At 64.8% G+C, this 54,722-nt stretch carries 58 protein-coding genes and 1 riboswitch (1 of these 59 only partly in view); of the genes, 30 read left to right on the top strand and 28 right to left on the bottom strand.

Annotated elements, in window-relative coordinates:
• The 4 genes from N4G42_RS10170 to N4G42_RS10185 form a co-directional block, all read right to left on the bottom strand.
• Positions 1-211 carry the 5' end (the start) of a phosphotransferase gene (locus tag N4G42_RS10170; protein ID WP_260667051.1) on the bottom strand. The gene continues 875 nt to the left of window position 1, outside the view, so 211 of the gene's 1,086 nt are visible here — the first part of the coding sequence; it begins with the start codon at positions 209-211; its stop codon lies beyond the left edge, outside the window.
• A gap of 44 nt (positions 212-255) precedes the next feature.
• Positions 256-975, bottom strand: coding sequence for a Crp/Fnr family transcriptional regulator (locus N4G42_RS10175; RefSeq protein WP_015013747.1), 720 nt, complete (start codon positions 973-975; stop codon positions 256-258).
• A gap of 183 nt (positions 976-1,158) precedes the next feature.
• Positions 1,159-1,938: an oxepin-CoA hydrolase, alternative type gene (locus N4G42_RS10180; protein ID WP_260667052.1), complete on the bottom strand. Its 780-nt coding sequence runs from the start codon at positions 1,936-1,938 to the stop codon at positions 1,159-1,161.
• A 36-nt stretch (positions 1,939-1,974) separates the two neighbouring features.
• On the bottom strand, positions 1,975-3,498 hold the full coding sequence (locus N4G42_RS10185; protein ID WP_260667053.1) for a 3-hydroxyacyl-CoA dehydrogenase: 1,524 nt from the start codon (positions 3,496-3,498) through the stop codon (positions 1,975-1,977).
• 106 nt (positions 3,499-3,604) lie between these two features.
• Here N4G42_RS10185 and N4G42_RS10190 point away from each other — a divergent pair, with 106 nt between their 5' ends.
• The gene (locus tag N4G42_RS10190; protein WP_260667054.1) at positions 3,605-5,782 is read left to right on the top strand and encodes a hypothetical protein; all 2,178 of its coding nucleotides are present in this window, start codon (positions 3,605-3,607) and stop codon (positions 5,780-5,782) included.
• A gap of 102 nt (positions 5,783-5,884) precedes the next feature.
• Here the strand turns inward: N4G42_RS10190 and N4G42_RS10195 are convergent, their stop codons facing one another.
• The 4 genes from N4G42_RS10195 to thiO all read right to left on the bottom strand — a co-directional run bounded on the left by N4G42_RS10195 (position 5,885) and on the right by thiO (position 8,989).
• A complete protein-coding gene (locus N4G42_RS10195; protein WP_260667055.1) occupies positions 5,885-6,781 on the bottom strand; it encodes a thiamine phosphate synthase in 897 nt (298 codons plus the stop codon).
• Positions 6,774-7,583, bottom strand: a complete 810-nt coding sequence (locus N4G42_RS10200; protein ID WP_108498154.1) for a thiazole synthase — start codon at positions 7,581-7,583, stop codon at positions 6,774-6,776. Before N4G42_RS10200 ends, N4G42_RS10195 begins: the two co-directional genes overlap by 8 nt.
• 78 nt (positions 7,584-7,661) lie before the next feature.
• A complete protein-coding gene (gene thiS / locus N4G42_RS10205) occupies positions 7,662-7,859 on the bottom strand; it encodes a sulfur carrier protein ThiS (RefSeq protein WP_056067422.1) in 198 nt (65 codons plus the stop codon).
• Positions 7,856-8,989, bottom strand: coding sequence for a glycine oxidase ThiO (gene thiO / locus N4G42_RS10210; protein WP_260667056.1), 1,134 nt, complete (start codon positions 8,987-8,989; stop codon positions 7,856-7,858). The genes thiS and thiO overlap by 4 nt, the downstream gene beginning before the upstream one ends.
• 51 nt (positions 8,990-9,040) lie before the next feature.
• Positions 9,041-9,186, bottom strand: a riboswitch (TPP riboswitch).
• A 68-nt stretch (positions 9,187-9,254) separates the two neighbouring features.
• Between thiO and thiD the strand changes: the two genes are divergently transcribed.
• Complete coding sequence (thiD, locus tag N4G42_RS10215; RefSeq protein ID WP_260667057.1) at positions 9,255-10,130, top strand: bifunctional hydroxymethylpyrimidine kinase/phosphomethylpyrimidine kinase; 876 nt, start codon at positions 9,255-9,257, stop codon at positions 10,128-10,130.
• Between the two features lie 80 nt (positions 10,131-10,210).
• Here the strand turns inward: thiD and N4G42_RS10220 are convergent, their stop codons facing one another.
• Positions 10,211-11,491 (bottom strand): purine-cytosine permease family protein, encoded by a 1,281-nt coding sequence (locus N4G42_RS10220; RefSeq protein ID WP_056067427.1) that lies wholly within the window; start codon positions 11,489-11,491, stop codon positions 10,211-10,213.
• Positions 11,492-12,225: 734 nt separating this feature from the next.
• Here N4G42_RS10220 and N4G42_RS10225 point away from each other — a divergent pair.
• On the top strand, positions 12,226-12,636 hold the full coding sequence (locus N4G42_RS10225; RefSeq protein WP_260667058.1) for a hypothetical protein: 411 nt from the start codon (positions 12,226-12,228) through the stop codon (positions 12,634-12,636).
• 99 nt (positions 12,637-12,735) lie between these two features.
• Here the strand turns inward: N4G42_RS10225 and N4G42_RS10230 are convergent, their stop codons facing one another.
• A complete protein-coding gene (locus N4G42_RS10230; protein ID WP_260667059.1) occupies positions 12,736-13,134 on the bottom strand; it encodes a RidA family protein in 399 nt (132 codons plus the stop codon).
• A gap of 454 nt (positions 13,135-13,588) precedes the next feature.
• Here N4G42_RS10230 and N4G42_RS10235 point away from each other — a divergent pair, with 454 nt between their 5' ends.
• A complete protein-coding gene (locus tag N4G42_RS10235) occupies positions 13,589-14,116 on the top strand; it encodes a hypothetical protein (protein WP_260667060.1) in 528 nt (175 codons plus the stop codon).
• Between the two features lie 315 nt (positions 14,117-14,431).
• Positions 14,432-14,875 carry a DMP19 family protein gene (locus N4G42_RS10240; protein ID WP_260667061.1) on the top strand — a complete coding sequence of 148 codons (444 nt, stop codon included), beginning with the start codon at positions 14,432-14,434 and terminating at the stop codon, positions 14,873-14,875.
• A gap of 295 nt (positions 14,876-15,170) precedes the next feature.
• On the opposite strand, the gene N4G42_RS10245 is transcribed toward N4G42_RS10240, so the two are convergent.
• From N4G42_RS10245 to N4G42_RS10300, 12 genes are all read right to left on the bottom strand, one after another.
• Positions 15,171-16,052: a helix-turn-helix domain-containing protein gene (locus N4G42_RS10245; RefSeq protein WP_260667062.1), complete on the bottom strand. Its 882-nt coding sequence runs from the start codon at positions 16,050-16,052 to the stop codon at positions 15,171-15,173.
• Between the two features lie 12 nt (positions 16,053-16,064).
• Positions 16,065-16,424 (bottom strand): nuclear transport factor 2 family protein, encoded by a 360-nt coding sequence (locus N4G42_RS10250; protein ID WP_260667063.1) that lies wholly within the window; start codon positions 16,422-16,424, stop codon positions 16,065-16,067.
• Positions 16,425-16,549: 125 nt separating this feature from the next.
• Positions 16,550-17,617 carry an NAD(P)/FAD-dependent oxidoreductase gene (locus tag N4G42_RS10255; protein ID WP_409557816.1) on the bottom strand — a complete coding sequence of 356 codons (1,068 nt, stop codon included), beginning with the start codon at positions 17,615-17,617 and terminating at the stop codon, positions 16,550-16,552.
• 31 nt (positions 17,618-17,648) lie between these two features.
• Positions 17,649-17,978 carry a ferredoxin FdxA gene (gene fdxA, locus N4G42_RS10260; protein WP_008904181.1) on the bottom strand — a complete coding sequence of 110 codons (330 nt, stop codon included), beginning with the start codon at positions 17,976-17,978 and terminating at the stop codon, positions 17,649-17,651.
• Between the two features lie 114 nt (positions 17,979-18,092).
• Positions 18,093-19,463: a sulfate adenylyltransferase subunit 1 gene (locus N4G42_RS10265; protein WP_260667065.1), complete on the bottom strand. Its 1,371-nt coding sequence runs from the start codon at positions 19,461-19,463 to the stop codon at positions 18,093-18,095.
• Positions 19,463-20,416, bottom strand: a complete 954-nt coding sequence (cysD, locus tag N4G42_RS10270) for a sulfate adenylyltransferase subunit CysD (RefSeq protein ID WP_099729969.1) — start codon at positions 20,414-20,416, stop codon at positions 19,463-19,465. The genes N4G42_RS10265 and cysD overlap by 1 nt, the downstream gene beginning before the upstream one ends.
• Before the next feature lie 14 nt (positions 20,417-20,430).
• Positions 20,431-21,054, bottom strand: a complete 624-nt coding sequence (locus N4G42_RS10275; protein ID WP_108497447.1) for a phosphoadenosine phosphosulfate reductase family protein — start codon at positions 21,052-21,054, stop codon at positions 20,431-20,433.
• A gap of 49 nt (positions 21,055-21,103) precedes the next feature.
• Positions 21,104-21,493: a DUF934 domain-containing protein gene (locus N4G42_RS10280; RefSeq protein WP_395458275.1), complete on the bottom strand. Its 390-nt coding sequence runs from the start codon at positions 21,491-21,493 to the stop codon at positions 21,104-21,106.
• Positions 21,494-21,530: 37 nt separating this feature from the next.
• Positions 21,531-23,315 (bottom strand): nitrite/sulfite reductase, encoded by a 1,785-nt coding sequence (locus N4G42_RS10285; RefSeq protein WP_056067447.1) that lies wholly within the window; start codon positions 23,313-23,315, stop codon positions 21,531-21,533.
• A 6-nt stretch (positions 23,316-23,321) separates the two neighbouring features.
• Positions 23,322-24,125, bottom strand: coding sequence for a sulfite exporter TauE/SafE family protein (locus N4G42_RS10290; protein WP_056744255.1), 804 nt, complete (start codon positions 24,123-24,125; stop codon positions 23,322-23,324).
• A gap of 136 nt (positions 24,126-24,261) precedes the next feature.
• Positions 24,262-26,223 (bottom strand): FAD-dependent 5-carboxymethylaminomethyl-2-thiouridine(34) oxidoreductase MnmC, encoded by a 1,962-nt coding sequence (mnmC, locus tag N4G42_RS10295; RefSeq protein ID WP_260667066.1) that lies wholly within the window; start codon positions 26,221-26,223, stop codon positions 24,262-24,264.
• 288 nt (positions 26,224-26,511) lie between these two features.
• Complete coding sequence (locus N4G42_RS10300) at positions 26,512-26,784, bottom strand: oxidative damage protection protein (RefSeq protein ID WP_010461281.1); 273 nt, start codon at positions 26,782-26,784, stop codon at positions 26,512-26,514.
• 159 nt (positions 26,785-26,943) lie between these two features.
• On the opposite strand from N4G42_RS10300, the gene N4G42_RS10305 reads away from it, so the two are divergent.
• From N4G42_RS10305 to N4G42_RS10380, 16 genes are all read left to right on the top strand, one after another.
• A complete protein-coding gene (locus tag N4G42_RS10305; protein ID WP_056067453.1) occupies positions 26,944-27,966 on the top strand; it encodes a sulfate ABC transporter substrate-binding protein in 1,023 nt (340 codons plus the stop codon).
• A 177-nt stretch (positions 27,967-28,143) separates the two neighbouring features.
• Positions 28,144-28,734: an NADPH-dependent FMN reductase gene (gene ssuE, locus N4G42_RS10310; RefSeq protein ID WP_146869620.1), complete on the top strand. Its 591-nt coding sequence runs from the start codon at positions 28,144-28,146 to the stop codon at positions 28,732-28,734.
• Between the two features lie 138 nt (positions 28,735-28,872).
• The gene (locus tag N4G42_RS10315; protein ID WP_158236071.1) at positions 28,873-29,049 is read left to right on the top strand and encodes a hypothetical protein; all 177 of its coding nucleotides are present in this window, start codon (positions 28,873-28,875) and stop codon (positions 29,047-29,049) included.
• 58 nt (positions 29,050-29,107) lie between these two features.
• Positions 29,108-30,079, top strand: a complete 972-nt coding sequence (locus N4G42_RS10320) for a sulfonate ABC transporter substrate-binding protein (protein ID WP_116749593.1) — start codon at positions 29,108-29,110, stop codon at positions 30,077-30,079.
• 41 nt (positions 30,080-30,120) lie between these two features.
• Positions 30,121-30,261: a hypothetical protein gene (locus N4G42_RS10325; protein ID WP_203422183.1), complete on the top strand. Its 141-nt coding sequence runs from the start codon at positions 30,121-30,123 to the stop codon at positions 30,259-30,261.
• Between the two features lie 46 nt (positions 30,262-30,307).
• Positions 30,308-31,471 carry an FMNH2-dependent alkanesulfonate monooxygenase gene (ssuD, locus tag N4G42_RS10330; RefSeq protein ID WP_260667067.1) on the top strand — a complete coding sequence of 388 codons (1,164 nt, stop codon included), beginning with the start codon at positions 30,308-30,310 and terminating at the stop codon, positions 31,469-31,471.
• 23 nt (positions 31,472-31,494) lie between these two features.
• The gene (locus tag N4G42_RS10335; protein ID WP_056744268.1) at positions 31,495-31,869 is read left to right on the top strand and encodes a VOC family protein; all 375 of its coding nucleotides are present in this window, start codon (positions 31,495-31,497) and stop codon (positions 31,867-31,869) included.
• Positions 31,866-32,732 carry an aliphatic sulfonate ABC transporter permease SsuC gene (gene ssuC / locus N4G42_RS10340; RefSeq protein WP_260667068.1) on the top strand — a complete coding sequence of 289 codons (867 nt, stop codon included), beginning with the start codon at positions 31,866-31,868 and terminating at the stop codon, positions 32,730-32,732. Before N4G42_RS10335 ends, ssuC begins: the two co-directional genes overlap by 4 nt.
• Before the next feature lie 48 nt (positions 32,733-32,780).
• A complete protein-coding gene (locus tag N4G42_RS10345) occupies positions 32,781-33,743 on the top strand; it encodes an aliphatic sulfonate ABC transporter substrate-binding protein (protein WP_260667069.1) in 963 nt (320 codons plus the stop codon).
• Positions 33,744-33,747: 4 nt separating this feature from the next.
• Positions 33,748-34,557, top strand: coding sequence for an ATP-binding cassette domain-containing protein (locus N4G42_RS10350; protein ID WP_121943173.1), 810 nt, complete (start codon positions 33,748-33,750; stop codon positions 34,555-34,557).
• 60 nt (positions 34,558-34,617) lie between these two features.
• A complete protein-coding gene (locus N4G42_RS10355; protein WP_015013774.1) occupies positions 34,618-34,833 on the top strand; it encodes a molybdopterin-binding protein in 216 nt (71 codons plus the stop codon).
• 340 nt (positions 34,834-35,173) lie between these two features.
• Positions 35,174-35,782, top strand: coding sequence for a TetR/AcrR family transcriptional regulator (locus tag N4G42_RS10360; RefSeq protein WP_260667070.1), 609 nt, complete (start codon positions 35,174-35,176; stop codon positions 35,780-35,782).
• A gap of 205 nt (positions 35,783-35,987) precedes the next feature.
• Positions 35,988-36,989, top strand: coding sequence for an NADP-dependent oxidoreductase (locus tag N4G42_RS10365; RefSeq protein ID WP_260667071.1), 1,002 nt, complete (start codon positions 35,988-35,990; stop codon positions 36,987-36,989).
• A gap of 131 nt (positions 36,990-37,120) precedes the next feature.
• The gene (locus N4G42_RS10370) at positions 37,121-37,828 is read left to right on the top strand and encodes an SDR family oxidoreductase (RefSeq protein WP_260667072.1); all 708 of its coding nucleotides are present in this window, start codon (positions 37,121-37,123) and stop codon (positions 37,826-37,828) included.
• 391 nt (positions 37,829-38,219) lie between these two features.
• Entirely contained in the window at positions 38,220-38,624 is a 405-nt protein-coding gene (locus N4G42_RS10375) for a GreA/GreB family elongation factor (protein ID WP_099729981.1), read from the top strand.
• 123 nt (positions 38,625-38,747) lie between these two features.
• Positions 38,748-39,704: a universal stress protein gene (locus N4G42_RS10380; protein WP_260667073.1), complete on the top strand. Its 957-nt coding sequence runs from the start codon at positions 38,748-38,750 to the stop codon at positions 39,702-39,704.
• 56 nt (positions 39,705-39,760) lie between these two features.
• Here the strand turns inward: N4G42_RS10380 and N4G42_RS10385 are convergent, their stop codons facing one another.
• Both N4G42_RS10385 and N4G42_RS10390 read right to left on the bottom strand, forming a co-directional pair.
• Positions 39,761-41,125 carry an LLM class flavin-dependent oxidoreductase gene (locus N4G42_RS10385; RefSeq protein WP_260667074.1) on the bottom strand — a complete coding sequence of 455 codons (1,365 nt, stop codon included), beginning with the start codon at positions 41,123-41,125 and terminating at the stop codon, positions 39,761-39,763.
• Positions 41,126-41,265: 140 nt separating this feature from the next.
• Entirely contained in the window at positions 41,266-42,123 is an 858-nt protein-coding gene (locus N4G42_RS10390) for a TauD/TfdA dioxygenase family protein (protein WP_108497574.1), read from the bottom strand.
• A 279-nt stretch (positions 42,124-42,402) separates the two neighbouring features.
• Between N4G42_RS10390 and N4G42_RS10395 the strand changes: the two genes are divergently transcribed.
• The 7 genes from N4G42_RS10395 to N4G42_RS10425 all read left to right on the top strand — a co-directional run bounded on the left by N4G42_RS10395 (position 42,403) and on the right by N4G42_RS10425 (position 50,002).
• On the top strand, positions 42,403-43,509 hold the full coding sequence (locus N4G42_RS10395; protein WP_260667075.1) for an ABC transporter substrate-binding protein: 1,107 nt from the start codon (positions 42,403-42,405) through the stop codon (positions 43,507-43,509).
• 280 nt (positions 43,510-43,789) lie between these two features.
• Positions 43,790-44,671: an ABC transporter permease gene (locus N4G42_RS10400; RefSeq protein WP_409557815.1), complete on the top strand. Its 882-nt coding sequence runs from the start codon at positions 43,790-43,792 to the stop codon at positions 44,669-44,671.
• 13 nt (positions 44,672-44,684) lie between these two features.
• Entirely contained in the window at positions 44,685-45,488 is an 804-nt protein-coding gene (locus N4G42_RS10405) for an ABC transporter permease (protein WP_260667077.1), read from the top strand.
• A gap of 51 nt (positions 45,489-45,539) precedes the next feature.
• On the top strand, positions 45,540-46,373 hold the full coding sequence (locus N4G42_RS10410; protein ID WP_116749602.1) for an ABC transporter ATP-binding protein: 834 nt from the start codon (positions 45,540-45,542) through the stop codon (positions 46,371-46,373).
• Positions 46,374-46,409: 36 nt separating this feature from the next.
• Positions 46,410-47,504: an ABC transporter substrate-binding protein gene (locus N4G42_RS10415; protein ID WP_260667079.1), complete on the top strand. Its 1,095-nt coding sequence runs from the start codon at positions 46,410-46,412 to the stop codon at positions 47,502-47,504.
• Positions 47,501-48,859: a sulfatase gene (locus N4G42_RS10420; protein ID WP_260667080.1), complete on the top strand. Its 1,359-nt coding sequence runs from the start codon at positions 47,501-47,503 to the stop codon at positions 48,857-48,859. The genes N4G42_RS10415 and N4G42_RS10420 overlap by 4 nt, the downstream gene beginning before the upstream one ends.
• Before the next feature lie 192 nt (positions 48,860-49,051).
• Positions 49,052-50,002 carry a CysB family HTH-type transcriptional regulator gene (locus N4G42_RS10425; RefSeq protein ID WP_056067492.1) on the top strand — a complete coding sequence of 317 codons (951 nt, stop codon included), beginning with the start codon at positions 49,052-49,054 and terminating at the stop codon, positions 50,000-50,002.
• 140 nt (positions 50,003-50,142) lie between these two features.
• Here N4G42_RS10425 and N4G42_RS10430 read toward each other — a convergent pair whose 3' ends face one another.
• Complete coding sequence (locus N4G42_RS10430; protein WP_056067494.1) at positions 50,143-50,517, bottom strand: hypothetical protein; 375 nt, start codon at positions 50,515-50,517, stop codon at positions 50,143-50,145.
• Positions 50,475-50,786, bottom strand: coding sequence for a hypothetical protein (locus tag N4G42_RS10435; protein WP_156379579.1), 312 nt, complete (start codon positions 50,784-50,786; stop codon positions 50,475-50,477). The genes N4G42_RS10430 and N4G42_RS10435 overlap by 43 nt, the downstream gene beginning before the upstream one ends.
• 226 nt (positions 50,787-51,012) lie before the next feature.
• Between N4G42_RS10435 and N4G42_RS10440 the strand changes: the two genes are divergently transcribed.
• A complete protein-coding gene (locus N4G42_RS10440) occupies positions 51,013-51,444 on the top strand; it encodes a hypothetical protein (RefSeq protein WP_056067497.1) in 432 nt (143 codons plus the stop codon).
• Positions 51,445-51,505: 61 nt separating this feature from the next.
• Here N4G42_RS10440 and N4G42_RS10445 read toward each other — a convergent pair whose 3' ends face one another.
• Complete coding sequence (locus N4G42_RS10445; protein ID WP_260667081.1) at positions 51,506-52,399, bottom strand: LysR substrate-binding domain-containing protein; 894 nt, start codon at positions 52,397-52,399, stop codon at positions 51,506-51,508.
• Between the two features lie 116 nt (positions 52,400-52,515).
• Here N4G42_RS10445 and N4G42_RS10450 point away from each other — a divergent pair, with 116 nt between their 5' ends.
• On the top strand, positions 52,516-52,926 hold the full coding sequence (locus N4G42_RS10450) for a hypothetical protein (protein ID WP_056067500.1): 411 nt from the start codon (positions 52,516-52,518) through the stop codon (positions 52,924-52,926).
• A gap of 27 nt (positions 52,927-52,953) precedes the next feature.
• Here N4G42_RS10450 and N4G42_RS10455 read toward each other — a convergent pair whose 3' ends face one another.
• Positions 52,954-54,594, bottom strand: a complete 1,641-nt coding sequence (locus tag N4G42_RS10455; protein ID WP_260667082.1) for an argininosuccinate lyase — start codon at positions 54,592-54,594, stop codon at positions 52,954-52,956.
• Positions 54,595-54,722 lie beyond the last annotated feature (128 nt).

Below are 54,722 nucleotides of genomic sequence, written 5' to 3' on the forward strand. Positions count from 1 at the left end.
CGGGCCCGGGCTTGGCGCGCATCACGTAGCTGGCGCCTGGGGTGATGAGCTTGTAGGTGGGGTTGGACTGCCCGCCCTTGAACATCTCTACCGTCAGCGGGCCCGCAAAGCCCTCCATGTTCCTGGAGAGCCATGCAGTCAGCGTTTCGATGTCAAAGGCGTGCTGATCGGAAACAGGGCGGGTGCCGACGAAATGGTCAAAGTTGCTCATGGAGGCGGATGAAGGTTCTGGCTGTCAGTGATGGGGTAAGTGAGTCAGTTGTCGGCTTCAGCGATGCGCATCAGGGCTTCGCGGTCCCGCACCACCAGGCCGCCCGGCTCGATGCGGATGGCGTCTTCGCGTTCCATGGCCTTGAGTTCCTGGTTCACGCGTTGGCGCGACGCACCCAGCAGTTGTGCCAGTTCTTCCTGCGCCAATTGCAGACTGATCCGCATTTCGCTGCCGTCCGACAGGCTGGGCACGCCGTAGCTGCGCACCAGGTGCACCAGCTGCTTGGCCAGGCGCGATCGCAGGGGAAGCGTGTTGAGGTCTTCCACCAGCCCGAACAGCTGGCGAATGCGCCGCGCATGCAGGCGCAGCATCGCTTCGTACAGCTCGGTGTGCACGGCCAGGATCTTGCGAAAATCGGCCTTGGCCACACACAGGATCGTGGTGTCGCCGTGCGCGTAGGCGTCGTGCGTGCGCCGGTCCCCATCGAAGATCGCCACGTCGCCGAACCAGATGCCCGGCTCCACATAGGTCAGCGTGATCTGCTTTCCCGAGATGGATGTGGAGCTCACCCGCACTGCACCGCGCGCGCACGCAATCCACTCCTCGGGCGGGTCGCCGCGTGCGGCGATGAGGCCGCCGTCCTTGAAGCGTTTGACGTATGCACATCGCAGGATGTCGTGGCGTAGCGAAGGTGAGAGTGATGAAAACCAGCGACCGGAGTTGATCGCTTCACGTTCTTCGATAGTAAGAATCGGGTCGTCCATGGCCTGTCTTTTGGGTGACTAGAAACAGGCCCATTGTCGCGTCAGGGACCTGCGCAATGCGTCAGGGTTGTCACCTGCGTGTCTGCGCGTAGGCCAAAAGAAAACCCCCGGCGCTGGGTGGCAGCGTACCGGGGGTTGATGGGTCTGCGACGGTGGATGCGTCGAGGCGTTTGTGGTGCAGCGCTACTCGTAGCGGGGCACGCGCTTTTCCAGAAACGCTGAGATGCCTGCGCCGCCATTGGCGTGGTGCAGATTCTTCACGAAGTGGTCGCGCTCATGGCCCAGGTGGTGCGTGAGCTGGGCATGGGGAGCTTCGTTCAGCAGCTCCTTGATGCTGGCCAGTGCATTGGGTGCACGGGCATTGAGCTGCTCGGCCAGCGCCAGGGCGGTGTCGAGTGCATTGCCTGCTTCGGCAAGGCGGTTGACCAGGCCCAATGTGTGCAGGCGTTCTGCGCTGATGCGGTCCCCGAACATGAGAATCTCGGTGGCTATCTGGCGGGGCAGCGCGTGGGCCAGGCTCCAGCTGGCGCCGCCATCGGGCGACAGGGCCACGTTGCTGTAGGCCATCACAAACACGGCATTGCGGGCCGCCACGATGAAGTCGCAGGCCAGTGCCAGCGAAAACCCTGCACCGGCTGCGGCGCCCTCCACGGCGGCGATCACCGGCTTGGGGTAGGTGCGGATGGTCTCGATCCAGTTGTGCAGGCCTTCAATGCTTTGTGCCTGCACCTGCGGCGCTTCCTGGCGGTTGGCCAGCAGGCGCTGCAGATTGCCGCCCGAGCAGAACATGCCATCGGCGCCCGTGATGACCACGCTGCGGATGTCGGGGCTGCTTTCGGCCACGCCCAGCGCTTCCACACCCGCGGCATACATCACCGGGTCGATGGCATTGCGCCGCTCGGGGTTGCGAAGGGTCAGGATCAGGGTTTGGCCCTGGCTGGTGCTCTGGAGTTCTGCGGGCATGGTGGTCTTCAGTGAGGCGGCCGTGGTGCTTGGCAATCAGTCTTCTTCGACATGGCTCAGGCTCAGGCCAATCGCACCCCGTCGGCGCAGCCATGGGCTGGGGCGGTAGCGCGTGTCGCCATACACGGTCTGCATGTTGAACAACACTTCCAGGATGTTGGTGGGGCCCCAGCGGTCGCCCATGGCCAGGGGGCCCAGCGGGTAGCCCAGGCCCAGGGTCACGGCGGTCTCAAGATCCTTGGGGGTGCAGATGCCTTGCTGGCAGATGTCGCTGGCGATGTTCACGATGGTGGCCACCACGCGCTGCGTGACGAAACCACCGCTGTCACGGATCACACTGACAGCCTTGCCGTCGCGCGCAAACAGCGCATGCGCCGCGTTGCGGATGTCAACGCGCGTGGCGGGGTTGGTGGCCAGCACGCGGCGCTTGGTCGCGGCGTCATCGATGAGCATGTCGATGCCGATGGTACGGGCTGGGTCCAGCCGCTCCACCACTGCGACGGTGGTCACGTCAAAGCCCAGTGGGGCAACCAGCGTGATGGCCTGGGGGGAGGGGGATTGGCCGGTCTCGATGGTGGCCCCCAGGTCCTTGAGCAACTGGTACAGCTCGGCCCGGCGTGCAGCGCGCGGGGACACCCACACCGGCGGAATGTCGTTGACCACGGGGGCAGGCGCCTCGGCAGGCACCTGCGCCGTGCCCTCCACGTAGCGATAGAAGCCTTCGCCCACCTTCTTGCCCACCACGCCCCCCGCCAGACGCTGCGCGGTGATCACGCTGGGGCGGAAACGGGGTTCATCGTAGTACTGGCGGTAGATGGACTCCATGACCGGGTGCGACACGTCCAGCGCCGTCAGGTCCATCAACTCGAAGGGCCCCAGCTTGAAGCCGACCTGGTCGCGCAGGATGCGGTCGATGGTGGCGAAATCGGCCACGCCTTCGCCCACGATGCGCAGGGCCTCCGTGCCGAAGCCGCGCCCCGCGTGGTTCACGATGAAGCCAGGGGTGTCCTGCGCCTGTACAGGGGTATGGCCCATTTCCTTGGCATACGTGGCCAGCGCAGTGCAGATCGCTGGATCTGTCTTGAGGCCCGCGATCACCTCCACCACCTTCATCAAAGGGACGGGGTTGAAGAAGTGGAACCCGGCCAGGCGTTCGGGGCGCTTGAGGGCTGCGCCAATGGCCGTCACGGACAGGGAGGACGTGTTCGTGGCCAGCACCGCATCGGCGCGCACCACCCCTTCCAGTTCGACGAAGAGAGCCTGTTTGGCATCCAGCCGCTCCACGATGGCTTCCACCACCAGATCGCAGGCCGCCAGGTCTGCCGCCGTTTTGACGGGGTGCAGCCGCGCGGTCAGCGCTGTGGCTTGGTCCGCTTCGATCCGGCCCTTGGCGACCAGCTTGTTCCATTGCTCCTGCAAGGCGGCCCGAGCGGCGTCGGCGGCTCCGGGGTTGGCGTCCAGCAGAAAAACCTGGCTGCCAGCCTGGGCAGCAATTTGCGCGATGCCCCGGCCCATGGCACCGGTACCCACGATGGCGATCTTGGGAAACTGAATTTTCATAGCGGCATTATGGCTCTGGCCTTATCTGGGTCTTATGTGCAAGAATCCTCCGGACCGAAAAACAGAATTGATTGTGAAAATCCGTAACACCGTTTTTGGACCAGGATTGTGGGCGCTTGCAGCCGGTGCTTCGGCGCTGTCCCTGGGCAATGGTAGTGGTACGGTCGTGTTGGGTGCCCCGGTCGATCTCTCGTTCGAGTTGCAGCCCGACCCGGGCACGGATGTCGCATCGTCCTGCGTCACGGCCAAGCTGGTGGCAGGCGACAACGCCATCAGTGACAACAAGGTGCGCGTGGTCCCATTGCCCGAGGTGCGTGGGCGTCCTTCAGGGGTCCGCGTGCTGGCCTCGGTATCGCTGGATGAACCGGTTCTCACCGTGACCCTGACCGCAGGGTGCAACGGAAAAACCACGCGCAGCTACACCTTCCTCTCGGATTTGCCGACCACCGTCACCCGGTCCACCTCTGCATCCCCGGTGGACTTGGCGCGGCTTCCTGCAGCAACCCCCAGCGCAGCTTCAGAGTCACAGCTTTCGCCTTCACAGGGCAGTGGCAGTGCATCTGCGGCTGCCGCCGGTGCGATGCAGGCCACCAGGCCCCGTGACAAGGCGCCTGCACTGGCAAGGGCCTCGGGCTCGCCCTCCGCTGAGAGCCGCCCTCCCGGCTCTCCAACTGCCGCGCGGCCTTCCGCGCGTGTGGGCACGGCAGCACCTGGCAAGTCGGTGGTGGCCGCTGCACCTGCAGCGCGCTCGCGTTTGGTGGTTGAGCCCCTGGACACCTGGCTGGACAGTCCTGTGGCGTTGCGCTCTACCGCGCAGCTACCCACGGCGCCTTCTGAAGAGATGTCGGCCCTGCGCACCCAGGCCGCCGCGTTGTGGAGGTCGTTGAACGCGCAGCCGGAAGAATTGCAAAAAGACGGCGAACGGTTGAAGGCGCTGGAATCAGACACCGCCGCATTGCGAGCACAGGCCGCCAAGGACCGTGCAGCCGCTGGCCAGTTGCAGCAGCAGCTGGAGGCGATGGAACAGGAGCGTTTTCCTGCGACGGTGGTATATGCCTTGGGCGGTCTGCTGGCCTTGGCCTTGGCGGGGGTGGCATGGATGTGGTCGCGGATGCGCAGCGCCTCTGACAAGGCAGTGCGTTCGTGGCGCGATTCTGTGGCCTTGGGCGCACGTGGCGATGCAGCATCGGCGCATGAAGAAGCGGTCAGTCTTACCCCCCATCCCGGCGACACGTGGCTGCCGTCGGAAACCCAGCCTCATGCCGTCGCGGCGAACCCCGAGTCCGGTGCCATGCCCCTGCGCAAGGCAGCCCCTGCGGCCGTGGAACCGCGCTTCGTAGCGACCAGCCCGGCGGCGAGTGCTCCCGCCCCCTTGCAGGCGAAGTCGGTTTCCGCGCCGGCCGCCGCCTCGGTAGCGCCCCACATCGTCAACCCTGAAGAGCTGTTTGACATCCAGCAGCAGGCTGAATTTTTTGTCTCGGTGGGCGAGCACCAGCAGGCCATCGAGGTGCTGAAGAATCACATTGCCGAGCACCGCCAGACCTCGCCCTTGGCCTACCTGGAGCTATTGCGGCTGTACCACACGCTCAGCCGTGTGGATGAGTTTGCGCAGCTGCGAACGCAGTTCATGCAGTCCTTCAACGCGCAAGTGCCGGAGTTTGCGGGCTTTCACCGCACGGGCCGCATGCTGTACCACTACACCGACGCACTCGCCGAGATCGAGGCCGAGTGGACAACGCCTGCGGTGCTGGGCTTGCTGGAGAAATTCCTGTTCCGCCGCACGGGCGCTGAAGCGGTGGAGCCGTTTGATCTGGCGGCCTATGACGATCTTTTGCTGCTGCTGGCGATTGCACAGACCACGCCCGCCAGCGCGCGTGGTGCAGCGCCCCCGCGCAAGCGGACGACGCCCCTGGCACCGCCCCGGTCCGAGACCCTGGTGGCACCTGCAGCTCCTGCACCGGTGGCGCTGCACGACGACCAGCCACTTGATTCACTGGCAGCCAGCCTGGAGTTCGAGTTCGCGATGAAGGCCCAGCAGGAGCCCGAGCCCGTGCGCTCTGCAGCCACTCCCTCCAGGCCCGCAGCAGCAGTAGGCGAGGATTCGCGGGGCATTCCGCTCGACCTGGATCTGTCGGAACCACCCCACCTCACGCTCAGCGATCTGCCCCCGGTGCCCGTGACGGCGCCGCCGCCAGCGGGCCAGCCGGTCGGCTTTGGCATGGAGAACGATCTCATGGAGCTCCGCCTTGAGCTGGAGCAGATGAAGAAGCCCGACAACAAGTAGCGAGCAGGCGACCAATCGGCCACCCGGCGACTATCCAGGTGGCGCTGCGATGGTCGTGAGGGATGCGCGATAACCGCCGTGGCAGCTATCGCCACCGAGCCGTCACCGCATCAGCGCCATCAGCTCTGCGGCCGATGCTTCAGGGTCCGGTGCATTGACCAAGGCACGCACCACGGCCACGGAACCCACGCCAGTGGCCAGTACCCTGGGGAACTGCTCGGCGCTGATCCCACCAATCGCCACCTGCGGGTAGTGCCGCATCAGCCGCGCATACACGCCCAGCCTGCCCACGCCCTGGGGAGCGGTGGCCATTTTTTTCAGGGTCGTGGGGAACACTGCACCCATCGCGATATAGCTGGGCCCCACGGCGTCGGCACGCACCATTTCGGCATATCCATGGGTGCTCACGCCCAGACGCAGGCCCGAGCGATAAAGCGTTTGCAGTTGCTCTGCGGTGAGTGCGTCCAGGTCTTCCTGGCCCAGATGAATGCCGTAGGCGCCAGCTTCGATGGCGTCCCGCCAGTGGTCGTTGACGAACAACAGCGCGCCTGTGCCTTGCACCGCCTGGACGGCGGCCTGAACTTCGGTCCGGATGGCCTGGGCGTCGTCCGACTTGAAGCGCAATTGCACCGTGGGCACCCCGGCACGTGCCATGCGGCCCACCCACTGGGCGTCGGGCAGTACGGCATACAAGCCCAGGTGCTCCGGGCACGCGGCGAACTGCTGGGCGCGCGGAAGGCGCTGCAGGCCAAAGTCCTGGGGCTCGTCCGGCCATTGCTCGGGCTGTGCACTGCCAGTGCGCAGCGCGCGCACCTGCCAGGCGCGGGCCAGGCATTCTGCGTCATGGGCGATGAAGCCCAATTGGCTGCAGGCCTGTAGCGCGGCGAGGTAGACAGGGTCCTGCAACGTGGGGGCTGGCACGGGCTCGGGCGCAAACCCCGCAAAGGTGGCCGCGTGGTGGCTCAGGATGGCCTGCGCCAGGGTGGTGGTGTCATGCATGGGCGTGGTGCCAGAAAGGGGTGCCCAGCACGGGGGTGCTGGGCTGGGCGGCGTCTTGTGCGGCCATGGCACCGGCTAGGCGGGCTGCGCGCCCGGCGCTGACGGCATCGGCAAATGCGCCGGCCATGGTCACGGGGTCTTGGGCCAGGGCCACGGCGGTGTTCAGCAGCACGCCGTCGTAGCCCCATTCCATGACCTGGCAGGCGTGCGAAGGCAGGCCCAACCCGGCATCCACCAGCATGGGCACGTTCAGGCGCTCGCGCAGCGTTTGCAGCGCATAGGGGTTGACCGGGCCGCGCCCGGTGCCGATGGGGGCGGCCCAAGGCATCACGGCCTGGCAGCCCACATCGACGAGGCGCTGGCAGAGCACCAGGTCTTCGGTGCAGTAGGGCAGCACCTGAAAACCTTCCTTGATGAGGTGCTCGGCCACGCCCACCAGGTTCAGCGTGTCGGGCTGCAGGGTGTAGTCATCGCCGATCAGCTCCAGTTTGATCCAGGGGGTGTTGAACACCTCACGCGCCATCTGGGCGGTGGTGATGGCCTCTTGCGCGCTGTGGCAGCCAGCGGTGTTGGGCAGCACGGGCACGTTGAGCTTGCGCAGCAGATCCCAGAAGCTGCTGCCGCTTTCGGCCGGGTTGCTGCCCTGGCGGCGCAGGGATGCCGTAACCATGGCGGGCTTGGCGCGTTGCACAGCGGCTTCGAGCACGGCGGGCGATGGGTAGCGCGAGGTGCCCAGCAGCAGGCGGCTGGCGAACGTCTGGCCATACAGCACCAGCGGGTCTTGGGGCGTCGGAGTGGTCATTGGTTTACTATGATTTTTGTAGCTGCTAGTGCATGATTTATAAGCGCTTACAGCTCTTTTGATTGAATTTTGGCTGATTCAGCCGCCCGTGACCGGCGAGATGATCTCCACACGGTCGCCAGGCTGCAGCGCATGGGCGGCGTAGCGGGTGTTGGGCACAAAAGTGGTGTTCACCGCCACGGCAAACGGGGGGCGCGCTTCGATGGCGGCCACAGCATCGGCCACGGTGGCACCTTCGGGCAGTTCGTGTGGGATTTGGTTGATCGAGATGTTCATGCAAATGCGGGGGCTGCAACGCCGGTCGGGGCGGGTGCGGCTGGCTCCAGTTCCAGCCGGAGGTCAAAACGTTCGGACAGGGTCGATTGTCCCGTGTTCAGCACCTCCAGGGTCACATCCAGCATGGCGGGCGAGATCATGAAGCCGTGGCGGTACAGACCGTTGATCTCCAGCACGCCCGGGCGGGTCTGGCGGATGGCGGGCAGGTTGTCGGGCAGCGTGGGGCGGCACTGCGTGGCCAGCTCGAGGATGCGGCCCTCGCCAAAGCCGGGGTGCACCGCATAGGCGGCGCTCAGCAGTTCCAGGGTGGAGCGAACACTGGCCGGGGAGCGGTCGTCGGACTCGATCTCGGTCGCGCCAATGACAAACAGATGGTCTTCCTTGGGCGCAATGTAGATGGGGTAGCGCGGGTGCACCAGCCGGGTGGGGCGCTGCAGCGTGACGTCGGGCGCATGGATGCGCACCACTTCGCCACGCACGCCGCGCAAGGCACTCCACTGGCCCTTGGCGCCCAGGCCCCGGCAGTCCAGCACCCGGTCAGGCTGGCCGGGTGCGCCGGGCGTAAAGGCTTCGGGCGACTGGGGCGTGTGCCAGTGCATGCGCACTCCCAGGCGCTCCATTTCCACCACCAGGGCGGCCAGCAACTGGCGGTTGTCTAGCTGGCCTTCGCCGGGCAGGTACAGGCCCTGGTTGAAGCGGTGCGCAAGGGCGGGCTCCACCTGCTCCAGGGCGCCACTATCGAGCTTTTGCAGGGCGGGCAGCTCGGGCAGGCCGCGCTGGTTGTTTTCGAGCTGGCGGGTGAAACGCTGGGCTTCGGTCGCGTCCTGGCGATGCCACACGATCAGCGTGCCGGCCTGCTGAAAAAAAACGGGTTCTGACAGAGCTGCCAGCAACTCGGGCCAGCGCGTCAACGCGTGGCGGCCCATGCGCACCACGCCGGGTTCGGTGATCGCGGACTCTGCCAGCGGCGCCAGCATGGCCGCGGCCACCGTAGCAGCCGAGTTCTCGGCGGCGGGGCTGCCCGCGTCATAGATGTCCACGCGGTGCCCCAGACGCGCAAGCTCCACAGCCAGCAGACGGCCCATGAGCCCTGCGCCCAGGATGGCAAAGGAAGAAGGTGGAAGTGACATAGCTCCGTCAGTGTGTCCATGTAGTGGCAAGCAGCCATGGACAAAACGGGGTCACCGTTGATGGAAACTCCCCACGCCAGCATGACCTGGATCGGGTAGCGGGGCTGCTGCGTGTGCCGCAGTGCACAGGGTTCTGTGCGGGCCCCAGGGTATTTCTCAGTCGCGCACCATGCGGTGGGACACCCCTGTTTCGTCCGGAAAATGAATTACAGCACATCCCCCATGCGCCCCGTTTTGACGTGGCGCATAGGCCATAATTTTTGCCATGATTTCACCGACGACCTCCTCGCCCTCCACGGGCCACCGCTACGCACGCGTGCTCTCCATTGCCGGGTCTGACAGCGGCGGCGGCGCGGGCATCCAGGCCGATCTCAAAACCTTCAGTGCCTTGGGCTGCTATGGCATGACGGCCATCACCGCCATCACGGCCCAGAACACCTGTGGGGTGACAGGCATCCATGGCATTCCGCCCGAGATGCTCAAGGCCCAGATCGATGCGGTGGTGCAGGACATTGGCGTGGACGCCGTCAAGATCGGCATGCTGCACTCACCGGACGTGGTGCACGTGGTGGCAGAAGCCATTCGGACCTATCAGCTGCCGCACGTGGTGCTGGACCCGGTGATGGTGGCCACCAGTGGCGATCGGCTGATTGCCCAGGAGACGGTGGCCGTGCTGGTCCAGGAGCTGTTTCCGCTGGCCGAAGTGGTCACGCCCAACCTGGACGAGGCCGGATGGCTGCTGGGGCGCAGCATCGAGGGCGTGGAGGCGCTGGAGCTGGCCGCGCAAGACCTGCTGCGACTGGGCGCCCGCGCCGCGCTGCTCAAAGGCGGGCACCTTCCGGGCGACTGGGTGGTGGATGTGTTGGCCGTGCAAGGCGGGGAACACGCACAAGGTCAGGGCCACCGGTTGCAGTCACAGCGCATTGCCACCCACAACGGGCATGGCACCGGGTGCACCCTGTCGTCAGCGATTGCCGCGCAGCTGGCACTGGGCCAGCCGCTGCAGCAGGCCGTGGAACAGGCACGGGCCTACATTCTGGGGGCCATTGCTGCCGGGGCGGATGTCACCACCGGCCACGGCCATGGCCCGCTCAACCACGGCTACGCGCCCGTGGCGCAGCGGGTGTTTCAGGCACTGTAGAGCGATTTTTGGGTGTTTTGAGACTCAAGCGCTAGTCAATCATGCGCTGAGCGCTCATCTTTTGATAGTGACTGATTGGTTCAGTGTGCCTTGGGCCTCGTGGCCCAGGCGAGCACAAAGCTGAACACCAGTGCGGGCAGGGCAGAGCCCGCGTCAGGCAGTACCTTGGGTGCCAGGTGGTACACCGCGATGCCCGCCAGCCAGATGGCCACGGGCGCCGCATTCACCTTGCGCGCAGCCGCCAGCAGGGCGGGCGCATCGGTGCCGAAGGCCAGGCGCCCCAGAATCACGCCAAACAGCGGCACAAACACCGAGCTGAGCAGCAGCAAGAACGGCTCCAGGCTGTGCATGGGTAGCACCAGTGCCAGCCCGGTGCACAGCGCGGCCACCAGCAGGCCCCAGGCGCGCACGCCCCAGCGCGGCAGCAGGCTGTGGGCCGACACGGCGCCCGAATAGGCGTCGCCATAGGCGTTGTCCACCTCGTCGATCAGGATCAGCGACAGCGCAATCAGCCCGCCCTGGGCCAGCAGCAGCGCCTGCACCAGGTCCTGGCTGGGCAAGGTCAGCGCCACCAGCACACCGAGGCTGTAGCACCAGATATTGGCCAGCGCATAGCCCAGCCAGGTGCCGCGCAGTGCCGAGCCGCCGTTCTTGCCATGGCGCGCGTAGTCAGCCACCAGCGGCAGCCACGAGATGGGCATGGCGATCACCAGGTCCAGAGCGGGCAGCACGCCCATGCCGCCGTCGCCCTTGCGTGTCCACAGCGCTTCAAAACCTTGGGTTTGCGCCAGCGAGAGGAACTGCCACGACAGCCACAGCAGCGACAACACGACCAGCGGCAGGGCAATGCGCGCAATCAGCTTGCGCACCAGCTGCACCATCGACCCGCTGATCAGCAGCATCACCACGCCGCCCCACAGCAGCGTCGCCAGCACGGGCCAGTGGGCACCGGCCATGGCGCCCGACTGCTGGCCGATGGCCACGGTGGCATCGCGCATCACCACCAGCTCGAACGTGCCCCAGCCCACCAGCTGCACGATGTTCAGGATGATCGGCAGGCTGGCAAACGTGCGGCCGTACACGGCATGCATCAGCCCGGCGCTGGCCAGGCCGCTGTCGCATCCCAGCTTGGCCACCCAGCCCAGCAGGCCCGCGCCCACGATGGAACCGGCGACGATGGCGATGAGTGCCTCTTTGGTGCCCAGCGCAGGCATCAGGTAGGCACCCACCTGCATGACCAGCAGGCCCACGCCCAGGCTGAACCAGAGCGAGGCGTGGTCATGCCACTGGAAAACGCGGCGGTCGGGGGAGACGGGAGCCAGCGCTTCGTTGGTGGCGTGCGTGGCAGGCGATGAGGACATGGAATGGCTCCGTAAGCAGATACAGAGCAGGGGCCGCCCACCAGTGCGCCCTGAAGTGTTCAGGGCCGTGCCATGGCGGACTTGCTTCCCTGCGCGAGGATGATCTCAAGCCTGCAAAGTAAAACAATGCAGGCAACAGGTTCGAAGGGTTTGATCTCAGCCCAGCAACGGATTTATTGCAGGACACCCCCAGCGATATGGTTGGATTCTAGTTAAACAGGGTTGAGTGAGGTCAACGAGCTGTTTCACAAGTGGCGCAGTTCATTTCCTTCATGGGTGCGAATGGCGCCTTGAGGCAGCGGTGACTGTCGAGAGCGGGCCCGCTCGCGTCCCCCGCCGTGGGGCAGAATCCGGCCACAAGCGGACCTGAAGAGTTATGAAAAACAGAATCATGTACATCGAGGCGAAGTCGGGCGGGCTGACTGGTCCTGCTCGAATCGGCCGCGTGACTGCGTCGAAGACAGGAGCGACTCTGTACTACCAAGGCAAATCGTTTCAGAGCCTCAAAGGCACTAGATTTAAGTCAAACTACTTTGACGTTGAGACTGGTGAACACTATTGGATATCGGGTCCGCGTCGAGATGGTAGGGATGCGCTCTATCCGACGAATATTCAGCCAGGCATTGATGCGGACGTGGCTGACGAGTACTGGACAAAGATCAGGCAGCAACCAATGTCCCGGCGGTCGTAGTGCAGTTTCCGAATTCCCACTTTGATTCCGCTAGCACCTGCGCATGGCGGCAGGCCCCGGCCAGCGGCAGACTTTCAACTTAAAAGGCAGACTCCCCGGCATGAGTAACCACTTCAATGACGCGCATCCATGGGATATGACCCTTGCGATGCAGCTCCCAGGGAAAGTAGTTCTCGTGGGATTGGCCTACTTCGAAGCGCGAGCCGAGGAGCCTTTCGAGCAGCAACAACTGTTCGGCCGCATCGTCCATGCAGATGAGCACAGCGGAATTCTGCTATCGCTGCAAGGCCTGCGGGACGGCGAGCAGTACAACCTACCTCCAGATACGCGCTCGTTTCGAGAAGCACCACCCGGTGAGTACCGGCTTCGGAGCACCGGAGAAGTGGTGGTCGACCCCGACTTCACGGTCACGTTCTCAATTCGAAAGCAAGCGAACACTCAGCACGAGGGCTGAAAACGGCCAGGAGCAGCCGATCGCGTCTGGCGAAAGCGGACTGTCAACGTTCGAGCTAAGCTCCAAGTACCTTAGGGCGTCAGCTTGGGGGGTTAGGCCTCACCGAGGCTGAGCCGCACTCTTGACTACAGTTGCGTCCACCTCGACGAGCTGGCCGGGATGGCCAAGGCATGCGACCCCAAGGAGCGTCGCTGGAGGAACGGCACCAGAGAACCACTGTTGTACGCCAGCCCAAGCCTTTGTTAGGTTCTCCTGCTCGCCTACGACATAGACAACAAGGCGCTGAACGTCCCCCATCGAGAAGCTATGGACCGAAAGCAGCGCGTCCAGATTGTTCAAGCACTGTGCGGCTTGAGCGAGCGGATCCATGACCCCCACGAGCTGGCCCGCTGAGTTGTGAGGTACCTGCCCGGCGACATGAAGTTGATTTCCGGTGCGTCGGGCGTATTCGTAGCCTGGTGTGGCCGCCAAACCGGCGGTTCGTTCAAGTTCGTTCATTCGCTTGGTCGGAAAAGTGAGGCCCAACGTTGAAGCAGAGTCGCGAGCTGCGGCTTAGCGAATTCGTTCCAAACACTATAGCTTTGCGCATGCGGCTGGGCCACGCCATGGAGTCGTTCATCGTCAGACGACGGCTTTGTAGCTGTCCACTGGCCGACTGCTCCGGGCCCAAAGCCGTCGTTCAGAAGCTCTGCCGGAAGCCGCAATTGACTTGCTGCAGCGGCTCTTGGAAATCCCGGTGTCTGCCGACTGGCGAGCTATAGTTTGTCGAGGTGACGCTTGCCGGTTTTAGCGGACTTTTGTACTTGGATGTTTAAACAGTTCATCACTGCAAACCTATGCTGCAAGACACTTCCAGGAGAATCAGTGTCCAGAATATCCCGCGCGGTTCAGTTTATCCCACAGGTTTTGTGGTCTAAATCACATTAGTCCGCTCAGAACCCACACTGGATTTATGTCGAAGAACACTTTGCTTCCCTTGCTGCTTGCCGCCGCAACCGTCGTGAACCTCGGATGCACGACGGTTTCGTCCCAGACTTCCGTCGTGAGCCAGGCGGCAGCCGCCGGCGCCGGCCAAGATGTCAGAGTGGGCGCCTCCGCTCGGGCGCCAAGCCCTCCCATCGGTGAACTCGTACCTATCGAGAATTGGATAGTGACACTCGTCACAGCCAAGAGCGTCCCTAGGCTCGGTGAGGTTCGCGAGATCGCGGATACGTTCACGTTCGAGGGCCGAATCTATGCACACGCCACGTTGACGTCAAAACCCGGTGTTCACGGTGGGCAGCCATCTGTCGAGATTCGTTGGTTCAATGGGGATAGGCTAGTCTCGGTTCAGAAGGCCCAACCGGTAGTCAACAAGTCGCCGTACTACATGGTTTCGTCTACTTCAGGCACAGCGCTTGGAATAGGGCAAGGCAGAGTGGAGTTCACCGCCAATGGCAAGCTCATCGCCACCAAGGCGTTTGTCGTGTCCGAGAAGTGAAACTCTGTCAGCCGAGAGGGCGGCCCAAGTGCCACGTCGGTGGCGTCCGCTCAGCTCAATCGTTGAGCGTTCGCTTTCATCTGCCGCCGCAGGCTGCGGCTGGCCGAACTGCCCCACAGCGAGGGATGCTAGCGGGCCCTTAGCCTGCGATGGGGCCACATTCCCCGAAGCAGGCATTGATTCAGAATGGATTGATAAGAGCCAACAGCGTTCAGTCGATGAGCCCCATCCTGCCTACAAGCATCTTGTGTGCAGAATATCCCTCGAGATGCATTTTTATCCGGCAGTTTGTGTGGTCTAGATTACTTTATACGTATGACTCAGTCTCTGCTTGAACGTGCATCTGCATACGCCACAGCGAAGGTGCTTGAGGCGGATGGCTGCGTGAGTCGGTTACCAGAGGCCTTGCAAACAGTGGTGGTCATCAACACAACTCAGGGCATCATCGACAACGGCGGCCTGGAGTATTTCTACGAGAGCGACTTCCCCACGAATCTGCCGTATTCCTTCTTTGCGGAGGCCTTCCGTCGTATTGGTGTTGAGTCCGTCGCTTCGTGCATTGACGAAAGTTCACGCATGTTCCCGTTCCCGGAGCCACACCTACATGAGGCCAAGCGACGGACTTGGCTTGATTCCGTGAAGGACGACGAAGCGCATCCATTCGTCCATCTAAGTCGCAAGGCGTGCGGCGACGAGTTGGTATTTCAGAAGCTCGCCGAATATGTCGACAGGCATCGAGATGCATTCGGAGCTGCATAGCTGGGCAGTCAATTCAGACACCTTGCGGTAGAGGGCTCCACGACTATCGGAAGTCCTGCACCGTGTAGCCCTTCACCGCAAGGTGCCGGTTGCCTTTACGTTGAGTGTCCGCTCTCAATTGCAGCTGCTGACCACTCCTGGCCGGTAAGTAGCGGGCAGCTCGATTACTGTACCGACCCTGGCGCCGGATGATCTTAATCAGGTTCAAAGGGACTCTCTCAGTCGCTTCCGGCAGGCCAGTTCGACGCCCTAAGCGAGGGCGCCCCAAAGGAGCACGGTCCTCTTGGAGGTGGAGTCAGCGCTTGCCCTGGGCAATCGGGATCGCGTAGTGCATCACGGAGTCGCTGGACGTCGGGTGGTATTGTGAGCCGTAGATTTCCAGATCCGGTCCCAGGCTGTGCGACGGGCCGGCCGACAGCAGCCAGCTTGCGTAGATGTAGTTCACCGTCGCATCGACGTTCTGCGCAGGGCCCCGGTGGGTGAAGCGTGCATAGGTCGATCCGGGGATTTCCATGGCCACCATGCTTGGTGGCAGCGCACCGAGGCCCCGCACTTCGATGCAGGCCAGGTAGCGCAGTTCTTCGGTGTGGGGCCCCGCTGGGGCTACGACGCCGTAGCAGACCCCGGGCACGGTGTTCGCAATCTCGCCCAGCCGGGGTAGGAACTTCGCCCACAGGGGCGGCAGTTTTTGCCCCAGATTGTTCTTTTCGGAGTCGATGCCGTAGTAGTCCGTGGGCAGTCCGACCAGCTGCATGGCAGGCTGCTCCTTGATGTCGGGTTCCAGCGAAATGTTGTGGTGAATGTGCGCGAGGTAGCTTTCGTCGAAGCGGATCTTGCGCACGAACAGCGAGCGGTTGCCCATCTTGCGGTACTGCGACGGTGTGAGCCGAAAGCAATCGCGGAACGCGCGCGTGAAACTCTCCTGCGTCTCGTACCCCGACGCCAGCGCAATGTCGAGCACGCTCAGCCGTGTGTTGGTCAACTGCTCGATAGCCCGCGAGAACCGGCGCGAGCGAATATAGGCCTTGAGGGTTTCGTTGGTCAGCGCCTTGAAGATCCGCTGGAAGTGCCACTGGCTCATCCCGGCAGCCCGTGCCACCTCGGAAAGCTGGATATCGGATTCGAGATGGGCCTCGATGAAATCGATGCCCTCCTGGATTTGCCGGAGATAAAGCACGGTGGCGTCGGTTCAAGGGGTTTCAAAGAAACCGGTCATGGCAACCAGGCGATTCTGGTCGTTGTACCGGCCGTAGCTCACGCCTTCCCCGATCACCTGTCCGGTGCCATCCACCAGGTTCCATTTGGCGATGCTCTGCTGGTTGTGGCTGGCGAAATAGTGGGTCACAAAATGCCCGCCGGGGACCTGACTGTGAAAGTTGTCCATGTAGGCCGTCAATTGGTCCCAGCCCTGGGCTGTGGCCAGCGGGTCGTTGTAGGTGCAGGCGGGGTCGAGGGACTGGGTAAAAAGGGCTGTGCGGTCCGCGGCCGAATCGGTCTTCCACGACGCGGTGTAGGTGTCCCAGATGGATTGAAGGGGGGGTTGGCTCATGGCGTGCTCCTGGTGGGTGGATGGAGACGCCATCGTGCCGGGCGCTTGCGCGCCTTTTGGACATTTTGTGCTTATTTGTGGGCCCGTCGTTTGGGCACGAAGTGGCGAGCCCTGGCCCGCCGGGGCTACACGGTGGCAGAAGGTGCCGATAACGGTGCAACGCCCAGCAACTGGTGCAGGCGCGGACTGGTGGTGGTGTACTGCAGCGCCACCTTGTCGCCCTTGAGCACCTCGGCCGCACCAAAGGCCGCCAGCGTGGCTTCGTGGAAGCCGCACAGGATGAGCTTGCGTTTGCCGGGGTAGGTGTTGATGTCGCCCACGGCGTAAATGCCGGGCACGCTGGTGCGGAAGGCCTCGGTGTCCACCACCAGCTGTTTGCGGTCCATGGCCAAACCCCAGTCCGCAATGGGACCGAGGCGGGGCGAGATGCCCAGCACGGCCACCAGCAGGTCCAGCGCCAGGGCGCGGGTGCTGCCGTCGGCATCCACCACCTGTAGTGCGGTGAGGCGGTCGCCCGCAGTGTCAATGCCGGTGATCTGTGCGGCCTCGACGTGGATGCGGCCCGCATCGCGCAATTGCTGCAGGCGTTGCAACAGGGCTTCAGGCGCCTGGAACACGTCGCGGCGGTGCAGCAGGCTGACGCGGGTCGCCTGGCCTTGCTCGGCCAGATCCACGGCGCGGGCCACGGCGGGCTCGTCGCCGCCGTGCACGACGACGTGGCGCCCGGCCACATCCGCAGTCGCGGGCAGGTGTTGGTAGTGGACCTGGGTGCCCCCAAAGCGCTCGATGCCGTCCACCTTGAGCGTGCGCGGCACAAAGGCGCCTACGCCTGCGGCAATGAACACGGTGCGGGCCAGCAGTTGTGCGCCTTGCGAGGTTTCGACCAGCAGGCGTCCATCGGCCTGTACGGTGAGTGCGGACACCAGCGTGTTCAGGTGCCACTGGGTCTTGAACGGCGCAATCTGCTGAAGCAGCAAAGCGGCTAGCTCGCGGCCGGTGCACACCGGGATGCCGGGGATGTCGTAGATGGGTTTGTCGCCGTACAGCTCGACGCACTGGCCGCCCGCATGGGGCAGGGCGTCGATCAGGTGGGCGGTGATGCCTTGCAGGCCCAGCTGGAAGACCTGGAACAGGCCCACGGGACCCGCGCCGATGACAACGGCGTCGGTCTCTACGACGGCGGGCGCTTGCAAAGTCTCAGTCACCAGCGGGGCGCGCGGCGGGTTACTTGATCAGTTCGTTGACCTTGCCCGGCTTGCCATTCCATTCGTCGGCGTCGGGCAGCGCCGGCTTGCGCTTGGTGATGCTCTTCCAGCCGTCGGCAAAGGCCAGGTCGGCGTTGAGCTTGATGAAGGCGATCTGGTCGGCCGGCAGGTCTTCTTCGGCAAAGATGGCGTTGGCCGGGCACTCGGGGATGCAGACGGCGCAATCGATGCACTCATCGGGATCGATGACGAGCATGTTCGGGCCTTCGCGGAAGCAGTCCACGGGGCACACGTCCACACAATCGGTGTACTTGCACTTGATGCAGTTTTCGGAAACGACGTGGGTCATGACAGGAGTTGTGTGGGTCGGTGAAAACCCTCGATTTTAAAAGCTTTCACCGACCTTTGGTTGCAGGGTCCCTCACCCCGATGGGGTGACTGGGGCTTGGGGCGCTGATCTGGATCAGTTGACGAGCACGGCGCCAGCGGTTTTGTGGCTGGCAGTGTCCACCAGAATCAGCGAGCCCAGCACGCGGGCCTGGCTGAATGCTGCGGCGGGAATCGCCTCCTGCAGCAGCAGGTCCACATGGCCGATGGCATTGGGATCGAGCTGCGTGGCGGCTTCTTCGGCCAGCGTGTTGATGTTGAGCTTGTGCACCACGGCCTTGACCTTGGCCTTGACCCAGCGGTGGCCGTGCAGCGCCCAATACACGCGACCTGCGACCAAGGGCTCGTCGTCCATCCAGGCGACGGTAGTGCGCAGCTCGCGGCTGGCGGGCCAGGCCGGGGTGGCGGCGGGCGTGTCGCCAAAGTCGTCATCGGCTGGGGCTGCAGCGGGTGTGGGCGCTGCCAGAATCCAGTCGCCGCGCGATACGTCCACCTCGCGGTCCAGGATGATGCCGGCGCTGGTGCCTGCGGGCACGTCCTTGGGGCGGCGGGCGTGGTCCAGCACCTGGGCCACGGTGGCGAGCTGGCCGCTGGGGAAGATCTGCACGGCCGTGCCGGGCGCGAAGGTGCCCGCAGCTACACGGCCCCAGAACACGCGGCGGCCCTGGCTCGTGTCGGACGAGGACGAGAACTTCTCGACCCACTGCACCGGGAAGGCCGGTGCCAGTGCTGTGTCTGCCGGGGTGTTGGGCAGTTCTTCCAAGACTTGCAAGAGGGTAGGACCGTCATAGCCGCACCAGCCTGCGTGGGCGTCCACCACGTTCCAGCCCTTGAGGGCGGAGACCGGCACCATGGCTCGCACGGTGATGCCTGCCGCCTGGGCAAAGGCCTGCAGTGCGCCTTGAATATGCTTCCAGGCCAGTGCGGGGTCTTCCACCGCGTCCAGCTTGTTCACGGCAAACACCAGCGAGTGCACGCGCAGCAGATGGGCCAGCAGGCTGTGGCGGCGCGTCTGCGGCAGCAATGCGAGGCCAGGGTTCTTCCAGTCGAGCTTGGTCGCATCGACCAGTACCACGGCGGCGTCGGCGCTGGATGCGGCCGTCACCATGTTGCGGGTGTACTGCTCGTGGCCGGGCGCATCGCCGATGATGAACTTGCGCTCTTCGGTGGCGAAGTAGCGGTAGGCCACGTCGATGGTGATGCCCTGCTCGCGTTCGGCGGAAAGGCCGTCGGTCAGCAGGGCCAGGTCGGTCTCACCCTGGCGCTGCACGCCGGCCAGGTGGTCTTGCAGCACAGCCTTGCTGTCCACCAGCAGGCGGCCGATCAGCGTGCTCTTGCCGTCATCGACGGAGCCGCAAGTGATGAACTTGAGGGCGGAAATATGGTCGTTTTGGCCGGTAGCGCTAGTGTTGTTTGCGCCAGTAGCTATTGAATTGATAGCGGTCATCAGAAATACCCGTCCTTCTTGCGCTTCTCCATTGAAGCATCCGATGTCTTGTCGTCCATGCGCGTGGCGCCACGCTCGCTCACGTCGGCGGCCAAGGTCTCGATGACGATCTCGGCCGGGGTGGCTGCGGTGCTTTCCACGGGGGCGGTGCAGGTGATGTCGCCCACGGTGCGGAAGCGCACATCGCGCGTTTCCACCACATCGCCCTCACGCGGCGGGGTCAGCTCGGTCACGGGCATCAGCAGGCCCTTCTTGTCCACCACCTGGCGCTTGTGCGTGTAGTAGATGCTGGGCAGGCCGATCTGCTCGCGGTCGATGTACTGCCACACGTCCAGCTCGGTCCAGTTGCTGATGGGGAACACGCGGAAGTGTTCGCCGGGCTGCAGGCGGGTGTTGAACAGGGTCCACAGCTCAGGGCGCTGGGCCTTGGGCTGCCATTGGCCAAAGCTGTCGCGGTGGCTGAAGATGCGCTCCTTGGCGCGCGCCTTTTCCTCGTCGCGGCGGGCACCGCCGATCAGGGCGTCAAAGCGGAACTCTTCAATCGCTTCGAGCAGCGTGACCGACTGGTGCACGTTGCGCGACTCGCCGGGGTGGGCCAGGCGCACGGTGCCGCGCGCCATCGAATCTTCCACGCTGCGCACGATGAGTTCGGCGCCCAGCTCCTTCGCCCGGAAGTCGCGGAAGTCCGTCACTTCCGGGAAGTTGTGGCCCGTGTCGATCATCAAGAGCGGGTAAGGGATGCGGCCCGCGCCAAAGGCCTTCTCTGCGCACTTGAGCATGACCAGCGAATCCTTGCCGCCCGAGAACAGCAGGGCGGGGCGCTCGAAGGCGGCGGCGACTTCGCGCAGGATGAAGATGGTTTCTTCTTCCAGGGCGTCGAGGTGGGAGTTGTTGAGGTGGTAGCTCATGTTGTTGGTTTTCTCAAGCAGCGCTGAGTCGGTGCGGGCGTTCATGGTCGGACCTGGGGTCAGTGGGCAATGTGCAGGCCACACTCGCGGTTGTCTTCGCCCTTGGTGGGGTCCACGTAGTCGAAGTTGTTGGGCAGGCCGTGTTTCACGCAGTACTCGTGCAGGTCTTTGGACGACCAGTGCAGCAGCGGAGCCACTTTGACGAGGCCGTCGGGGTTGATGCTCACCGGGTCCATCTGCGCGCGCACGGCGGTGTCAGTGGCGCGCAGCGCAGTGAACCAGACTTGCGGCGCGGTCTCGCGCAGGGCGCGGGCAAAGGGCTCCAGCTTCACCTCTTCGGTGAAGGCGGCGTGGCGTGGGTCGTCCAGCGCGGGCGTAGGGCCGTCCACCGCTTCGCGGTGGGCGCGCGAGCGCAGGGGCAGGTAGATCTTCAGCTTCAACCCCAACTGCTGGGTCACTTCGTCGGCAAAGCGGTAGGTGGCTTCGGTGTTGTAGCCGTTGTCCATCCAGACCACGGGCACATCAGGATTCACCTGCGTGACCATGTGCAGGATCACGGCTTCGAAGGGGCGGAAGTTGGTGGTGACGATGCTGGTCTTGCCCAGGCCCAGGGCCCATTCCACGAGGGCGGGCGCGTTGCGGCCCAGGTCGGCGTTGATGCGTGCGAGATCGATTTGGCTCATGGTGAGGGACTCGTGTGTTGGTGCAGCGGGCGCGTGGGCAGTGCGCCTGTCAGGCAGCCTTGGCGGCAAACAGGGGTTGGGGGTTCACTGCGTCGCCCTGGTAGAAGCCAGGGAAGCGTTCAAACTGGCGCTGCGCATCGGCAGCGTCCACGCCCTCGCGCAGCACGGCGCTCGAAAAGCCCGTGCGTTGCATCTGCACCAGCTGATCGATCAACACGTCGCCGGTGGCGCGGATCTCGCCCGTAAAGCCACGGCGGCGGCGCAGCAAAAAAGCCTGGCTGAATGCGCGGCCATCGGTGAAGTTGGGGAAGTGCAGATCCACACGGTCCACGCCATCGAGCGGCAGGGCCAGCGCATCGGCATCGTTGGGCAGGGCCACGGCGCGGGCGTCGCCATCGGCAGGCGGCTGGTGGTCTTGGGCGGCGATTAGTTTCAACATCATGTCTGTGGGGCTGTGCTGTACGGCGCTGCGGGGCTCAGGCGGCAGCGGTTTCTGGTTCTTTGTGGCGTGCCTGCTTGGCGGCTTCCTTGAACGGGTCGAGGCCAGTGCGGCGCACGGTGTTCTGGAAGGTCTCGCCGCTTTCGCGCAGGTCGCGGTAGGTGCCGAGCACCGCCTCGATCACATCCGGCACTTCGGCCGCCGAGAACGATGGGCCAATCACCTTGCCGGCCACGGCAGCGCCCGACAGGTCAGAGCCGTCGGAGCCGCCCAGCGTGACCTGGTACCACTCTTTGCCGTCTTTATCGACGCCCAGGATGCCGATATGGCCGCTGTGGTGGTGGCCGCAGCTGTTGATACAGCCGCTGATGTGCAGGTCGATCTCGCCGATGTCATCCAGCTCGTCCAGGTCCTGGTAGCGCTGGGTGATGGCCTCGGCAATCGGCAGCGAGCGGGCATTGGCCAGCGCGCAGAAGTCGCCGCCGGGGCAGGCGATCATGTCGGTCAGCAGTTGCACGTTGGCGCTGGCCAGGCCCAGGGCCTTGGCTTCTTGCCACAGGTCGAACAGGCGGCTGGCGTGCACCCAGGGCAGCAGCACGTTCTGGTCGTGCGTCACGCGGGCTTCGCCAGCAGAGTATTTGTCCACCAGGTCGGCCAGTGCGATGAGCTGGTCGCTGGTGGCGTCGCCGGGCGACTGGCCGGGGCGCTTGAAGGACAGCGTGACGGCGCGCAGCTGGGCGTTTTGGTGGGCGTGCACATTGCGCTTGAGCCAGCGGCCAAACATCACATGCTCTGCAGCCTGTGCGTCCAGCGATGCCTGCAAGGCTGCGGGGGCCACGTCGGCAATGTCGGCCAGCTTGGGTGGCACAAAGCAGGCGGCCACGCGGTCAAATTCGGCCTGGGGGATGGTGTGGGGGCCGCCGTCGATCTCCAAAATCTGGCGGTATTCGGCTTCCACATCGTCGATGTACTGCTGGCCCTCGGACTTCACCAGAATCTTGATGCGGGCCTTGTACTTGTTGTCGCGGCGGCCGTGCTCGTTGTACACGCGTACGATGGCCTCGATGTAATTCATGATCTGGTTCCACGGCAGGAACTCGCGGATCACGGTGCCGATGACTGGCGTGCGGCCCATGCCACCGCCCACGAACACCTTGAAGCCGATCTCACCTGCATCGTTCTTGACCAGGTGCAGGCCCACATCGTGCCAGCCGGTGGCTGCACGGTCGTCCTTGGCGCCGGTGATGGCGATCTTGAACTTGCGGGGCAAAAACGCGAACTCGGGGTGCAGCGTGGACCACTGGCGGATCAGCTCCGCATAGGGGCGGGGGTCCACGATCTCGTCCACGGCGATGCCTGCTAGCGCGTCGGTGGTGGTGTTGCGGATGCAGTTGCCGCTGGTCTGGATGCCGTGCAGGTTCACGCTGGCGAGCAGGTCCATCACGTCCGCGCTTTTGGACAGCGGAATCCAGTTGAACTGCACATTGGTGCGGGTGGTGAAGTGGGCGCAGTGCGTGGGCAAGAACGTGGTGCCCAGCTTGCCCTGGCCTTCCATGGCGGCCTTGAAGACGGCGGCTTCGGGCTCGTCGTATTCGCGGGCAATCTGCGCCAGCACGCGCAGCTGGCGGCTGGCGATCTCTCCGTAGGGCACGGCCACGCGCAGCATGGGGGCGTAGCGCTGCACGTACCAGCCGTTTTGCAGGCGCAGGGGGCGGAAGTCGTCCTCGCTCAGCTTGCCCGTCTGCCAGCGCGTGAGCTGGTCACGGAACTGTGCGGCACGCTGTTTCACGAACTGGGTGTCGAAAGCGGTGTATTGGTACATAGGGGCTCAGATCAGAATCAGTTTGAAGCCTGCCCAGGCCAGCAGAATGGACAAGGCGGAGCGAATCAGGCGCTCAGGGGTACGGGCGACGAGGCGAGAGCCCAGCCAGATGCCCGGCAGCGAGCCAGCCAGCAATTGTGCAAGCAAAGGCCAATCCACCGAGCCCAGGGATGCATGACCCAACCCTGCCACCAAGGTCAAAGGCACGGCGTAGGCAATGTCGGCACCGATGATGCGCGGCAGCGGCAGCATGGGGTACACCAGCAGCAGCACCGTGACGCCGATGGCGCCCGCGCCCACCGAGGTAAAGGTCACCAGCGTGCCAATCACGGCGCCCAGCAACACGGGCAGGCTCCAGTGGCGGGGGCGGGTGGGGTCTCCGGTGTGGCTTTTGCGGGCAGCGGCTTCGGCCGCCTGGCGCTGGGCAGAAAACGCCACCACCTTGTAGAGCGTCGCCGCCGCCGTGAGCAGCAGGGCAAAGCCCAGCGTTGTGGTCATGATGGCCTGTGCCGTGCCGCTGGCGGGCCCCAGGACTTTCAGCGCCCACAGCGCCAGCAGCGCCGCCGGAATGCTGCCGGCGCACAACTGGCCCACCACCTTCCAGGGCACCAGCCGTTGGCGGGCCAGGCTCACGGTGCCGCCCATTTTGGTGAAAGCCGCGAACAGCAGGTCGGTGCCGACCGCCATGTGGGGCTTGATGCCGAAGAAGAAGATCAGGATCGGCGTCATGAGCGAGCCGCCGCCCACACCGGTCAGGCCAACGATGAGCCCGACGGCAAAGCCCGCAAAAACAAACGCCAATTCATGCATGGCGGCGAATGTAGAGGGGCTTCTTATGGATGCAAACTATTGTTTTGCTCTGCCAATATGCTTATTTGTTTATAAGCAAGGCTTGGCGCGGGCTGGCGGGGTGGCGGCCGCTGGCCACCCACTTGCCGAGAGGGTGTTACGGCAGGCGCTCGGTGCCCAGCGCCTTGGCCAGCCGCGCATCCAGCGGCAGCGGCTCGCCCTGCACTCGGGCGGCCAGCAGTTCGCCGCACAACAGCGCCAGTGTCAACCCCCGTGCGCCCATGGCCGTGCTTGCCCACAGGCCCGGCAGGTGGGCCGCGTCCACCGGGCCCACGAGAGGTAGCCTGTCGGGCGCGGTGCAGCGCACGGCGGCCCAGGTGCGCAGGGCGGGGGGCTCGCCCGGGGCGGGCTGAGGCGCCGACATAGCCAGCGCCTGGGTGAACAAAGGCTCCAGCTGGGGCGCGATGCCGGGCAGCAGGCTCTGCAGCTTGGCCCAGTTGGTGGCATGGGCGGTGTGGATGTCGGCTGTGCTGGGCGGCAGGGTCTGCACATCGCGTTCGAACGTCGAGCCCATCACCCAGCCTTGATCGCCATCGGCTTGATCGCCCAGCGGGAACCGGGGCACCAGGTTGCCATTGCCGTTGGCTGGGAACGGAATCGATGGTCGCAGCGGCGTTGCCGTGTCGGCATGTTGGCCCCACGACACCTGCCCGCGCACCGGCTGCAGGGGCCAGCGATGGTTCAGCAGCGCCGCGCTGCCGGCGCCTGCGGCAATGACCACGGTGGGCGCCTCGGCCAGCACCTGGCCGTGGGCATCGATCACTTGCCACGTGGTGATGTCCGGACTGTGCGTCGTGGCGGGTGTCTCCATGCGCCGCAGCTGGGCCACCGCGCAATTTCCCCGCCATTGGATGCCAGGTTGGCCCAGCAAGGCCCTGGCCAGGCGCGCCGGGCGCACCCAGCCCGCCTGGTGGTGCCAGCAGGCGGTTGCGTCGGGCGGTAACTGGGCAGCAGCCAGGGCAGCGGGGGGGGCAGGCTCGCTCCAGGCGGCACCCGGCCCTTGTGTCCAATCGGGTGACAGGCCGGGGCTGCCGTCAGTGCGGTGCTCCAGCACGCCGCAATGCGCCCAGTCCACCCCCTCGTTCAGCAACCAGCGGGCCTGCTCCAGCGTGGAGCGGATGCCGCTGCGCGACAGGCGCGACAGCACACTGTCGTCGGGCGACACATGGGGCGCGAAGACCCCGGCGGGCAGGGCGGACGCGCCTGCGGCGGGTTCGGCGGCCTGGTCCAGCACAGTGACCTGCCAGCCGCGTCGGGCCAGGCTGGCGGCGGCGGCGGCACCTGCAATGCCGCCACCGATCACGATGCAGGGGCCGGGCAGAGAGGGTTCCGGTGTCGCACCGGGCTGGCGCGGGGTGCGGGGCTCCCAGCGCGGGTTGAAGGTGGCATGCAGGTTGTCGCGTTTGGGCGGCACGCCGGGCACGCGGGTCACTTCAAAGCCGCATTGCGCCAGGGCATCGCGCACGGCGCGTGCGATGGTCCAGGTGGCGAGTTGCGTACCGCGACGGCAAGAGCGCGCCACGGCCTTCAGAGTGTGCCGGTCCCAGCTTTCGGGGTTGCGCTGGGGGCTGAAGCCGTCGAGGTAGATGGAGTCCACCGTCAGGTTCTGCTGGCGCAGCATTGCCTGGGTGTCGCCCACATACAGGGTGAGCAGCACCCGGCCTTCATCAAAACGCAGGCGGTGCACGCCCGGCAGCAGGCCCCACCACTGGCGGTGCAATGCCTCAGCCAGCGGCGCCAGCTCAGGGTGGACCGCGGTGGCGCGCAGCAGGTCGGCTGCACTCACAGGCCAGGCTTCGGTCGATACGAAATGCAGCAGCGTGGGGCGCTGCGGGTCAGCCCGCCAGGCGGCCCAGGTCACCAGGAAATTCAGGCCAAAGCCAAACCCGGTCTCCAGAATGCGCCACTGCGATTGCCCCGCCCAGGCCTCGGGCAGGCCACAGCCGTGCAAAAACACGCGGCGGGCCTGGGTGAGGCCGCCGTTTTCGCTGTGGTAGCGGTCGCCGAAGCGGGGGCTGTAGGGGGTGCCATCCGGCAGCCACTCGATGGGTTCAGTCATGTGGACGGCAAAAGGCCAGCGTGGCGCCGGCCTGTTGGAAAGGGAAGGCGGTTTTTACCGCGAACCGCTCCAGGGTGCGTTGCGCTGCGTCACGCGCCGGGCGGGACATATCCCGCTGCAGCGTCTGCGTCGCTGCCAAAGAAGTGGTATTGGCGAAATCATTTCTCGCAGTGCTTCACTACGTTACGCACTGGGCGGGACGTATCCCGCCGCGGCGTCTGCGCCGCCGCCAAAGAAATGGTTTTGGCGAAACCACTTTTTTGCAGCGCTGCACTTCGCGTCGCTCCGTTACGCGCTGGGCGGGACGTAGCCCGCCGCGGCGTCTGCGCCGCCACCAAAAAAGTGGTTTTCCATCTGGCGTGCCAGGTACTGGCGGGCGCGGGCATCGGCCAGGTTCAGGCGGTTTTCATTGACCAGCATGGTCTGGTGCTTGAGCCAGCCGGCCCAGGCTTCCTTGCTCACGCTTTCCCAGATTCGCTTGCCCAGCTCGCCAGGGTAGGGCGGAAAGTCGAGGCCTTCGGCTTCCTTGCCGAGCTTGATGCATTGAACGGTGCGTGCCATGGGATGTCCTTGGTGTGGGGCGAGCGAAAAAAAGCTTCGCTCAGATGATTTGGATATTAAGAACTGAAATCTCAGTAGTTCCAGTTTTGAAGAGGGCCTTCCAGAATGCGTTCCATCGGTGATTTGCACCGCAACACATTCACAAAAAGAGGCCCTTCCATGAACTTTCGCCGCGACTTTATCAAGTTTCCCTTCGCCGCTGCCCTGGTGAGCAGTTTGGCCCTGACGGCATTGCCGTCGTTTGCACAGTCTGTGACGCTGCTCAATGTGTCGTACGACCCGACCCGCGAGCTGTACGTGGAGTTCAACCAGGCCTTTGCCAAACACTGGAAGGCCAAGACCGGCCAGGACGTGACCATCAAGCAAAGCCACGGCGGCTCGGGCAAGCAGGCGCGCTCCATCATCGACGGGCTGGACGCCGACGTGGCCACCCTGGCGCTGGCGGGCGACACCGATGCGCTGCACACCAACGGAGGCTGGATCCCGAAAGACTGGCAAAAGCGCCTGCCGCACAACAGCTCGCCCTACACCTCCACCATCGTGCTGGTGGTGCGCCAGGGCAACCCCAAGGGCATCAAAGACTGGGACGACTTGGTGCGCCCCGATGTGAAAGTGATCACACCCAACCCCAAGACCTCGGGCGGTGCGCGCTGGAACTACCTGGCAGCTTGGGAATTTGCCAAGCGCAAGTACGGTGGCGACGCCAAGGCCAAGGACTTCGTGGCCAAGCTGTACGGCAACGTGCCCGTGCTCGACACCGGCGCACGCGGCTCTACCATCACGTTTGCGCAGCGCAACCAGGGCGACGTGCTGATTGCGTGGGAGAACGAGGCCTACCTGCTCGAAAAGGAATTCGGCACCAAGTTCGACGTGATCGCGCCGTCCATCTCCATCCTGGCCGAGCCCGCCGTGTCGGTGGTGGACAAGAACGTGGACAAGAAGGGCACGCGTGCCGTGGCCGAGGCCTATCTGCAGTACCTGTACACCGAAGAAGGCCAGGACATTGCGGGCAAACATTTTTACCGCCCCGCAGTCTCTGACAAGGCCAAGGCCAAGTACGCCAAGCAGTTCCCCAAGCTGAACCTGTTCACCATCAACGACGCGTTTGGTGGCTGGGACAAGGCTGCCAAGGACCACTTTGCGGACAACGCGAGTTTCGATCAGATCTACACGCGCAAGTAAGCAGGCCCAACCGCCCCGAAGGTGGCTGGGGCGATGCTCCAGCCTCCATGGAAGAACCCTGGCCCCAACGGGCCGGGCGGGGCGTTGTTTGTCCTTTTTATAAGAAAAACAAGCTCAAGCGCTAGTCCGTCATGCGCTGGTAGCTATCAAAACAGTAGTAACAAAGGAACCAACACCATGTCCGCCTTGCTCATCGCTGGCAGCCCTTCAGAGCGCTCCCGCTCCGCCGCCTTGCTCGACGCCGTGGCCCAGCGCCTGTCGGTGCGCGGCGCGCTGGTGGATCGCATCCATATCCGCGACCTGTCGCCCCAGGCGCTGTTGCTGGCCGATTTTGGCCATCCCACCGTGGTGAAGGCGATTGACCAGGTGGCAGATGCCAGCGTGCTGGTGGTGGCTACGCCCGTCTACAAGGCGGCGTACAGCGGTGTGCTCAAAGTGTTTCTGGATTTGTTGCCGCAGACAGCTCTCAAGGGCAAGACCGTGCTGCCCCTGGCCACGGGCGGCAGCCCGCACCACATGCTGGCGCTGGACTATGCGCTGCGCCCCGTGCTGCAGTCGCTGGGTGCCAAGAGCATCCTGCCCGGCATCTACGCCACCGACGCCCAGGTCACGCTGACGCCCGAGGGCACCTACCACGTGCAGGCCGACATTGCCGCCCGACTGGATGACGCGGTGAACGTGCTGGTCACCGAAACCCTTCGCCCATCGCCCGCCCAGGCCACACGGTTCGCGCCCGTGCATTTCTCGCAAGTGCGATGTAGCGTCTGACGGACCACGCGCCTGCGGCCCTGGCCGCAGGCGCCCACGCTCCGCCCGCCTTCCTCCTTTCCATTGTTTTCCTGGTAATGCCCGCTGAGCGCAGGCAGGGTGGGCTGTTGCCTGCTTGTACAAAAAAAGGTGCTGTTCATGTCCGGTGACGCAATCCCTCTGTCCGCACAGCCACAGGCTCCATCGGTCCTTGAAGACCGACCCCTGGGTTTGCGCGACGCCCTGCGCTGGCTGGGTATTGCCTTGCTGGTGGTGGCCTCGCTCGTGGTCATCGGTGCCTTCTTGCTCATGCCGGTGGTGCCTGTCGCGGGCTGAATTCCCGCGGTTTTGGCCTCTTTTTGCCGCCCCATTTTTCTAGAAACAAACCATCACTATGACGACACATTTCTCTCTTCATCGCCGCCAGGCGCTGCTCACCGGTCTGGCCGCCGCCGCTCTCGGCGTCACGGGGGCCCCGGCCCTTGCACAAACGACTGCGCCCGGCCGCGTGCTGCGCGTGGGCCACCAAAAAGGCTGGCTTTCCATCCTCAAGGGCCGTGGCACGCTTGAAAAGCGACTGGCCCCGCTGGGCGTGAAGGTCACCTGGACCGAGTTCAACGCCGGCCCCGTGCAACTCGAAGCGCTCAACGTCGGCTCCATCGACTTTGGCGACGTGGGCGAAGCCCCGCCCATCTTCGCCCAGGCCGCTGGCGCGCCGCTGGTCTATGCGGGCGCCACGGTGCCGCGCCCAGCGCTGGAGGCCGTGATCGTGCCCAAGGACTCCCCGATCCGCAGCGTGGCCGACCTCAAGGGCAAACGCGTGGCCTACAACAAGGGCTCCAACGTGCAGTATTTCCTGGTCAAGCTGCTGGAGAAGAATGGTCTGAAATACGGCGACGTGCAGTCTGTCTTCCTGGCCCCAGCCGACGCGCGCGCCGCGTTTGAAAAGGGCGCAGTCGATGCCTGGATCATCTGGGACCCGTTCCTCGCTGCCGCCCAGAAGACGCTGGATGCCCGCCTGCTGGCCGACGCCACGGGAGTGGTCAACAACCGTGCCTACTACTTCACCTCGCGCGACTTCGCGACCAAGAACACCGATGTGTTGCGCATTGCGATCGAAGAGGTCAACGCGATTGACACCTGGGCGTCCAAGAACAAGGCGGCTGCAGCCGCAGAGCTCTCTGCCGTTCTGGGGCTGGACAAGTCCATCACCGAGCTGTACCTGAACCGCGCGCAGTTCGGCACCGCCCCGGTCACGCGCGAGATCCTGGCTGAGCAGCAAGGCATTGCCGACACCTTCTTCGACCTGAAGCTGATCCCCAAAAAGCTCAACCTGCTGCACGCCGCGCCGGTCGATCTGCTGTAACCCCACCACCCAGACCACAAACACGTTCCAAGGAGCTTGCCATGCCTGCGCCCATGCCTTTCCCGTTGCACGCCCAGCTGCGACGCGTTCTGTGCGTCACGGCCACCGCCTGGGGGCTGGACGGTCAGCAGCGGCGCGCGGTCTTGCGCCCGCCCCAGTTCGGCTTTGCCATCTCCTACTGATTTCGTTCGGACCTCGTTGAGATCCCGTTTTGAAGAGACCTGTCCCATGCAAATCTTCTGGTTCATTCCCACCCACGGCGACAGCCGCTACCTTGGCACCGCCAAAGGCGCACGCCAGCTCAGCCATGACTACCTCCAGCAGGTGGCGGTTGCCGCTGACAGCCTGGGCTACGAGGGCGTTCTGATCCCCACCGGCCGCTCCTGCGAAGACCCGTGGGTGGTTGCGTCCAGCCTGCTTGCCGTGACCAGGAAGCTCAAGTTCCTGGTGGCGGTGCGCCCCGGCCTGCACCAGCCCGCACTGGCTGCACGCATGGCGGCCACGTTCGACCGGCTCTCGGGTGGGCGACTGCTCATCAACCTGGTGACTGGGGGCGACCAGGCCGAGCTGGAGGGCGACGGCGTGTTTCTGGACCACGCCACGCGCTACGAGCAGTCGGCCGAGTTCATCCGCATCTGGCGCGAAATCCTCACGCGCAGCCACCAGGGCGAAAGCCTCGACTATGAGGGCAAGCACCTCACGGTGAAGGGCGCAAAGCTGCTGTTTCCGCCCTTGCAGCAGCCGCACCCACCGGTGTACTTCGGTGGGTCGTCCGACGCCGCCCACGACCTGGCGGCCGAGCAGGTGGAGACCTATCTGACCTGGGGTGAACCACCCGCCGAAGTGGCCAAGAAGGTGGCCGACGTGCGCGCCCGCGCTGCAAAGCGGGGCCGCACGGTCAAGTTTGGCATCCGCCTGCACGTCATCGTGCGCGAAACCGAAGACCAGGCCTGGGCCGCTGCAGAAGAACTCATCAGCCATGTGGACGACGTGACCGTGGCGCGTGCCCAGGCGGTGTTCTCACGCATGGATTCCGAAGGCCAGCGCCGCATGGCGCAGCTGCATGCGGGTGGCGTCAAGCGCAGCCGCGCCGACCTGGAGATCAGCCCCAACCTGTGGGCTGGTGTGGGCCTGGTGCGTGGTGGTGCGGGCACGGCGCTGGTGGGTGATCCGGAAACGGTGGCGGCGCGCATCGAGGAATACGCGGCGCTGGGGCTGGACACCTTTGTGCTCTCGGGCTATCCGCACCTGGAAGAGGCTTACCGGTTTGCCGAGCTGGTGTTCCCGTTGCTGCCCGTGGGCGCGCGCGAGAAGCTCTCTGGCGGCAACCCACTGGGGCCGTTCGGCGAGACCGTGGCCAATGACTTTGTGCCCCGTGCGTCGCAAAGCTGAACCGGCACCGCAGGAGATATGCCATGAGCATCCAGTCCATCAACCACGTGCAACTGGCCTTCCCGGCTGGGGCCGAGGCGCCCATCCGGCGCTTTTACGCCAGCCTGCTGGGCCTGCCGGAGGTGCGCTTGCAGGCCGGTAACACGCTGCGGTTTGCTGCGGGCACCCAGCGCATCGATCTGGTGCCTACCGAGCACTGGCAACCGGCGCCTGCGGTGTCGCACCTGGCCTTCGAGGTGCAGGACCTGCCCGCGCTGCGCCACCGCCTGCTGCAGGCCGAGCTGCCGCTGGTGGAAAACCGCGCGCTGCCCGGCTACCTGCGCTTTTACGTCAAGGACCCGGCGGGTAACCAGTTGGAGTTCCTGGAGCCCGATAACGAACAAGACATCACACCATGACACAGACCACCCGAGAGCTGCAGATATCGCCTGTGGCGGACTCCGTCGATCTCCCGCTCGAAGGGCCTTTGCTCCCAGCGTCGCTGGTCCGCTTTTTTGCCAACTTGGCGCAGCGTCTGCTGCCCTGGGCCGTGCCTGTAGGGCTCATCGTGTTGTGGCAGATCGCCTCTTCTTCGGGCTGGCTGTCCACCCGCGTGTTGCCTGCGCCGCTGGAGGTGGTGAAGGCAGCCTGGACGTTGACCCTGTCCGGCGAGCTGTGGACCCACGTCAAGGTCAGCGCAGGCCGGGCGCTGGCGGGTCTGGCCATCGGGGGCGGGCTGGGATTGCTGCTGGGCCTGCTCACCGGCTCGGTCAAGCTGTTCGAGACGCTGCTCGACTCCACCATCCAGATGGTGCGCAACATCCCTGCGCTGGCGCTGATTCCGCTGGTGATCTTGTGGTTCGGCATCGACGAGTCGGCCAAGCTGTTCCTCATCAGCGTGTCGGTGTTCTTCCCGATCTATCTCAACACCTTCCACGGCATCCGCAATGTGGACCCGGGCTTGATTGAGATGGGCCGCACCTACGGACTGGGGCGCTGGCAGCTCTACCGCCAGATCATTCTGCCCGGCGCCTTGTCGAGCATCCTGGTGGGACTGCGCTTCTCGCTTGGTCTGATGTGGGTGATCCTCATCGTGGCAGAGACCATTTCGGCACAGGCGGGTATTGGCTACCTCACGATGAATGCGCGTGAGTTCCTGCAGACCGACATCGTGCTCGTGGGCATCTTGCTGTACGCGTTGCTGGGCAAGCTGGCTGACGTGTTTGCCAAGGGGCTGGAGCGCTACTGGTTGCGCTGGCACCCCGGCTACCAGACGGCTTGAGCTGCGGGGCCCTGACTCCGACATTCCTACAACGCATTCATCACGACCATGACCCTTCCTTTCCTGATTCATCGGCGCACCGTGCTCGGTGCCCTTGCGGCCCTGTCCAGTGGCCTGGCTGCGGCGCAAGGCAAGCCGGAGACCTTGCGCATTGGTTTGCAGAAATCATCCACGCTCACCACCATCCTGCGAACACGGGGCACGCTGGAGCAATTGCTGGCACCGCTGAACGTCAAGGTCTCGTGGCACGAGTTCACCAGTGGCCTGCCTTTGCTCGAAGCCCTGAACCTGGGCAACATCGATGTCAGTGCCGACGTGGCCGACACCGTGCCCGTCTTCGCCCAGGCAGCCGGCGCCAACCTGACCTTCGTGGCGCAGGAATCGCCATCGCCCGCCGCCCAGGCCATCGTGGTGCGTGCCGATTCACCCATCAAGACCGTGGCCGACCTCAAGGGCAAGAAGATCGGTTTTGCCAAGGCGGCGGGCGTGCACTTCTTGCTGATTGCAGCGCTGGAGAAGTCCGGCCTGACGTTCAAGGACATCGAGCCCGCCTACCTCACGCCGGCCGACGGCCGCGCAGCCTTCGAGCGTGGCGCCATTGACGCCTGGGTGGTGTGGGACCCGTTCCTGGCCGCCGTGCAAAAGCAGTCGGCGGTAAGGGTGCTGGCCGACGGGCGTGATCTGGCGTCTTACCAGCGCTATTACCTGGCCGGGACTCCCTATGCCAAGGCCCGACCCGATGTACTCGGTGTGTTCTTCCACGAGCTGCAGAAGGCCGGTGCCTGGGTCAAGCAAAGTCCCAAGGACGCAGCCGCGCTGCTGGCACCGGTGTGGGGGCTGGATGCGGGCGTGATCGAGCTGGCCAATAGCCGCCGCAGCTATGAGGTGCGCGCCGTGGTGCCCACAGCCCTTGCCGAGCAACAGCGCATTGCGGATGCCTTTTTGGCCGAGAAGCTGCTGCCCAGGCGCGTGAATGCCCTCGATGTGCCTCTCTTCAAACCCGGAGCCTGATGCCATGAGCCAGAACGATCCCAACACAGCGCAGGGCGTGCGCCTGGAAGTGCGCAGTGTGGACAAGCGCTACGGCACGCGCGATGTCCTCAAGAAGACCGAACTCACGATTGAACCCGGCCAGTTCGTTGCGATTGTGGGCCGCAGTGGCTGCGGCAAGAGCACGCTGCTGCGTCTGGTGGCGGGCCTGGAGTCAGTCTCTGGCGGTGCGATCCGCCTGGACGGCCAGGACATCACCGGCCTGAGCGGTGACACCCGCATCATGTTCCAGGACTCGCGCCTCTTGCCCTGGAAGCGCGTGGCTGACAACGTGGCGCTGGGCCTGCCGCCCGAGCGGCGCGGCGCCGCGGCTGATGTGCTGGCGCGCGTGGGCCTGGGCGACCGGCTGGGCGAATGGCCGGCACGCCTGTCGGGCGGCCAGCGCCAGCGCGTGGCCCTGGCGCGTGCACTGGTCCACAACCCGCGCCTGCTGCTCCTGGACGAACCCCTTGGTGCGCTCGATGCACTGACCCGCATCGAGATGCACCGCCTCATTGAAGGCCTGTGGCGCACCAGCGGCTTTACGGCATTGCTGGTCACCCACGACGTGCAAGAGGCCGTGGCCCTGGCCGACCGCGTGATCCTGATCGAAGACGGCCAGATCGCGCTGGACCAGCGCATCGACCTGCCACGCCCCCGTTCGCACGGTGACGCCGCGTTTGCTGCCATCGAAAAACGCATCCTGGACCGCGTGCTGCAAAAGCCCGATGGCGACCCCGCACACGAGGCGCCATGGCCAGGTGTGCCAGCGCATGGCCTGCGCTGGGCGGTGTGATTTTTCTGTTTCTCTCAACCACTGTTTTCATTTTTCAACGGACTATTCAAGGAGAACCCCATGTCCATTCAAGCCATCAACGTACGCAACCAGTTCAAGGGCAAAGTGCGCGAGATCATTCGCGGCGATGTCGTCTCCGAGGTCGATGTCGAAACCCCCTGGGGCATCGTCACCTCCGTCATCACCACCCGTTCGGTGGACGACCTGGGCCTGGTCGTGGGTTCCGATGTGGTCGCACTGGTCAAGTCCACGGAGGTGTCCATCGCCAAGCTGTGATGGAGCACGGCGCTCAGCCATCGTGGGTATTGCGGCTGAATTGCGCGCAAAGCGGGCGGTTGAAGCGACCTGCTGCGTGCGGGGGCCTGCGGTGCTTTGGACGAAGACTGCGACGGGCGAATAGCTCGTTTGGAAACGGTCGCATCGCATGAGGGGAGGGCTGGGGGCTCATCAAGACAGCCGCAGCCCGCCTTCTTTTTGACCATCCACCACGTGCCTGTTGATGGCGCTGCTCGTATTCCAGGCCCCACAGGGGCCTGTTTTTTTTGGGGGGGCGATGCACGGGCGTGTCTGTAACCCCGTGGACGAAGCGCCGTTGCACTGGATGGTGGATTTATGTATGATAAACATCATGCGAAATAGACAGCCCAATGCCCGAGCCGCCGCCAAAGAAGCGACCCATGAGCGCATCGTGTCGGTGGCGGCGCGGGCGATCCGTCGCCAGGGCTACCATGGCACCGGGGTTGCGGACATCATGAAGGAAGCAGGCCTGACGCATGGCGCCTTCTATGCGCACTTCGAGTCTCGCGAGGCCATGCTGGCCGAAGCGGCAACACAGGCGTGCGCTCAGTCTGTGGCGACGGTGGCGGGCGCTGTGGCGGGGGAGCCCGCCTCGCAGGCGATGGCAACCGTGCTCAAGGCCTACCTTTCGCGCGAACATGTCGAGAGCATCGAAACGGGTTGCCCTCTGGCCTCGTTGGGCTCCGAAACCTCGCGCCAGTCCCCTGAGGTGCGACGCGTCTCCACCCGGCACATCAAGGAAATGGTCGATCTGATTGCGCGCCAGTCACCCCAGTGGGGCCAGCCAGAAACGCATGAGCAAGCGCTTGTCACCTTGTCCACCATGGTGGGAGCGCTCGTGCTTGCCCGTGCTGTGGACGACGCCGCGCTGTCCGACAGCCTGCGCGAAGCCGCGCTCAAGCACCTGTTGCCGGCGGAAACGGCATAACGCGGATTCACACCCAGCCTCTTCTTGATCGTGCGATGGCACGCATTTTTTTATCATTACATATGATGTTTATCATGCGAAATAACGGCCCAAGCCCTGCACAGCATCTGGTGCGTCATGGAGGGACGGCGTTTTTGGTGGAGCCTCGCCAGTCCGCGTGGCATTGCTGTGCAGCCATGCAATCCCTTGCAGCAAAGGAAACCCCATGAAAGCCTTTGTTCTGGATCGCTATGCCAAAAAGGGCGTACTCCGGCCTGCCGATGTTCCTGCTCCCTCCCTGCGCGACGATGAGGTGCTGGTGGAGGTCCATGCAGCGGGCGTCAACCCGCTCGACGCCAAGATCCGAGATGGTGAGTTCAAGCTCCTGCTGCCTTACAAGATGCCGCTCATCCTCGGGCACGATGTGGCGGGCGTGGTGGTGCGGGTAGGGCCGCGCGTGCGGCAGTTCAAGCCGGGGGACGAGGTCTATGCCCGGGCGGACGACTTTCACATCGGCAGCTTTGCGGAGCTGATTGCGGTCAAGGAATCTTCGCTGGCCTTCAAGCCCCGCAGCCTGACCATGGAAGAGGCAGCGTCGATCCCGCTGGTGGGCTTGACGGCATGGCAGGCGCTGGTGGAGAAGGCCCAGGTCAGCAAAGGGCAGAAGGTTTTCATCCAGGCGGGGTCGGGGGGGCTGGGCAGCATCGCCATCCAGCTGGCCAAGCACTTGGGCGCCACCGTGGCTACCACCGCCGGCGCGGGCAGTGCCGCACTGGTTCAAAGCCTGGGCGCGGACGTTGTCATCGACTACCGCCAGCAAGATTTTGAAAACGTGCTGCGCAACTATGACGTGGTGCTGCACAGCCAGGACAGCAAGGCACTGGCCAAGTCCCTGCGCGTGCTCAAGCGCGGAGGCCAACTTGTCTCTGTCTCGGGCCCGCCCGATCTCGCATTCGGCGAAACCCTTCATGCGTCGGGCTTCTTGCGGATGGTGTTCCGGCTGTTGAGCACCGGTACCCGGCGCCGTGCCCAAGTGCTGGGCATTGGCTACTCGTTCCTGTTCATGCGTGCACAGGGCAGCCAGCTGCAGGAGATCACGCGTCTGGTGGATGCAGGGGCTATCCGCCCGGTGATCGACAAGGTGTTTTCCTTCGACGCAACCAACGAAGCCATCGCCTACGTGGAAACCGGCCGTGCCAAGGGTAAGGTCGTCGTCAAGGTGCGCTGAGCTGCTCGCTTACTGCTGCCTCGCACCCGTCTCGCGTCCGTCTCGCACCTATCGAGCCCTCACTCCATATCCATCCTTTGCACAGCCCGTGCATATCCCTGTTCAGTCCTACCCCAACCCTGGAGATTCCCATGAAGCTCGAAAACGCTGTTGTCCTCGTCACCGGTGCCAATCGCGGCATTGGCCTGGCCTTTGTTCGCGAGCTGCTCGCACGCGGTGCGCGCAAGGTCTACGCCGCCGCGCGCGATCCGTCCACCATCGTCCCGCAACCCGGCGTGCAGGCTTTGCGCCTGGACGTCAACAACCCCGAAGAGGTGGCGGCCGCCGCCGCGCAGGCGTCTGACGTGAGTTTGGTGATCAACAACGCGGGCATCGCCCAGCCCGGCGGGTTTCTGGCGGCCGACAGCGAAGAGGTCATGCGCCGCATCTTTGAGACCAATGTCTTTGGCGTGCTGCGTGTCAGCAAAGCCTTTGCCCCGGTCCTGCAGTCCAACGGAGGCGGGGCGCTGCTCAACGTGCTGTCTGTGGCGTCGTGGGTGAATGGCGGCGAGCTGGCTGCATACTCGGCCAGCAAGTCTGCGGCCTGGTCGCTCACCAATGCACTGCGCCACGAACTGGCCGCGCAAAACACGCATGTCCTGGGCCTGCACATGGCGTACGTGGATACCGACCTGACGCGCGGCTTTGACGTGCCCAAGACCAGCCCGGTTCAGATCGTTCGGCGCGCGCTGGATGGCCTGGAAGCAGGCGCGGACGAGGTGCTGGCCGATGAGCTCACACAGCATGTCAAGCTCGCGATGACAGCCACGCGACCCAGCTACCTGCCGCAAGTGGCCTGAGTACGCCGCGCAGGGGCCACCCAGCTGGCGTGACGCTCTGGGTGGCCCCTGGTGGCGACAAAGATCGGCCACCCAGCCGCCGGGTATCTGGCAAGAACCCTGGGGCTATTGCCCCCAGAACCGCCCGTGTTGCCTACACTCGGGCCCATGACGACCCTTCTGGTTTGCCCTTTTGCCGCCCTGGCTGTGCTGCCCCGCGCAGCGGCCTGCGCGCGAGCGGTGGCCAAGAAGAACGCGCGTCGTCAGCTGACGCCAGCACATTCCTGAGCCCGGCGGCACCCTCTCTCCTCATCCCCTTGTAGCGCAACCATCCACCGCCGGGCACCAGCCAAGCGCGGTAGCGGCCGTCTTGTCCCCACGGGGCACCGCCGCATTCGATGGAGTGCTTTGTATGCATGCAGTTGTGACCCCTGGCGAGCGCACGCTCACCGACCTGGACTATTCGCGCCTGACCAAGTTGGTCGGCAACCGGCCAGCCCCCTTGCTGGACGACCTGCTGGCCAACGCCGATATCACCAGCCCGCGCACCGTGCGGGCCGACGTGGTCACCATGAATTCACGCGTGGAGCTGGTGGACCAGCACACCCACCGGCGCCAGGTGCTGACCCTGTGCTACCCGCAGGACGCCGAGCCTGCGGCGGGCTTCATCTCGGTGCTGTCGCCGGTCGGCATCAGCCTGTTGGGCTTGCGGGCCGGGGACGTGGCCCGTTGGCAAACGCCCCATGGCGAAGAGTGCTCCGCCACCATAGAAAGCATCCAGTACCAGCCCGAGGCCACGGGCGACTACCTCACCTAGTCGCCTTTGCACGCCGGCCCGCTGCGGGCCGTACCACCAGATCACTTCTCACCAGACCGGCGCCAATCGCACTGGCAGCCGTTGGAGGAGTGCGCGTTGTTCACCACAGAAGGACGTACCCCCATGACCCCTCGTTCCATCCTTGCCGTCACCGACTTTTCTGAACAGGGAGGGCACGCGCTGGCGCGTGCGGCGCTGCTGGGCGCAGAGCATCGGGCTGCGTTGCAGCTGGTGTATCTCTCCCAACCCGGCGAAGTGCCGCCACCCGACGTGGCCGTGCGACTGTTGCACCATGCGCTGCAGATTCGGCAGCGCCACCAGATTCCTGTTCATGCCGGAACACGCATGGATTGCACGGTGGCGGATATCGCCCGCGCGGCAGCCGGTCACGACCTGGTGGTGTGGGGCATGGCCCCGCAGCGCGGGTTGCGGGCCTGGTTCGGCGCGCACCCTGCGATCCAGTTGCTCCGTGCCTGCCAGCGCCCCGTGATCGTGGTGCGTAGCGCAGCGGCACAGCCCTACCAGAGCCTGATGGTGGCGGTGGACTTTTCTCAGGCTTCGCATCGCCTGGTGGAGCTGGGCCTGGCGCTCCACCCCCGCGCACATGTGGAACTGTTCCATGCCGTCAGCACTGCCAATGAGGGCAAGCTGCGTTATGCCGAAGTGTCGGAACGCGCCATCCAGATCTACCGCGAGCAGTGCAGGCGCCATGCGCAGGACCGCATGTTCACGCTGACCGACTCGTACGATGTGCGGCGCAACCGGCTTTCATCCTCCATCGGCCGGGGCGACCCGGCGCGGCAGGTGCTGGTGGCGCAGCAAGGGGCAGGGGCCGACCTGATCGTGGTGGGCAAGCATCCCGCGTCCCGGTGCGCAGACTGGCTGTTCGAGAGCGTTGCGCAACGCATCCTCCATGAAGCCCGCACGGACGTGCTGGTGGTACCGCACGGCTTTCAGTCCGCATCCCGGGGGGCCGCCCTGAAACGCCTGGCGACCGATCTGCCCGTGCGCCGTGTCAAGGCAGGCCAGCCGCGCCTGCCGAGCCATCCCAACCCTGCGGCGCTGCAGGGTGGCACATGACGAAGGAGCCCTGCGGACAGCCCTGCCGAGGTCATTGGGCTCGCCATGCATGAGGGCTAGGCCGCCTTCGCGAGCAGTGTTGTGTACCGGCTTGCGGGCCTTGCCAGGCCCAGGTTTTCCCGCAGGGTGGTGCCTTCGTAGGTGGTGCGAAACAGGCCGCGCCGCTGCAGTTCAGGCACCACCAGGTCCACAAACTCGTTGAGTGATTGGGGCAACACAGGCGGCATCACGTTGAAGCCGTCCGCCGCCCCGTTCTCAAACCATTCCTGCATGCGGTCGGCAATGGTCTCGGGTGTACCGATCACCACCCAGTGGCCGCGTGCACCGGCGAGGTATTCGTACAGCTGACGCACGGTGTACTTCTCTCGCCGTGCCAGCTCCAGCACCACGTGGGCGCGGCTGTTGATGCCCTTGGGTGGCTCGGGTATGTACGGCGGAGGTGCGTCGAGGTTCCACTTCGACAGGTCCTCTCCGGGCCAGAAGGGGGTGAGAGTGGCCAGGCCCACACTGGGGTGGATCAGGGCCTGCAGCTCGGCCCACTTGGCCTGGGCTTCTGCCTCGGTGCGGCCAATCACGGGGGAGATGCCGGGAAGCACCAGCAGTTCTTCAGGACTGCGGCCGTACTTGCCCATGCGACCCTTCACATCCTTGTAGAAGGCCTGGGCCTCGGCCAGGCTGGTCCAGGCGGTGAAGATGGCTTCGGCCGTCGCGGCGGCCAGTTCCTTGCCGTCTTCCGAAGAGCCGGCTTGCACAATCACTGGGTGGCCTTGCACCGAGCGCTCGATATTGAGCGGCCCTTGCACCTTGAGGTGTTTGCCCACGTGGTTGAGTGCGTGCAGCTTGTCGGGGTCAAAGTAGATGCCGCTTGCCTGGTCGCGCACCAGAGCGTCGTCGTCAAAGCTGTCCCACAGCCCCTTGACCACGTCCACAAATTCGTGGGCGCGCTCGTACCGCGTGGCGGGGTCCGGGTGCGTGTCCAGGCCAAAGTTGCCGTGCACGTTTTCGGCGCTAGTGGTCACCACGTTCCAGGCGGCCCGGCCCTTGCTGATGTGGTCCAGCGACGCAAACTTGCGCGCCAGCAGGTAGGGGTCTTCGTAGGTGGTGGAGGCTGTGGCCACAAAGCCGATGTGCTTGGTGACGACCGACAGCGCTGCCCACAGCGTCACGGGCTCGAAGTGCGAGATGCGTCCCTGGCGGCTGAAGGACTCGCGGTCGCCCTTGTGCCACACGCCGGGGCTGTCGGCCACGAACACCTGGTCAAACAGGCCACGTTCGGCGGTTTTTGTGACCTCGATGTAGTGATCGATGTTGACACCCGAATCGACCTGTGAGCCCGGGTGGCGCCAGGCGGCTACGTGGTGGCCCGTGGCCATGATGAAGGCGCCGAGGCGCAGTTTTCTGGATGTGTCGGGTTGGCTCATGTGAGATTCCAAAACTTGTGGAGATGGCTCGCGGCCTTCGACACTGGCGCGGCCCAGGCCAGTGCACCCGTGGAACCGGCTTTGCCGGGCCAGGGGGCGTCTCCCCAAGGGGGATGGCGCCGAAGGCGACTCAGGGGGGGCTACTCGGTAATAGTGATGCGATGCAGCTTGCGGTGCTGCGGAAAGAAGTCGCCCACTGCGTAGTGCTGGGTGGAGCGGTTGTCCCACACGGCCAGCGTGCCCGGCGCCCAGCGCAGGCGGGCCTGGAACTCGGCCACTTGCGGCAGGGCAAACAGCTGGGTCAGCAGCGCATCGCTGTGCGTGCGGTGCAGGCCCTTGATGTGGCTGGTGAAGGTGGGGTTCACGTACAGGATCTTCTTGCCCGTGACGGGGTGCACGCGCACCACGGGGTGCTCCACGGGCGGGTACTTGGCGCGGGCGGCCTTCAGTTCTTCGCCGCTGGCGTCCTTGCGCAGCAGGTACTCCGTCCAGCCACTGATCTCCCAGGTGTGCACGGCCGTGAGCGTTTCCAGGTAAGCCTGGAAGGCGGGCGGCAGACTGGCGTACGCGGCCGTGAGGCTGGCCCACAGCGTGTCGCCGCCGCTGGCCGGGATCACCTGTGCATAGAGGCTGGTGCCCAGCGGCGGTTGCTCGCGCCAGGTGATGTCCGCATGCCATTGGTTGGACGCCTTGGGGCGCTCGGCCGTGCTCTCCACGATCTCGATCTCGGGGTGGCTCTCCAGCCGGGGGAAGAACGCCTTCACCTCGGCCACATTGCCAAAGCTGCGGGTGAAGTCCACCTGCTGCTGCGGCGTGATGTGCTGGTCGCGGAAGAACAGCACCTCATGCACGGCCAGTGCCTGGCGCAGCTCGGCCTGCGTGGCGGCGTCCAGGGGCTGGCGCAGGTCCAGCTCGTGGATGACTGCCCCGATGGTGGGGGTGTAGGGCTCTACCGCAAAGCGGGTGAACGTGGGGTGCAAATCGTTGATCTTGGACATGGCGCAGCTTTCTGAAACGGTGGGGTGATGAAAGAGAACTCCCACACGATTGGGACAGCGCGCAGTGCGCGCATCAACGAAGCAGTTCGCATATGCATAGTCGGAAAACTGCGCCTTGCACTGGCGCGCGTGGGCCTGCCATCCGCAAATTTGGATATCTGTTTTTGGTCGTTGGCCCACGCGCAGGGCCTGCCTAGAGTGATCGGCGACGTGTGCAGCACATTGCGCACGCACACCGGAACGACAACAGGCAAAACAACAGGCACGAAGGGTCGACAGATGAAAAAAACGCAATGGAAAACAGCGCTCTGGGCGGCTGCCTCGACAGCCTGCGCGGCGGTGGCCCTGGGCCTGTGGGCGGGTAGCGCAGCCGCACAGGCGCAAGATCCCCTGAAGGTGATCCGCATCGGCATCGCCACCGGCGGTGTGGGCAGCGACCCGGTGCGCCATGGTGGCACCTCGGCCGCGCTGGCCTACACCGATGGCGGGCTGGAAGAAGAGTTCAAGAAGGACGGTGTGAATGTGCAATGGACCTTCTTCAAGGGCGCAGGCCCGGCCGTCAATGAGGCACTGGTCAACAAGCAACTGGACTTTGCGTGGCAGGGCGACCTGCCCTCTATCGTGCACCGGGCCAGTGACGTGAAGACCAAGATCATTCTGGGCAGTGGCGTGCGCGGCGGGCTCTACCTTGCGGTGCCGCCCGACTCCAACATCCGCCGCCTGGAAGACCTCAAGGGCCGCAAGGTGGCCGTGTTCAAGGGCACCAACCTGCATCTGGCAGCCGTGCGCGCGCTGGCCGACAAGGGTCTGAGCGAGCGCGATGTGAAACTGCTCAATCTGGATTTGCCCAGCGCTGAGGCGGCGTTGGTCAGCAAGGACATCGACGCCGCATTTGGCTATGTGGGTTTTTTCAAGCTGCGTGACCAGGGCCTGGCCAAGGTGGTGTGGTCGGCTGCAGAAGATTCCTACAAGTACACCCGCCAGACGGCGCTGCTGGTGACCGACGACTTCGCCGCCCGCCACCCCAAGGCGGTGGAGCGCGTGGTCAAGACGGTGGTGCTGTACGCCCATAAATATTCCGACGAAAACCGCCGTGCCGAACTGTTTGCGCAGTGGGGCAAGGCCGAGTACGCCGAGAAGGTGTGGCGCGAAGACTTCATTGGCCAGCCGCTGCGCGTGCGCCTGTCGCCACTGCTCGACCCCTTTCTGGTGGCGCGCTACAAGGACGCGGCCGACGAGGCCCACAAGCTCAAACTCATCCGCAAGAAGCCAGAGATCGATAGCTGGTTTGACCGCCGCTATCTGAACGCTGCACTCAAGGAGCTGAAGCTGGAGAGCTACTGGCCCGTGTATGGCGCCAACGGGGATCTGGTCGCCGCCCCTTGATGCAGGTCTCCAATCCGAACCACGGTGTCCAAGCCCGGAAAAGCCGCTCACCACCGCTCGTTGCAACCCGCCCGCACCTTGTGCGCGGCGGGTTTTTTGTGCCTGCGCCGAGGCAACCTCATAACGCAGGCGTCGCTGCTCATGCCCCAAACATCTTTGTCATTGCATATGAGTATTAACCATTTATTTTTATAACAAACGTCTTTTACATTTCTTTTGGTTGTTATCGATGGCTCTGCGCTCACCCCAGGTGGTAGCAGCTCCACCACCCACAAAGGAAATGCAAGAGATGGCGATACCCGCACTGAACGCGGCCGGGCCAGGCAGCCCCGTGAGCCCGCTGGACGCGCTGCCGGATGCCCCCACACGCCGCCCCGCAGCGGCAAGGCAAAACGCTGCCTGGACTTGGGCGAGGCGTTCGCTCTGGGCCTGGCCCTTTCCGCTGGCCGTGCTGGCGCTGTGGCAGCTCTCCGCCGTGTGGGGCTGGGTGCCCGAGCAGGTGCTGCCCCCGCCCGCCGCCGTGTTCAAGGTGTTTGGCGAGCTGCTGGCCAGCGGAGAGTTGTGGGACCACCTGCGCATCAGCATGGTCCGCGTGTTTGCGGGCTTTGGCATCGGCCTGTCGCTGGGCCTGGTGCTGGGCGGTGCCATGGGCCTGTCGCCGACATTCCGTGACTACTTCTTCCCATTGTTCAAGGCCTTCAGCCAGGTGCCGGTGATCGGCTGGCTGCCGCTGCTGATCCTGGTGGTGGGCATTGACGAGGGGCTCAAGTTTCTGCTGATCGCCAAGGCGGCCCTGGTGCCGGTGGCCATCAACACCTGCCAGGGCATTCAGAACGTGCCCAACCGGCTGGTGGAGGTGGCGCGTGTGTATGGCTTCACTCGCTGGCAGATGCTGCGCAGGGTGGTGTTTCCGGCGGCTACGGCGCCCATCTGGAACGGCGTGCGCTATGGCCTCACGCATGCCTGGCTGGCGCTGGTGGTGGTGGAGCTGCTGGCGTCATCGGAGGGCATTGGGTTCCTCATCGTCTATGGCCGCCAGCTCTTTCAGCTGGACGTGGTGCTGGCCGCCGTGCTGGCCGTGGGCATCGTGGGGTTTGTGATCGACAAGCTGCTGGCCGTGTCCGAGGCCTGGCTGCTGCGCTGGCGCAAGCCGGGTTTGTGAACGGGGTGTGCCAATGTCTTCTGTGAACGTGCAACGCAACGTGTTCCAAAAAGTGCCCGCACGCCTGCGGGGCTGGGTGCTGCCCGTGCTGATCCTGGCGGTTTGGTGGGCGGTGGTGGCTTCGGGAACGTCCGATTCGCCCCTGCTGGTATCGCCATTGGCCGTATGGCAGCGCGGTGTGGGCCAGGTTGTCAGCGGCGAACTGTGGGTGGCCTTGTCGGCCAGCCTGTGGCGCATGGCCTGGGGGTTCGGCATTGGCTCCGGCATCGGGCTGGCGGTGGGTGCGCTGCTGGGCTGGTCGCGCTGGGCCGAGCGGCTGGTGGGGCCTACGTTCCACACGCTCAAGCAGATCTCGCTGTTTGCGTGGATTCCGATGCTGTCGATGTGGTTTGGCCTGGGCGATACCGCCAAGGTAGCGTTTGTGGCCATGGCGGCGTTCTTTCCGGTGGTGCTCAACACGCTGGAGGGCCTGCGCAGCGTGCCGCGTGAGTACCTGGAGGTGGCCCGCGTGTACGAGTTCAGCGTGTGGCAAACGTTGCGCCGTGTGGTGGCGCCTGCCGCCGCGCCCTCACTGTTCACCGGCATCCAGCTCTCGCTCATCTACAGCTGGCTGGCCACGCTGGGGGCCGAATACCTGCTGGCCTCGGGCAAGGGCATTGGCAACACGCTGATCGATGGGCGCGAGCATTTCTGGATGGACCTGGTGCTGTTTGGCGTGGTGGTGGTGGGCCTGGTGGGCTTTGTACTGAACGCGCTGCTGGCCGCATTGGAAAAGCGCCTGCTGGCCTGGCGTGATCGCACGATCGCCAGGTACTGATGCTGCTGACGCATCGCATACGCATACGCATACGAACACAAGGAAATCAACATGGCACACGCCGGTACCCTGGCCATTCGCGGCCTGAACAAGCAGTACGAGGTCAAGGGCGAAGCCCTGCCCGTGCTGCAGGACATCCACCTCACCATCGAGCCCGGCGAGTTCGTGAGCATCGTGGGCTCGAGCGGCTGCGGCAAGTCCACGCTGCTGCGGCTGGTGATTGGCCTGGAGGGCGATTACCAGGGCGAGATCCTGCTCAACGGCCAGCGCATTGTGGGCACCAGCCTCAACCGGGGCATCGTGTTCCAGGAGCACCGCTTGTTCCCCTGGCTCACGGTCGAGAAGAACGTGGCGCTGGGCCTGCTCAACTCCAGCCTGACCGAAGGCCAGCAGCGCGCCACCGTGCGCGAGCACATTGCGCTGGTGGGGCTGCAAGGTTTTGAGACGGCCTACCCGCACCAGCTCTCTGGCGGCATGTCGCAGCGCGTGGCCATTGCGCGGGCGCTGGTCAACCGGCCCGACATCCTGCTGCTGGACGAACCCTTTGGCGCACTCGACGCCATGACCCGTGCCCACCTGCAGCAGGAGCTGCACCGCATCTGGCAGCAGGAGGGCATCACCATGATCCTGGTGACCCATGACGTGGAAGAGGCCGTGTACCTGGGTGACCGCGTGGTGGTGATGGAGCCGCGCCCCGGCCGCATCCGCCGCACCGTGCCGGTGGGGCTGCCCCATCCGCGCGAGCGCACCTCGCACGCGTTCACCGCCATCAAGGACAGCGTGCTGCGCGAGTTCTCCGGCCACCCGGCGGCCGATCTGGCCGAGCCGCCGCTCAAGCGCGGCGAGCAGCTGGCGCCTGCCGCGCAGTGGCAATTTGCCGTTTGATTGTCTGTTCCCCTTTTACCGATCCCCGAGATTCCCATGACACAACAAAACCCCCTCGCTTTCTCCACACGCCGTTCGGTGCTGATTGCTGGCGCTGCCGCATTGGCTGCCCCCATGGTGCTGCGCGCACAGTCGCCCGCCAAGGTCATCCGCATTGGCTCGCCTGACCTGGGTACGGCCGGCAAGCCCTCGCCGGGCGGCAGCGTGTTTGCGGTGCTGCAGGCCAACAAGTGGCTGGAAGATGAATTTGCCAAGGACGGCATCAAGATCGAGTGGAACTTCTTTCGCGGCGCAGGCCCGGCCGTGCACGAGGCGCTGTCGGCCAAGCAGCTCGACATCGTCTCTCTGGGCGACCTGGCCGCCGTCATTGGCCGGGCGCGTGGCCTGCCCACCCGCTTCATCGCAGCCACCGGCCGGGGCAGCAACAGCTACTTGGCCACCGCGCCGGGCGTGAGCATCAAGACCGTGGCCGACCTCAAGGGCAAGAAGGTCACGGTGCTCAAGGGCACCGCCTACCAGCGCACCTTCGACAACCTGCTGGCCACTGCGGGCCTGACCGAAAAGGACGTGAAGCTCATCAACATGGACTGGCCCACGTCCAAGGCCGCTGTGGTGGCCGGGCAGATCGATGCCACGTTTGGCGGCTCGGACCTGTTCCTGCTCAAGGCGCAGGGCGCACAGATTGCGCTGAGCACCAAGGGCCGGGGGCCAGACTACACGATCAACTCCGGCATCCTGGCCACCGAGGATTTCGCCGCGCAAAACCCGCAGCTCACGCAGCGCTTGGTGACCCAACTGGTGCGCGCCGCCCACTGGTCTTCGCAAGAGGGCAACCGCGAGGCGCTCATCAAGCTCTACGCCGACAACAGCGGCAACCCCGAGCTTTCGTTCCGCGAGGAGCTGGCAGGCGACAACCTAAACGCCCGATATTCGCCGCTGCTCGACGAGGGCTTCATCGCTGGTTACCAGGGCGTGCTGGATGACGGCGTCAAGCTGGGGCTGATCCGCCAGACGTTTGACGTGAAGGCCTGGTTCCAGCCCGCCTTCGTGCAGCAGGCCGTCAAGGACCTCAAGCTCGACAAGCAGTGGCGCGAGACCGATGCCGCCGGCAAGGCCAAGGGGGCTGCATGAGCATCACCACCAATGTGGCCGCCTCCGCTTCCACCCAGGCGCCCAACATCGTCTTTATCCTGGCCGACGACCTGGGCTGGGCCGACCTGAGCGTGTACGGCCAGGCCGACTTCACCACGCCGCACCTCGATGCGCTGGCGGGCGAGGGCGTGCGCTTTACCCAGGCTTATGCCAACTCGGCTGTGTGCTCGGCCACGCGGTTTGCGCTGATCACCGGGCGCTACCAGTACCGGCTGCGCGGCGGGCTGGAGGAACCCCTGGTGCGCAAGGCCCATGTGCACGGCCTGCCGCCGGAGCACCCCACGCTGCCATCGTTGCTGCGCGATGCAGGCTATGACACGGCGCTGATTGGCAAGTGGCACCTGGGCAGCCTGCCCACGTTCGGCCCGCTCAAGAGTGGCTACGACCGCTTCTTTGGCAACTATGGCGGTGCCATCGACTACTTCACGCACAAGCCCGGCGTGGGCGATGCCGTGGCGCGCGATTTGTACGAAGGCGAGGTGCCGGTGGAGCGCGTGGGCTACTACACCCAGCTGCTGGCCGACGAGGCCGAGCGCTGGATCGGCGAGCGCAGCGCGGCCAAGCCGTTCTTTCTGTCGCTGCACTTCACCGCGCCCCATTGGCCCTGGGTGGGGCCGGAGGACGAAGAAATATCGCTGGGCCTGAAGGATCTGTTTCACTACGACGGCGGCAACCTGGCCACCTATGCGCGCATGGTGCGCTCGCTCGACAAGGCGGTGGGCCAGGTGCTGGATGCACTCAAGGCACAAGGCCTGGCCGACAACACCATCGTGGTGTTCACCAGCGACAACGGCGGCGAGCGCTTTTCCAAGACCTGGCCCTTCACCGGCCAGAAGACCGAGCTGCTCGAAGGCGGCATCCGCGTGCCCACGCTGCTGCGCTGGCCTGCGCGCATTGCACCGCAGGTGAGCGACCAGGTCACCGCCACCATGGACTGGCTGCCCACGCTGCTGGCCGCTGCGGGCGTGGCGCCCCATGCCGACTACCCGCCCGACGGCGAGAGCATCCTGCCCGTGCTGGAGGGCCATGCGCCTGCGCACCCGCGCACGCTGTTCTGGCGTTACAAGTCGCAGCGCCAGCGGGCGGTGCGCGAGGGGCGCGTCAAGTACCTGCGCATCAACGACAACGAGTTTCTGTTCGACGTGGAAGCCGACACGCTGGAGCGCGCCAACCTGCGCGACAAACACCCTGAAGTGTTCGAACGATTGCGCACGGCGTGGGAGCAGTGGAATGCGCAGTTCCTGCCCATCACCGACGAGGTCATCACCCACGGGCTGTCGCCCGACATCCAGGCCGACCGCTATGTGCCCGACCTGTCCCAGCGGGGCATGTAAGGCCCGTACGGGCAAAAAACCAAAGAAAAGTGACTGATGCGCTAGTGAAATATGCGCTTGATGCTATCAAAAACATAGTATTTACAGGCCCCTGCGCTACGGGCTGTCTGGCTACGGAACGCATGGGGCCGTCGCCAACACGGTCCCGCGCGGTGGCAGTCACATCGACATTGTGAGACCGGCTTTTCATCCATGAACTTTCAGCAACTGCGCTCTGTGCGCGAAACCGTGCGGCGGGGCTTCAACCTGACCGAAGTGGCACACATCCTGCACACCTCGCAGCCCGGGGTGAGCCGCCAGATCCGCGAGCTGGAGGAAGAGCTGGGCGTGGAGATTTTTGTGCGGGCGGGCAAGCGCCTCACGGGTCTGACCCCGCCTGGCGAAGTGCTGTTGCCCACAGTCGAGCGCCTGCTGCTGGAGGCCGACAACCTCAGGCGTGCCGGCCAGGACTTCAGCGACAGCGCGCAGGGGCGCCTGTCGGTGGCGGCCACGCACTCGCAGGCGCGCTATGCGCTGCCCCAGGTGGTGCGCGACTTTCGGGCGTTGTTCCCGCAGGTGTCGCTGCACCTGCACCAGGGCTCGCCCCGCCAGGTGGCAGAGATGCTGTTGTCCGGCGAGGCCGACATCGGCGTGGCCACCGAGGCGCTGGCCGGCTACGATGCCCTGGTCACCCTGCCGTGCTACCGCTGGACGCACAGCATCGTGGTGCCCCCGGGCCACCGGCTGCTCGACCTGCCCGGCCCGGTGACGCTGGAGCAATTGGCGCAATATCCCATCATCACCTACGAGCTGGGCTACACCGGCCGTGCGCACATCGACGAGGCCTTTGCGCGGGAGGGCATTGCGCCCGACATCGTGCTCACCGCCATGGACGCTGACGTGATCAAGACCTATGTGGAGCTGGACATGGGCGTGGGCATCGTCGCGTCCATCGCGGTCGATGAAGAGCGCGACCGCCACCTGCGGCTCATCGACGCGGGCCATCTGTTCGAGGTCAATCTCACCCGCCTGGGCCTGCGGCGCGGCGCCTGGCTGCGCGGGTATGCCTACAGCTTCATCCAGAGCTTTGTGCCCACGCTGACACGGGACGTTGTGGAGCAGGCGGTTGTGCATTCCGCAAGCGTGGATGGAGGAGCCTCGTAGGGCGCTTGATGCGCCCGGGTTGGGTAGGCCCGGGGGCAGGGCAGCCGCACATCCCCGTGTCCACCGCAGTGATGACGGTATGAGGGCATGAGTCTGCACATGCCTTCCACCGCCATGTCGGGCGTCGCAGCCAGGTCGCTTTATGGGAGGTGTGCAGTCGCGCTGCCTTGTCCTTCGGCATCTACTGCCCCATCGCCCCGCCGTTGCCTGCGGGGTGTCGAGCTGCGCCGCCAGGTACGCAGAAGAAGGCGGGCGGCGCTGGCCAGGGCTTCGTCGAGTGCGCAGCGCCAGTCTTTGGCCACCGAAGACACCACGACCGCCCCTGCTCCGTCGGTGCGCAGGGCGATCTGGCAACGCTTGTCGGGGCCGCCCCGGGGGCCGTTGATGTCATCCAGCTTGATTTCAGCGCGTGGTACCAGAGCGTTCAGCCGCCGAAAGGCAAAGCGAACGCGACGCTCCACGGCATCGCGCATCAGTGCGGCCTCGGGGTGGCGTGTTCTGAAAAGAATCTGCATTTGCGATCTCCTGAGTTGAGGATGACACCGTAGCCCGCAGCTTGGCGGCCAACCAGCAGGAAATTTCTTCGTTGAATCTCTGAAAACTCTGTGCTTTGGCTGCGATTTCGCTGCCGATGGATCACATCGATTTTCTGGATGTGTATGTCAGAGAAAACCTGCTTCTTTTCAGCGGGTGGGGGGCACACATTCAAGGCTTCTTCCTGTTCGCAGTTTTCCGCCTCAAAGGAGCCGTCCGTGAAACCCTGGTCTGGAATCTCTTCGCTCATTTTCTCTCTGCGTCATCGCCTTGTGCGCTGGCTCTCCCGTGTTGCCGTGGCTCGGGCACCCGTGCTGCGGCGCGTGCCGGTCAAAGTGCCGCTGCGGGTGCAAGCCCAATACCGCGACGGCTGGCAGCCGCGTTCACGCTATCGCCGCTAGGGCGGCGCGCTGGGTAAGCCATTGCTTGCTTGTCACCTTTGTCATTGCACGTACCCCATATCAAGGAAATCAGAAATGCGTAGCTATCCCCGCAATAGCCCCGAAGCGGTAGCCCGAGTCATCGCCTTGCTGTTGATATCGGATGGCCATGTCAGCCGGTCCGAGCTGGATGCCTTGCATGGGCTTCACATAGAGCAGGACCTGGGCTTGCCGCGCGGCGGCTTTGCCAAGGTGTTGCACGGCCTGTGCGAGGACCTGTGGATGGGTATGCATGAACAGCGCGTTTTGATCGCCAGCATTGATGGCCTCACGCTGACCTTGTTGCTCGCTGAGGTGACCGACCCCGCCCTGCGGCGCAAGGCCCTGGAGTTCGCTTACGCAGCCGCTACGGCTGACAGTCACCTGGCGCAGAGTGAGTGGTGGCTGATGAATGCAGCGCGCCAGTATTGGCAAACGGGCTTCATGCCCACTGAGCTCAGCCGCTACGAGCTGGCGCAGGCTGCCTGACGCGGCTGTAACTGCAAGCGCAACCTTTAACAAGGGGGATGCTGGTTGCGTGGGAAGCCCGCTAGGCTGTGCCCAGCCCGGCGGAAGCATCCACCAACTGCCGCACCAGAGGGTGGTGCTGCCCCCGGCGCGACCAGATGGCGTGGACTTCCTCAAAGAGCTGCGGGCATTCGCCCAACAGGCGCAGCCCACGCACCAGCCCCACATCTTGCGCACCTAACCGACTCACCGGAAATACCCCTAGCCCCCGCGCTGCAAACACGGCCAGCAAGGCGCTGTCCTCAAACTCACCCACCACGCGTGGTTGCAGACCCAGGTCTTGAAACCACGCATCCAGAGTGGCACGCAACGGCGCGTGGTGTGTGGGCAGCAGCACCGGCAAATCTTGCAGTGATTGGGGAAAGCGGTCGCGCGCTGCCTTCTTGACCAGCGATGCCGGCCCGTACCACTGCAGCGGCGAGCGCGCGATGCGTTCGCTGGTCAGGCGTTGCTGCGGGATGCGCGGCGCTGCCTGCCCGGCCAGCACCACGTCCAGCTGGTGCAGGGCCAGCTCGGAGAGCAGCTCGTCTGACTCTCCCTCGTGGCACACCAGCCGCAGATGGGGCGTTGCCAGCACCGGCTCCAGCAGCGCGTGGGCCGCCAGTTTGGAGATGCCGTCCGACAGCCCCACTGACAACCGCGCCACGCGGGCCGTGGCGGCCTCACGCACTTCTTCTTCAATGTACTGACCCAGTTGAAAAATCTCTTCGGCCCGGCTGAACGCGGCCTGCCCGGCTTCGGTCAGCGCCACACCGCGCCCCGAGGGCTTGAGAAGCTGGTGGCCCAGCGACTTTTCCAGGTCCCGCACCTGGGCGCTGATGGTCTGCACTGCCATCTCCAGCCGGTCTGCGGCCCGGGCAAAGCCGCCTTCCTTGGCAACCATCCAGAAGTAGTACAGGTGGCGGTAGTTCAGCATGCGTGGCCTCAGGTTCGAGAAAACCGAATGCTAGGTGCGGCCCGGGCTGGTGTCTATGTCACGCCGGTTTGCCCATACTCATCGCTTGCCATTTGTGCAACTCAAGGAGGTTTTGCATGTTCTACGCAATCAACTGGTTTCTTTCATTGGCCTTGCTGGCCCTGTGGTCGCTGGCGTGCTGGGCTCTGCATGCAGTCACCGTGTGGGTGGTGTCCAGTGCGGGTGCCTTGGCAGGGGGCCGCACGGTGGCGGATGTAATCTTGTTGCCCACCTGGCTCAAGGCCTGGATGCCTCCCGAGCTGATGGGGCAGTGGGAGGCTTTGGTCTCCTCCGCGGGCCCCATCGTGCAGGCCGTGCTGGAGGCGGTGCCAGCTCTGGCAGGCGCGGTGACGTTCCTGGCCTGGGCGCTGTGGGGGGTAGGTGCCGTGGTGCTCGTGGCACTGGCTGCCGGGATTCACATCCTCATTGCGCTGGCCCAACGCCGTGGCGGTGGTCCCGGTACCCCGCAGCCCGCGTTGGTCCGCTGAGTGGGGTCAGCTTGGTGCCCCGCATGCTCAGGGCAGCGACTTCACGCCCTCAAACGCCGCGTTCAGCGCCGCCTCGGCGGCTAGCAGGCGCTGCCGGGCTTCACCCGACCAGGCGCGGTCCTTGGCCAGCGTGTCCTTGGCAGCGGCCACCATGCGCGCGACCTCCTGGGGCTGGGGGCCGCCTGTGCCGGTGCGGGTCAGCACCATCTCGGCGGGGGACAGGGCGCGGCGGAATTCCTTTTCCGTGAGCGGCAGGCGCTGGTCCTTGATGTCGTACTTTTTGCCCGCTTCGCGGTAGATGCGCACGGCTTCGGCATACGGAAAGTCCTTGGGCCGGATGTTGCGCTCCTTGGCATACACCACCACGTCCGACGCAAAGTGGTGACCCACCCGGAACGGAATGGCATGGGTACGCTGCAGGGTTTCGGCCAGTTCCATCGACGTGGTCCATTCGGATTCCAGTTCGTCCAGTGCGCGGGCTGGGTCGATGCGCAGCGAGTCCAGCACATCGGCCAGCTGCTGCAGCATCTCCACGCCCTGGACAAAGGTCTTGGCGCTGCCGGGGCTCCAGGTGTTCTTGTAGTCGATCATACCGGGCGTGACGTTATGGGCGCGCCACAGCGATGCCTGGGCCGACGCCACCACATCGCTGGCCTTGGCGCGGGTGTTCTGGATGATGCCGGGGTTGGCCTTTTGCGGCATGGCGCTGCTGGTGTAGGTCTTGGAGCTCGCCAGCAGCAGCCATGGCCGGGTCTGGTGGTACTGGGTGTGCACATCCTGCATGAAAGCGCCCACGCGGATGGCGGTGGAGCTGGCGATGGACGTGGCCTCGATCGGGATGTCGTACGTGCTGATCTGTCCGGCATCCAGCGAGTTGACGATGAGCCCGTCAAACCCCAGCAGTTGCGCCAGGCGCTCCCGATTGATGCCCCAGCTGGAGTTGGCCAGCACCGCCGTGCCCATGGGGCTGAGGTTGATGCGTGCATAGGCCTCGCGGATGCGTGCCGAGTCGCGGGCGAACGAATCGGCAAACGCCATGAGGTAGTGCCCATAGCTGATGGGCATGGCCTGCACGCCATTGGTGTAGGCGGGCACATAGGTGGCGGTGTGCGCCTGTGCGATGGTGATGAGCCGTGCGCGCACCTGGTCCAGGGCATCGGAAAAGTCCAGCATCTCCAGGCGCAACTGCGCAGCGTTCAGGGTGGAGTGGATGTCCTGGCGACTGCGCCCGGTGTGGATCAGCGTGGCCTCGGGGCCCACGGCGTCCGTGATGATCTTCTCGACCTGCAGCACATCGGTGGGGCGCTTGCCACCCGGGGCCGTCGCCTGCGTGATCGACAACTCCACGCCCCGCGCAATGCGGCCCGCCTGGGCTTTGGGGATGATGCCTTGCTCCACGTTGACCACGGTAGACGCCATGTTGATGCGGCCAAACCAGTAGAAGGTGTCCTGCGACTTGGACAAGGCGCTGGTGGCGTCCCCCTTGACCAGCCCCTGGATCTTGGCGACCTGTGCCTGGCATTCGGCGGTGGTCTTGCAGGCGGTGTCCAGGGTGTCTGCGGCCTGTGCCTGGCCCATGGCCAGGAGTGCGCCCACGACCGGAGCGAGCAGGAAGTGGGTGGGGCGCAAAGTGATCGTGCGCAGGGGCTGGCGCTGAGGTGATGGCATGGTGGTTTGTCTCCTGAGATCTCTCGCATCCAGCGGCGGGCTGGTGCGGGAATAAGATTCGTTAATTGAATGCATCTGGCGTGGGTTTGCCCCTTGCCAGCGCGCGATCGTTCCATAGCAGGCGCCGC

It is taken from the genome of Acidovorax sp. K2F, from assembly GCF_025246485.1.
In the GTDB taxonomy this organism is placed as follows: domain Bacteria; phylum Pseudomonadota; class Gammaproteobacteria; order Burkholderiales; family Burkholderiaceae_C; genus Acidovorax; species Acidovorax delafieldii.

Coding starts and splice junctions, on each gene's coding strand:
- N4G42_RS10175 (WP_015013747.1), bottom strand. CDS start 975: ATGGACGACCCGATTCTTACTATCGAAGAACGTGAAGCGATCAACTCC.
- N4G42_RS10180 (WP_260667052.1), bottom strand. CDS start 1,938: ATGCCCGCAGAACTCCAGAGCACCAGCCAGGGCCAAACCCTGATCCTG.
- N4G42_RS10185 (WP_260667053.1), bottom strand. CDS start 3,498: ATGAAAATTCAGTTTCCCAAGATCGCCATCGTGGGTACCGGTGCCATG.
- N4G42_RS10195 (WP_260667055.1), bottom strand. CDS start 6,781: ATGCATGACACCACCACCCTGGCGCAGGCCATCCTGAGCCACCACGCG.
- N4G42_RS10200 (WP_108498154.1), bottom strand. CDS start 7,583: ATGACCACTCCGACGCCCCAAGACCCGCTGGTGCTGTATGGCCAGACG.
- thiS (WP_056067422.1), bottom strand. CDS start 7,859: ATGAACATCTCGATCAACCAAATCCCACACGAACTGCCCGAAGGTGCC.
- thiO (WP_260667056.1), bottom strand. CDS start 8,989: ATGTCACTTCCACCTTCTTCCTTTGCCATCCTGGGCGCAGGGCTCATG.
- thiD (WP_260667057.1), top strand. CDS start 9,255: ATGATTTCACCGACGACCTCCTCGCCCTCCACGGGCCACCGCTACGCA.
- N4G42_RS10220 (WP_056067427.1), bottom strand. CDS start 11,491: ATGTCCTCATCGCCTGCCACGCACGCCACCAACGAAGCGCTGGCTCCC.
- N4G42_RS10225 (WP_260667058.1), top strand. CDS start 12,226: ATGGCGGCAGGCCCCGGCCAGCGGCAGACTTTCAACTTAAAAGGCAGA.
- N4G42_RS10230 (WP_260667059.1), bottom strand. CDS start 13,134: ATGAACGAACTTGAACGAACCGCCGGTTTGGCGGCCACACCAGGCTAC.
- N4G42_RS10235 (WP_260667060.1), top strand. CDS start 13,589: ATGTCGAAGAACACTTTGCTTCCCTTGCTGCTTGCCGCCGCAACCGTC.
- N4G42_RS10240 (WP_260667061.1), top strand. CDS start 14,432: ATGACTCAGTCTCTGCTTGAACGTGCATCTGCATACGCCACAGCGAAG.
- N4G42_RS10250 (WP_260667063.1), bottom strand. CDS start 16,424: ATGAGCCAACCCCCCCTTCAATCCATCTGGGACACCTACACCGCGTCG.
- fdxA (WP_008904181.1), bottom strand. CDS start 17,978: ATGACCCACGTCGTTTCCGAAAACTGCATCAAGTGCAAGTACACCGAT.
- N4G42_RS10265 (WP_260667065.1), bottom strand. CDS start 19,463: ATGACCGCTATCAATTCAATAGCTACTGGCGCAAACAACACTAGCGCT.
- cysD (WP_099729969.1), bottom strand. CDS start 20,416: ATGAACGCCCGCACCGACTCAGCGCTGCTTGAGAAAACCAACAACATG.
- N4G42_RS10275 (WP_108497447.1), bottom strand. CDS start 21,054: ATGAGCCAAATCGATCTCGCACGCATCAACGCCGACCTGGGCCGCAAC.
- N4G42_RS10280 (WP_395458275.1), bottom strand. CDS start 21,493: ATGTTGAAACTAATCGCCGCCCAAGACCACCAGCCGCCTGCCGATGGC.
- N4G42_RS10285 (WP_056067447.1), bottom strand. CDS start 23,315: ATGTACCAATACACCGCTTTCGACACCCAGTTCGTGAAACAGCGTGCC.
- N4G42_RS10290 (WP_056744255.1), bottom strand. CDS start 24,125: ATGCATGAATTGGCGTTTGTTTTTGCGGGCTTTGCCGTCGGGCTCATC.
- mnmC (WP_260667066.1), bottom strand. CDS start 26,223: ATGACTGAACCCATCGAGTGGCTGCCGGATGGCACCCCCTACAGCCCC.
- N4G42_RS10300 (WP_010461281.1), bottom strand. CDS start 26,784: ATGGCACGCACCGTTCAATGCATCAAGCTCGGCAAGGAAGCCGAAGGC.
- N4G42_RS10305 (WP_056067453.1), top strand. CDS start 26,944: ATGAACTTTCGCCGCGACTTTATCAAGTTTCCCTTCGCCGCTGCCCTG.
- ssuE (WP_146869620.1), top strand. CDS start 28,144: ATGTCCGCCTTGCTCATCGCTGGCAGCCCTTCAGAGCGCTCCCGCTCC.
- N4G42_RS10315 (WP_158236071.1), top strand. CDS start 28,873: ATGTCCGGTGACGCAATCCCTCTGTCCGCACAGCCACAGGCTCCATCG.
- N4G42_RS10320 (WP_116749593.1), top strand. CDS start 29,108: ATGACGACACATTTCTCTCTTCATCGCCGCCAGGCGCTGCTCACCGGT.
- N4G42_RS10325 (WP_203422183.1), top strand. CDS start 30,121: ATGCCTGCGCCCATGCCTTTCCCGTTGCACGCCCAGCTGCGACGCGTT.
- ssuD (WP_260667067.1), top strand. CDS start 30,308: ATGCAAATCTTCTGGTTCATTCCCACCCACGGCGACAGCCGCTACCTT.
- N4G42_RS10335 (WP_056744268.1), top strand. CDS start 31,495: ATGAGCATCCAGTCCATCAACCACGTGCAACTGGCCTTCCCGGCTGGG.
- ssuC (WP_260667068.1), top strand. CDS start 31,866: ATGACACAGACCACCCGAGAGCTGCAGATATCGCCTGTGGCGGACTCC.
- N4G42_RS10345 (WP_260667069.1), top strand. CDS start 32,781: ATGACCCTTCCTTTCCTGATTCATCGGCGCACCGTGCTCGGTGCCCTT.
- N4G42_RS10350 (WP_121943173.1), top strand. CDS start 33,748: ATGAGCCAGAACGATCCCAACACAGCGCAGGGCGTGCGCCTGGAAGTG.
- N4G42_RS10355 (WP_015013774.1), top strand. CDS start 34,618: ATGTCCATTCAAGCCATCAACGTACGCAACCAGTTCAAGGGCAAAGTG.
- N4G42_RS10360 (WP_260667070.1), top strand. CDS start 35,174: ATGATAAACATCATGCGAAATAGACAGCCCAATGCCCGAGCCGCCGCC.
- N4G42_RS10365 (WP_260667071.1), top strand. CDS start 35,988: ATGAAAGCCTTTGTTCTGGATCGCTATGCCAAAAAGGGCGTACTCCGG.
- N4G42_RS10370 (WP_260667072.1), top strand. CDS start 37,121: ATGAAGCTCGAAAACGCTGTTGTCCTCGTCACCGGTGCCAATCGCGGC.
- N4G42_RS10375 (WP_099729981.1), top strand. CDS start 38,220: ATGCATGCAGTTGTGACCCCTGGCGAGCGCACGCTCACCGACCTGGAC.
- N4G42_RS10380 (WP_260667073.1), top strand. CDS start 38,748: ATGACCCCTCGTTCCATCCTTGCCGTCACCGACTTTTCTGAACAGGGA.
- N4G42_RS10385 (WP_260667074.1), bottom strand. CDS start 41,125: ATGAGCCAACCCGACACATCCAGAAAACTGCGCCTCGGCGCCTTCATC.
- N4G42_RS10390 (WP_108497574.1), bottom strand. CDS start 42,123: ATGTCCAAGATCAACGATTTGCACCCCACGTTCACCCGCTTTGCGGTA.
- N4G42_RS10395 (WP_260667075.1), top strand. CDS start 42,403: ATGAAAAAAACGCAATGGAAAACAGCGCTCTGGGCGGCTGCCTCGACA.
- N4G42_RS10400 (WP_409557815.1), top strand. CDS start 43,790: ATGCAAGAGATGGCGATACCCGCACTGAACGCGGCCGGGCCAGGCAGC.
- N4G42_RS10405 (WP_260667077.1), top strand. CDS start 44,685: ATGTCTTCTGTGAACGTGCAACGCAACGTGTTCCAAAAAGTGCCCGCA.
- N4G42_RS10410 (WP_116749602.1), top strand. CDS start 45,540: ATGGCACACGCCGGTACCCTGGCCATTCGCGGCCTGAACAAGCAGTAC.
- N4G42_RS10415 (WP_260667079.1), top strand. CDS start 46,410: ATGACACAACAAAACCCCCTCGCTTTCTCCACACGCCGTTCGGTGCTG.
- N4G42_RS10420 (WP_260667080.1), top strand. CDS start 47,501: ATGAGCATCACCACCAATGTGGCCGCCTCCGCTTCCACCCAGGCGCCC.
- N4G42_RS10425 (WP_056067492.1), top strand. CDS start 49,052: ATGAACTTTCAGCAACTGCGCTCTGTGCGCGAAACCGTGCGGCGGGGC.
- N4G42_RS10430 (WP_056067494.1), bottom strand. CDS start 50,517: ATGCAGATTCTTTTCAGAACACGCCACCCCGAGGCCGCACTGATGCGC.
- N4G42_RS10435 (WP_156379579.1), bottom strand. CDS start 50,786: ATGAGCGAAGAGATTCCAGACCAGGGTTTCACGGACGGCTCCTTTGAG.
- N4G42_RS10440 (WP_056067497.1), top strand. CDS start 51,013: ATGCGTAGCTATCCCCGCAATAGCCCCGAAGCGGTAGCCCGAGTCATC.
- N4G42_RS10445 (WP_260667081.1), bottom strand. CDS start 52,399: ATGCTGAACTACCGCCACCTGTACTACTTCTGGATGGTTGCCAAGGAA.
- N4G42_RS10450 (WP_056067500.1), top strand. CDS start 52,516: ATGTTCTACGCAATCAACTGGTTTCTTTCATTGGCCTTGCTGGCCCTG.
- N4G42_RS10455 (WP_260667082.1), bottom strand. CDS start 54,594: ATGCCATCACCTCAGCGCCAGCCCCTGCGCACGATCACTTTGCGCCCC.